The organism is Mesorhizobium sp. WSM2561 (assembly GCF_000513915.1).
GTDB classification, from domain to species: Bacteria; Pseudomonadota; Alphaproteobacteria; order Rhizobiales; family Rhizobiaceae; genus Mesorhizobium; species Mesorhizobium muleiense.
In genome coordinates this window covers 1-55,558 of the sequence record NZ_AZUX01000003.1, presented here as the reverse complement: position 1 = coordinate 55,558, position 55,558 = coordinate 1, and the positions used below count along the sequence as shown (strand labels likewise).

The 55,558-nt window shown below is 61.7% G+C and carries 56 protein-coding genes, 1 tRNA gene and 2 pseudogenes (1 of these 59 cut by a window edge); 29 read left to right on the top strand and 30 right to left on the bottom strand.

Translation table 11 applies throughout. The features are described 5' to 3' along the window. A protein-coding gene (locus M727_RS0105160) for a nicotinate-nucleotide--dimethylbenzimidazole phosphoribosyltransferase (protein WP_027151769.1) crosses the window boundary here: on the top strand, positions 1 to 853 show its 3' portion. The gene continues 143 nt to the left of window position 1, outside the view; the window shows 853 of its 996 coding nt (coding positions 144-996); its start codon lies off the left edge, out of view; the stop codon is at positions 851 to 853. Between the two features lie 133 nt (positions 854 to 986). On the opposite strand, the gene M727_RS0105155 is transcribed toward M727_RS0105160, so the two are convergent. Then, the gene (locus tag M727_RS0105155; RefSeq protein WP_027151768.1) at positions 987 to 2,507 is read right to left on the bottom strand and encodes an ATP-binding protein; all 1,521 of its coding nucleotides are present in this window, start codon (positions 2,505 to 2,507) and stop codon (positions 987 to 989) included. 74 nt (positions 2,508 to 2,581) lie between these two features. Between M727_RS0105155 and M727_RS0105150 the strand changes: the two genes are divergently transcribed. The 4 genes and pseudogenes from M727_RS0105150 to M727_RS0105135 all read left to right on the top strand — a co-directional run bounded on the left by M727_RS0105150 (position 2,582) and on the right by M727_RS0105135 (position 5,202). Further along, positions 2,582 to 3,205 carry a thermonuclease family protein gene (locus M727_RS0105150; RefSeq protein WP_027151767.1) on the top strand — a complete coding sequence of 208 codons (624 nt, stop codon included), beginning with the start codon at positions 2,582 to 2,584 and terminating at the stop codon, positions 3,203 to 3,205. A gap of 140 nt (positions 3,206 to 3,345) precedes the next feature. Further along, the gene (locus M727_RS0105145; protein WP_027151766.1) at positions 3,346 to 3,957 is read left to right on the top strand and encodes a glutathione S-transferase; all 612 of its coding nucleotides are present in this window, start codon (positions 3,346 to 3,348) and stop codon (positions 3,955 to 3,957) included. Between the two features lie 15 nt (positions 3,958 to 3,972). Beyond that, positions 3,973 to 4,590, top strand: a pseudogene (locus M727_RS0105140) (uracil-DNA glycosylase family protein); the annotation flags it as partial. Positions 4,591 to 4,710: 120 nt separating this feature from the next. Then, a complete protein-coding gene (locus M727_RS0105135) occupies positions 4,711 to 5,202 on the top strand; it encodes an Lrp/AsnC family transcriptional regulator (RefSeq protein WP_006333679.1) in 492 nt (163 codons plus the stop codon). Between the two features lie 11 nt (positions 5,203 to 5,213). Here the strand turns inward: M727_RS0105135 and M727_RS0105130 are convergent, their stop codons facing one another. Then, positions 5,214 to 5,780: a DUF3299 domain-containing protein gene (locus M727_RS0105130; RefSeq protein ID WP_027151764.1), complete on the bottom strand. Its 567-nt coding sequence runs from the start codon at positions 5,778 to 5,780 to the stop codon at positions 5,214 to 5,216. A 396-nt stretch (positions 5,781 to 6,176) separates the two neighbouring features. Here M727_RS0105130 and M727_RS43970 point away from each other — a divergent pair, with 396 nt between their 5' ends. Next, positions 6,177 to 6,974 (top strand): hypothetical protein, encoded by a 798-nt coding sequence (locus M727_RS43970; RefSeq protein WP_348627152.1) that lies wholly within the window; start codon positions 6,177 to 6,179, stop codon positions 6,972 to 6,974. After that, positions 6,974 to 7,450 (top strand): hypothetical protein, encoded by a 477-nt coding sequence (locus M727_RS43965; RefSeq protein WP_348627151.1) that lies wholly within the window; start codon positions 6,974 to 6,976, stop codon positions 7,448 to 7,450. Before M727_RS43970 ends, M727_RS43965 begins: the two co-directional genes overlap by 1 nt. A gap of 12 nt (positions 7,451 to 7,462) precedes the next feature. Here the strand turns inward: M727_RS43965 and M727_RS0105120 are convergent, their stop codons facing one another. The 9 genes from M727_RS0105120 to moaA form a co-directional block, all read right to left on the bottom strand. Next, positions 7,463 to 7,966 carry a GNAT family N-acetyltransferase gene (locus M727_RS0105120; RefSeq protein WP_245268448.1) on the bottom strand — a complete coding sequence of 168 codons (504 nt, stop codon included), beginning with the start codon at positions 7,964 to 7,966 and terminating at the stop codon, positions 7,463 to 7,465. Between the two features lie 37 nt (positions 7,967 to 8,003). Further along, positions 8,004 to 8,705 (bottom strand): DNA alkylation repair protein, encoded by a 702-nt coding sequence (locus tag M727_RS0105115; RefSeq protein ID WP_027151762.1) that lies wholly within the window; start codon positions 8,703 to 8,705, stop codon positions 8,004 to 8,006. An 8-nt stretch (positions 8,706 to 8,713) separates the two neighbouring features. Then, positions 8,714 to 9,583 (bottom strand): NAD(P)-dependent oxidoreductase, encoded by an 870-nt coding sequence (locus M727_RS0105110; protein WP_027151761.1) that lies wholly within the window; start codon positions 9,581 to 9,583, stop codon positions 8,714 to 8,716. A gap of 63 nt (positions 9,584 to 9,646) precedes the next feature. Next, positions 9,647 to 10,480 carry an ABC transporter permease gene (locus M727_RS0105105; RefSeq protein WP_027151760.1) on the bottom strand — a complete coding sequence of 278 codons (834 nt, stop codon included), beginning with the start codon at positions 10,478 to 10,480 and terminating at the stop codon, positions 9,647 to 9,649. Beyond that, positions 10,477 to 11,190: an ABC transporter permease gene (locus M727_RS0105100; RefSeq protein WP_027151759.1), complete on the bottom strand. Its 714-nt coding sequence runs from the start codon at positions 11,188 to 11,190 to the stop codon at positions 10,477 to 10,479. The genes M727_RS0105105 and M727_RS0105100 overlap by 4 nt, the downstream gene beginning before the upstream one ends. Before the next feature lie 113 nt (positions 11,191 to 11,303). Further along, entirely contained in the window at positions 11,304 to 12,086 is a 783-nt protein-coding gene (locus tag M727_RS0105095; RefSeq protein ID WP_027151758.1) for an ABC transporter substrate-binding protein, read from the bottom strand. Positions 12,087 to 12,300: 214 nt separating this feature from the next. Then, positions 12,301 to 12,810 (bottom strand): molybdopterin-guanine dinucleotide biosynthesis protein B, encoded by a 510-nt coding sequence (mobB, locus tag M727_RS0105090; protein ID WP_027151757.1) that lies wholly within the window; start codon positions 12,808 to 12,810, stop codon positions 12,301 to 12,303. Between the two features lie 61 nt (positions 12,811 to 12,871). Further along, on the bottom strand, positions 12,872 to 13,792 hold the full coding sequence (locus tag M727_RS0105085; RefSeq protein ID WP_027151756.1) for a DMT family transporter: 921 nt from the start codon (positions 13,790 to 13,792) through the stop codon (positions 12,872 to 12,874). Positions 13,793 to 13,937: 145 nt separating this feature from the next. Further along, on the bottom strand, positions 13,938 to 14,933 hold the full coding sequence (moaA, locus tag M727_RS0105080) for a GTP 3',8-cyclase MoaA (RefSeq protein WP_027151755.1): 996 nt from the start codon (positions 14,931 to 14,933) through the stop codon (positions 13,938 to 13,940). 296 nt (positions 14,934 to 15,229) lie between these two features. Here moaA and M727_RS0105075 point away from each other — a divergent pair, with 296 nt between their 5' ends. After that, positions 15,230 to 15,589 carry a DUF971 domain-containing protein gene (locus M727_RS0105075; RefSeq protein ID WP_027151754.1) on the top strand — a complete coding sequence of 120 codons (360 nt, stop codon included), beginning with the start codon at positions 15,230 to 15,232 and terminating at the stop codon, positions 15,587 to 15,589. 65 nt (positions 15,590 to 15,654) lie between these two features. Then, entirely contained in the window at positions 15,655 to 16,266 is a 612-nt protein-coding gene (locus tag M727_RS0105070; RefSeq protein WP_027151753.1) for a pyridoxamine 5'-phosphate oxidase family protein, read from the top strand. A gap of 5 nt (positions 16,267 to 16,271) precedes the next feature. Here M727_RS0105070 and M727_RS0105065 read toward each other — a convergent pair whose 3' ends face one another. Further along, positions 16,272 to 16,724: a MarR family transcriptional regulator gene (locus M727_RS0105065; RefSeq protein WP_027151752.1), complete on the bottom strand. Its 453-nt coding sequence runs from the start codon at positions 16,722 to 16,724 to the stop codon at positions 16,272 to 16,274. A 47-nt stretch (positions 16,725 to 16,771) separates the two neighbouring features. Between M727_RS0105065 and M727_RS0105060 the strand changes: the two genes are divergently transcribed. Both M727_RS0105060 and M727_RS0105055 read left to right on the top strand, forming a co-directional pair. Beyond that, the gene (locus tag M727_RS0105060; protein WP_027151751.1) at positions 16,772 to 17,683 is read left to right on the top strand and encodes an alpha/beta hydrolase; all 912 of its coding nucleotides are present in this window, start codon (positions 16,772 to 16,774) and stop codon (positions 17,681 to 17,683) included. Between the two features lie 306 nt (positions 17,684 to 17,989). Continuing rightward, entirely contained in the window at positions 17,990 to 19,882 is a 1,893-nt protein-coding gene (locus tag M727_RS0105055; RefSeq protein ID WP_027151750.1) for a murein L,D-transpeptidase, read from the top strand. Between the two features lie 86 nt (positions 19,883 to 19,968). Here M727_RS0105055 and M727_RS0105050 read toward each other — a convergent pair whose 3' ends face one another. The 7 genes from M727_RS0105050 to M727_RS0105020 form a co-directional block, all read right to left on the bottom strand. After that, the gene (locus M727_RS0105050) at positions 19,969 to 20,226 is read right to left on the bottom strand and encodes a PepSY domain-containing protein (RefSeq protein ID WP_027151749.1); all 258 of its coding nucleotides are present in this window, start codon (positions 20,224 to 20,226) and stop codon (positions 19,969 to 19,971) included. A 128-nt stretch (positions 20,227 to 20,354) separates the two neighbouring features. Beyond that, entirely contained in the window at positions 20,355 to 21,440 is a 1,086-nt protein-coding gene (gene ugpC, locus M727_RS0105045) for a sn-glycerol-3-phosphate ABC transporter ATP-binding protein UgpC (RefSeq protein WP_023801855.1), read from the bottom strand. A gap of 125 nt (positions 21,441 to 21,565) precedes the next feature. Continuing rightward, positions 21,566 to 22,441 (bottom strand): carbohydrate ABC transporter permease, encoded by an 876-nt coding sequence (locus M727_RS0105040; RefSeq protein ID WP_027151748.1) that lies wholly within the window; start codon positions 22,439 to 22,441, stop codon positions 21,566 to 21,568. 1 nt (position 22,442) lies between these two features. Continuing rightward, positions 22,443 to 23,510 (bottom strand): sugar ABC transporter permease, encoded by a 1,068-nt coding sequence (locus tag M727_RS0105035; protein ID WP_027151747.1) that lies wholly within the window; start codon positions 23,508 to 23,510, stop codon positions 22,443 to 22,445. Positions 23,511 to 23,579: 69 nt separating this feature from the next. Further along, entirely contained in the window at positions 23,580 to 24,842 is a 1,263-nt protein-coding gene (locus tag M727_RS0105030) for a sugar ABC transporter substrate-binding protein (RefSeq protein ID WP_051505521.1), read from the bottom strand. 446 nt (positions 24,843 to 25,288) lie between these two features. Continuing rightward, positions 25,289 to 25,363 (bottom strand) — tRNA-Val (locus M727_RS0105025). Positions 25,364 to 25,491: 128 nt separating this feature from the next. Continuing rightward, on the bottom strand, positions 25,492 to 26,175 hold the full coding sequence (locus M727_RS0105020; protein WP_027151745.1) for a phosphoglycolate phosphatase: 684 nt from the start codon (positions 26,173 to 26,175) through the stop codon (positions 25,492 to 25,494). 151 nt (positions 26,176 to 26,326) lie between these two features. On the opposite strand from M727_RS0105020, the gene rpiA reads away from it, so the two are divergent. From rpiA to gor, 3 genes are all read left to right on the top strand, one after another. Beyond that, positions 26,327 to 27,055, top strand: a complete 729-nt coding sequence (gene rpiA / locus M727_RS0105015; RefSeq protein WP_027151744.1) for a ribose-5-phosphate isomerase RpiA — start codon at positions 26,327 to 26,329, stop codon at positions 27,053 to 27,055. Further along, positions 27,042 to 27,608, top strand: coding sequence for a DUF2059 domain-containing protein (locus M727_RS0105010; protein WP_027151743.1), 567 nt, complete (start codon positions 27,042 to 27,044; stop codon positions 27,606 to 27,608). Before rpiA ends, M727_RS0105010 begins: the two co-directional genes overlap by 14 nt. 146 nt (positions 27,609 to 27,754) lie before the next feature. After that, on the top strand, positions 27,755 to 29,143 hold the full coding sequence (gor, locus tag M727_RS0105005; protein WP_027151742.1) for a glutathione-disulfide reductase: 1,389 nt from the start codon (positions 27,755 to 27,757) through the stop codon (positions 29,141 to 29,143). 116 nt (positions 29,144 to 29,259) lie between these two features. On the opposite strand, the gene M727_RS0105000 is transcribed toward gor, so the two are convergent. From M727_RS0105000 to M727_RS0104990, 3 genes are all read right to left on the bottom strand, one after another. Next, positions 29,260 to 31,164: an ABC transporter ATP-binding protein/permease gene (locus M727_RS0105000; protein WP_027151741.1), complete on the bottom strand. Its 1,905-nt coding sequence runs from the start codon at positions 31,162 to 31,164 to the stop codon at positions 29,260 to 29,262. A 515-nt stretch (positions 31,165 to 31,679) separates the two neighbouring features. Then, entirely contained in the window at positions 31,680 to 32,360 is a 681-nt protein-coding gene (locus tag M727_RS0104995; RefSeq protein WP_027151740.1) for a DsbA family protein, read from the bottom strand. 23 nt (positions 32,361 to 32,383) lie between these two features. Next, on the bottom strand, positions 32,384 to 34,198 hold the full coding sequence (locus M727_RS0104990) for an extracellular solute-binding protein (protein ID WP_027151739.1): 1,815 nt from the start codon (positions 34,196 to 34,198) through the stop codon (positions 32,384 to 32,386). Positions 34,199 to 34,430: 232 nt separating this feature from the next. On the opposite strand from M727_RS0104990, the gene M727_RS0104985 reads away from it, so the two are divergent. Beyond that, a complete protein-coding gene (locus tag M727_RS0104985; protein ID WP_027151738.1) occupies positions 34,431 to 35,060 on the top strand; it encodes an invasion associated locus B family protein in 630 nt (209 codons plus the stop codon). A 132-nt stretch (positions 35,061 to 35,192) separates the two neighbouring features. Here the strand turns inward: M727_RS0104985 and hspQ are convergent, their stop codons facing one another. Together hspQ and M727_RS0104975 are read right to left on the bottom strand one after the other, a co-directional pair. Further along, positions 35,193 to 35,516 (bottom strand): heat shock protein HspQ, encoded by a 324-nt coding sequence (hspQ, locus tag M727_RS0104980; RefSeq protein ID WP_023801843.1) that lies wholly within the window; start codon positions 35,514 to 35,516, stop codon positions 35,193 to 35,195. A gap of 200 nt (positions 35,517 to 35,716) precedes the next feature. After that, on the bottom strand, positions 35,717 to 36,928 hold the full coding sequence (locus tag M727_RS0104975) for a UbiH/UbiF family hydroxylase (protein WP_027151737.1): 1,212 nt from the start codon (positions 36,926 to 36,928) through the stop codon (positions 35,717 to 35,719). 62 nt (positions 36,929 to 36,990) lie between these two features. Between M727_RS0104975 and M727_RS0104970 the strand changes: the two genes are divergently transcribed. The 8 genes from M727_RS0104970 to M727_RS0104935 all read left to right on the top strand — a co-directional run bounded on the left by M727_RS0104970 (position 36,991) and on the right by M727_RS0104935 (position 45,357). Then, positions 36,991 to 37,929: a DUF2182 domain-containing protein gene (locus tag M727_RS0104970; protein ID WP_027151736.1), complete on the top strand. Its 939-nt coding sequence runs from the start codon at positions 36,991 to 36,993 to the stop codon at positions 37,927 to 37,929. 12 nt (positions 37,930 to 37,941) lie between these two features. Beyond that, on the top strand, positions 37,942 to 38,556 hold the full coding sequence (locus tag M727_RS0104965) for a DUF1326 domain-containing protein (protein ID WP_023801840.1): 615 nt from the start codon (positions 37,942 to 37,944) through the stop codon (positions 38,554 to 38,556). After that, positions 38,553 to 39,389 carry a phosphatidylcholine synthase gene (gene pcsA / locus M727_RS0104960; RefSeq protein ID WP_027151735.1) on the top strand — a complete coding sequence of 279 codons (837 nt, stop codon included), beginning with the start codon at positions 38,553 to 38,555 and terminating at the stop codon, positions 39,387 to 39,389. The genes M727_RS0104965 and pcsA overlap by 4 nt, the downstream gene beginning before the upstream one ends. Before the next feature lie 34 nt (positions 39,390 to 39,423). After that, the gene (locus M727_RS0104955) at positions 39,424 to 40,401 is read left to right on the top strand and encodes a quinone oxidoreductase (RefSeq protein ID WP_027151734.1); all 978 of its coding nucleotides are present in this window, start codon (positions 39,424 to 39,426) and stop codon (positions 40,399 to 40,401) included. 230 nt (positions 40,402 to 40,631) lie between these two features. Next, complete coding sequence (locus M727_RS0104950) at positions 40,632 to 42,209, top strand: ABC transporter ATP-binding protein (protein WP_036261549.1); 1,578 nt, start codon at positions 40,632 to 40,634, stop codon at positions 42,207 to 42,209. Beyond that, on the top strand, positions 42,206 to 43,318 hold the full coding sequence (locus tag M727_RS0104945; RefSeq protein WP_027151732.1) for an ABC transporter permease: 1,113 nt from the start codon (positions 42,206 to 42,208) through the stop codon (positions 43,316 to 43,318). Before M727_RS0104950 ends, M727_RS0104945 begins: the two co-directional genes overlap by 4 nt. Next, a complete protein-coding gene (locus M727_RS0104940) occupies positions 43,318 to 44,238 on the top strand; it encodes an ABC transporter permease (RefSeq protein WP_027151731.1) in 921 nt (306 codons plus the stop codon). Before M727_RS0104945 ends, M727_RS0104940 begins: the two co-directional genes overlap by 1 nt. A gap of 51 nt (positions 44,239 to 44,289) precedes the next feature. Continuing rightward, on the top strand, positions 44,290 to 45,357 hold the full coding sequence (locus M727_RS0104935) for a BMP family ABC transporter substrate-binding protein (RefSeq protein ID WP_023801834.1): 1,068 nt from the start codon (positions 44,290 to 44,292) through the stop codon (positions 45,355 to 45,357). Between the two features lie 199 nt (positions 45,358 to 45,556). Here M727_RS0104935 and rimO read toward each other — a convergent pair whose 3' ends face one another. Further along, positions 45,557 to 46,870, bottom strand: a complete 1,314-nt coding sequence (gene rimO, locus M727_RS0104930) for a 30S ribosomal protein S12 methylthiotransferase RimO (RefSeq protein ID WP_027151730.1) — start codon at positions 46,868 to 46,870, stop codon at positions 45,557 to 45,559. 193 nt (positions 46,871 to 47,063) lie between these two features. Beyond that, positions 47,064 to 47,750 (bottom strand): TerC family protein, encoded by a 687-nt coding sequence (locus tag M727_RS0104925; RefSeq protein ID WP_027151729.1) that lies wholly within the window; start codon positions 47,748 to 47,750, stop codon positions 47,064 to 47,066. Positions 47,751 to 48,064: 314 nt separating this feature from the next. On the opposite strand from M727_RS0104925, the gene M727_RS0104915 reads away from it, so the two are divergent. From M727_RS0104915 to M727_RS0104890, 6 genes and pseudogenes are all read left to right on the top strand, one after another. Further along, positions 48,065 to 48,880, top strand: a complete 816-nt coding sequence (locus M727_RS0104915) for a helix-turn-helix domain-containing protein (protein ID WP_027151728.1) — start codon at positions 48,065 to 48,067, stop codon at positions 48,878 to 48,880. Between the two features lie 68 nt (positions 48,881 to 48,948). After that, positions 48,949 to 49,347, top strand: coding sequence for a hypothetical protein (locus M727_RS0104910; RefSeq protein ID WP_027151727.1), 399 nt, complete (start codon positions 48,949 to 48,951; stop codon positions 49,345 to 49,347). Between the two features lie 29 nt (positions 49,348 to 49,376). Further along, positions 49,377 to 49,731: pseudogene (locus M727_RS35855) on the top strand (VOC family protein). A gap of 241 nt (positions 49,732 to 49,972) precedes the next feature. Next, complete coding sequence (locus M727_RS0104900; RefSeq protein ID WP_027151726.1) at positions 49,973 to 50,554, top strand: hypothetical protein; 582 nt, start codon at positions 49,973 to 49,975, stop codon at positions 50,552 to 50,554. Between the two features lie 127 nt (positions 50,555 to 50,681). Then, positions 50,682 to 51,143 (top strand): hypothetical protein, encoded by a 462-nt coding sequence (locus M727_RS0104895; protein WP_027151725.1) that lies wholly within the window; start codon positions 50,682 to 50,684, stop codon positions 51,141 to 51,143. Beyond that, a complete protein-coding gene (locus tag M727_RS0104890; RefSeq protein WP_128184251.1) occupies positions 51,119 to 51,679 on the top strand; it encodes a hypothetical protein in 561 nt (186 codons plus the stop codon). Before M727_RS0104895 ends, M727_RS0104890 begins: the two co-directional genes overlap by 25 nt. Here the strand turns inward: M727_RS0104890 and M727_RS0104885 are convergent. From M727_RS0104885 to M727_RS0104870, 4 genes are all read right to left on the bottom strand, one after another. Beyond that, positions 51,660 to 52,811 (bottom strand): hypothetical protein, encoded by a 1,152-nt coding sequence (locus M727_RS0104885; protein WP_236391497.1) that lies wholly within the window; start codon positions 52,809 to 52,811, stop codon positions 51,660 to 51,662. The genes M727_RS0104890 and M727_RS0104885 overlap by 20 nt on opposite strands. A 427-nt stretch (positions 52,812 to 53,238) precedes the next feature. After that, complete coding sequence (locus M727_RS0104880; RefSeq protein WP_023801824.1) at positions 53,239 to 53,448, bottom strand: hypothetical protein; 210 nt, start codon at positions 53,446 to 53,448, stop codon at positions 53,239 to 53,241. Between the two features lie 118 nt (positions 53,449 to 53,566). Beyond that, positions 53,567 to 53,800 carry a hypothetical protein gene (locus M727_RS0104875; RefSeq protein WP_027151722.1) on the bottom strand — a complete coding sequence of 78 codons (234 nt, stop codon included), beginning with the start codon at positions 53,798 to 53,800 and terminating at the stop codon, positions 53,567 to 53,569. A 654-nt stretch (positions 53,801 to 54,454) separates the two neighbouring features. Then, positions 54,455 to 54,679 (bottom strand): hypothetical protein, encoded by a 225-nt coding sequence (locus M727_RS0104870; RefSeq protein ID WP_156941482.1) that lies wholly within the window; start codon positions 54,677 to 54,679, stop codon positions 54,455 to 54,457. Positions 54,680 to 55,558 lie beyond the last annotated feature (879 nt).

Genomic DNA, 55,558 nt, shown 5'->3' with positions numbered 1-55,558 from the left:
CGCGGCTTGGCTGGCCGCCTGGAGCGGCCGCGCGCCGCCGGCAGTGAACCGGCCTCTGGTGGCGATCTTCGCCGGCAATCACGGCGTCGCTCGCCACGGCATTTCGCCACGGCCTGTCGCTGCCACGGCTAACGCCGTCGAGTTTTGCGCGGCCGGGGGTGCGGCGATCAACCAGATCTGCATCGCCAATGATCTCGGGCTGAAAGTGTTCGATCTTGCGCTGCACATTCCGACCGCCGACATCACCGAGGACGCAGCACTTGACGAGCGCGGCTGCGCTGCCACCATGGCCTTCGGCATGGAGGCGATCGCCGGCGGCACCGATCTGCTTTGCCTTGGCGACCTCGGCGTCGGCAATTCCACCGTTGCAGCGACTTTGTTTGCCGCACTGTTTGGCGGCAAGGGCGCCGATTGGGTCGGATCCGGATCGGGCGCCGATGCATCGATGCAGGCGCGCAAGGCGGATGTGGTCGATGCCGCGCTAGCCTTCCACGGCACAAGTCTCAGGGATCCGCTGGAAGCGTTGCGCCGGGTTGGCGGCCGTGAATTCGCGGCGATCGCCGGCGCCATCCTCGCCGCCCGGATGCAGAAGATTCCCATCCTGCTCGATGGGCTAGTTGCGACTGCCGCCGCCGCGACGCTGTATGCTGCCAACCCCGCCGCGCTCGACCATTGCCTGCTTGCCAGTCTGTCGCCAGAGCCTGCGCATGCTCTGGCCGCCGAGCGGCTCGGCTTGCGCCCGCTGCTTGATCTCGGCGTCAGCCACGGCGAGGGGGCAGGGGCGGCACTTGCGGCCGGCCTAGTCAAAGCTGCTGCGCTCACCGCCTCGGGCATGGCGGCGGCGCTGCATTAAAGCGCGTCGCGTTCGACCCGCCTCATGCGACGCGCTTCAGGTTGTTGTTTTTACGCATGTCGTTATCGCAAAACCGCTGCACACCCTCGGGTCAGGCCCGAGGGCATGCTTTTGCGCGACATGCATTAAGCGTCTATCGCCGGCGTGCAGCAACGGCCCTGGTCGGCAGCGCCGGCAATTCCTCCATCACCCGGCTCAATGAAAAGATGGCGATCGCCTCAGTGCCTTCGCGCAGCTTGGAATGGAGTTCGAACTCGCCGCCATGCATGGCGAGCAGGCTTTGGACGATCGGCAGGCCAAGCCCGGTGCCTTGCTCGGCGCTCTTGATGGCGATGGAACCCTGACCGAAGGCGGACAGCACAACCGGAATCTCGTCTTCCGGAATGCCGGGCCCATTGTCTTTGACGGAGAAGTATTGGCCGCCGCCCGCCGTCCAGCCGACGCGCACGCGGATCTCGCCGCCAGTACCGGTGAACTTGATGGCGTTCGACAAAAGATTGAGCGCGATCTGTCGCACCGCGCGTTCGTCGGCGAACAGGCGCGGCAAGGCGTTTTCAAAATCCTGGACGATGCGGATGTCCTTGTTGCGCGCCTTCAGCTCCATCATGTGACAGCAATCCTCGACGACGGAAAGCAGCATCATCGGCTCTTCGTTGAGCTGGTAGCGGCCCGCTTCGATGCGTGACAGGTCGAGGATTTCGTTGATCAGGTCGAGCAGGTGCTGGCCGGAGTCATGGACGTCGCGAGCATAGTCGCGATAGGTCGGATTGCTCATCGGTCCGAGCACCTCGTTCGCCATCACCTCGGAGAAACCGAGAATGGCGTTGAGCGGCGTCCGCAACTCATGGCTCATCGAGGCCAGAAACCGCGACTTTGCCAGATTGGCGTCCTCCGCCCGTCGGCGCGCTTCGTCCGACATCGATTTCGCCGTGTCCAATTCGGCAATCAGCGCGTCCTTTTCGGAGCGGAACGAGAGCAGCATCAAGGACGAGCGATTGAGGCGGCGCGCCACATAGGCGAAGAAGGGCAGCGAGACAATCAGCAGCCCGGCCATGATCAACTCGACCGGCATCCACTGCCTGGCGCCGGCATAGGCATAGGCGGCCACCGGAACGGCGAAAGTCGCCAGCAACGCACCGCGCAACGATGACGCTGTGATCGCCGTCGCCGCCATGGCAAGCAGCAGCACCACCGCCTTGATCAACTGGAACTGGTCGACCTGGCAAGCGTCGCAACCGAGCCAGGCAAACCAGGCCCAGCCCAGGCCGCAAAGGAAATGGCCTATCAGGAAATCACGGTGCGTTTGCGGCGGGTTGAGTTCGGCAGCTTCCGTCCGGTCGATGCGCCTCGCCATGAACACGACGATGGCGTAGCAGATGAGGATGAAAAGCGCCCAGACGCCAATTGCCTTACCGACGCCAGCAAACAGACCGGTCGCGGCGGTCGCCAGGACGAGAAGCGGAACGATGATCGCGCCGGCTATCATCGCACGGGCGTGCAGTTTCAACAGCTCGCGGTCGAAATCAGGATTTCCGGCCTGCTGCGAAAGACGGTCGCGCGTCTTGCGCACCGCGCGCGCCACATCGCTGTTGCGATGGGGTTTCCGGCGGTCCACAATAAACTTGTCCGCTGTGGTCGAGCGTTGCGAGGGCATGAGACTTCAATTTATGCGGGCAGCGGTTTCAAATTGTTAAGCTACGTTCGAATGATTAACCAACGGTTTGCCATATGAGCCGTTCGTGGTCGCGGCGGCCGGGACGGCGATACGTCCCGCCGCGGCCGCGAAGCCTTTGGCGCCGGCTGGTGGACTACGCACTGGCCGTGCTTTTCCTCGGTCTGCTGATCCTTCTGGCGGCGCGGCTTGATCGGATCGAGACGCGCAAGGCCGAGGGTGCCGCCGTCGTCAATGACGGCGATACGATCACGCTCGGTACCGAGCGCATCCGCATGCGCGGCATTGACGCGCCCGAATATTCGCAAATCTGCCGCAAGGACGGCGCCGACTATCCCTGCGGCAAGCTGGCGCGGCAGTCGCTGGTACGTCTGATATCAGGCAGACCCGTCTCCTGCGCCGGCTGGCAGCGCGACCGATACCGCCGGCTGCTCGGCGATTGCAACGCCGGCGGCAAGGATCTCAACCGCGCCCAGGTCGAGGCCGGCTGGGCAGTTGCCTATGGCGATTTCGAAACCGAGGAGGCCGCTGCCCGATCAGGCAAGGCTGGCATCTGGGCCGGCACTTTCGACGAGCCGCACGATTGGCGCGAGAGCCACGATCACGAAGTGGTCGAAAGAAAGCACGGCCGTTTGGCTTCGATCGGCGATGGCTTGCGAGAAATTTTTCGCTTCTGGTGATGGTCAACCCTATAGTGTTGCAACAGAGCGAGGTGCGTTCAGTCGGACGACACAAGGCATGCGCTGAGATTTTTTAATCTTCGCATCGTGCTTTCCGGGAATTGATTCCGGTTGTCTGGCCGGTGCGAAAGGAGGATGGGATGAAACTCTTCGACGGCGGCCGGGCGCCCAATCCACGGCGGGTTCGCGTCTTCCTCGTTGAAAAGGGGCTTGAGGTTCCGCTGGTGCCCGTCGACATGGGCGCGCTGGAGCACAGAGAGCAGCCGGTCAGTTCGCGCAACCCGCTGCAGCGCCTGCCGGTGCTCGAACTCGACGACGGCACCGTCATCACCGAATCCGTCGCCATCTGCCGCTATTTCGAGGAACTGCACCCGGAACCGGCGTTGTTCGGCCGCGGCGCGCTCGGCAAAGCGCTGGTCGAGATGTGGCAAAGACGGATGGAGCTCAACTTGCTCAATAGCGTCAGCGCTGCGTTCCGACACGTCCATCCGGCGATGAAGGAATGGGAAGTTCCACAGATCCCCGAATGGGGCGAGGCCAACAAGCCGAAAGCCGTTGAATTCCTGAGACTCCTCGACGACGAGCTGGCGAACCGGGAATTCGTCGCCGGCGACGCCTATTCGATCGCCGACATCACCGGGCTGATTGCCATCGACTTCATGAAGCCGGCGCGCATCAAGGTGCCGGAAGACTGTGTCAACGTGCTGCGCTGGCATCAGGCGATCTCCAGCCGGCCGAGCGCCGCCGCCTGAGGATGAGCCCCAGGCATGAGCGAAGAGCTGGAAAACTTCGCGGCGAGGGTGCGCGCCTGCCGAATCTGCGTCGAAAACCCGGTCGGCCAGCCGCTGCCGCATGAGCCGCGCCCTGTGCTCAGGCCGTCGTCGAGCGCCCGTATACTGATTGCCAGCCAGGCACCGGGCACCAAGGTGCATATGTCAGGCATGCCGTTCACTGACGCCTCCGGCGATCGGTTGCGAGACTGGCTGGGCGTCAGCAGCGACGAATTTTACGACACGACAAAATTCGCCATCGTGCCGATGGGCTTTTGCTTTCCCGGCCAGGATGCCAAGGGCGGCGACCTGCCGCCGCGCCGCGAATGTGCAGCGGCCTGGCGTGCGGAGCTGATGGCGCTGATGCCGCGCATCGACCTGGTGCTGACGATCGGCCTCTATGCGCAATCCTGGCACATGGGCGCTGCGCGCCGGCCCTCGCTGACCGAGACGGTGATGGATTGGCGCATCATCTGGGATGCGCCCAGCACCCCGAAAGTGCTGCCGCTACCGCATCCGTCGTGGCGCAACACCGGCTGGCTGAAGCGCAATCCGTGGTTTGAAATGGATTTGCTGCCGTTTCTGAGATCGGAAATCCGCTATCGCCTCGGCTGACGCGTAAGCAAGAAATCACTCGCTTTTGCGCCATCTGACAGAATTTCTTTCTTGTGAATGGCCCAAATAAGAAGGACTATAGCCAATCTATTCCTGATCTATCCCCGTGGGAGCACCAAAATGGACCGCCTTGACAGAAAGATCCTCCGCCTCTTGCAGGAGGACGCGACGCTCGCGGTCGCCGATGTCGCCAAGAAAGTCGGACTGTCGACCACGCCCTGCTGGCGGCGCATCCAGAAGCTCGAGGAGGAAGGCGTCATCAAGCGGCGCGTCGCCATCCTCGATCATGAAAAGGTCAATGTGCGCGTCACCGTGTTCGTGTCGATCCGCACCAATTCGCACAGCCATGAGTGGCTGCGCCGCTTTTCGGAGGTCATCCAGGAATTTCCGGAAGTGGTCGAGTTCTACCGGATGAGCGGCGACGTCGACTATCTCTTGCGCGTGGTGGTGCCCGACATCGCTGCTTACGACGCCTTCTACAAGCGGCTGATCGCAAAGATCGAGATCCGCGATGTCTCGTCGTCGTTTGCCATGGAGCAGATCAAGTACACGACCGAAATGCCGCTCGACTACATGGTCCTGGACAAGGAATCGGGCGCCAACGCTGCCTGAGGATTTTTTGCTTAGTTGTTCTTTTTGTTGAGGAAACTCCAAGGCGAGTTTGCCGGTAGCGTGATCGTGTCCGGCACGAGATCGACATCCGCCACCTCCGCCTTGCGCACTGTGTAGCCCGACTGGATCACGCTGACACCGTCGAGGATGAAGAGTTGACTTTTCTCCATGCCCGGCTCCAGGGCGCCGGTCACGGCAACCGGCTGATAGGCTTGCGACATCCTGTAGGGGCGGGCGGGCGTGACGAGGACGATCTGATTGGGCGGCGGCGTCGGCATGTGGCTGCACGCCCCTGTCCACGGTACCAGCAGGAACTGATAGACGAGATCGCCGTCCCGATCGAGCGGCAGCGCGTACCCCGCCAGTTGAATGGCCTTGTCTCGCAAATTGACAGACAGCGTCTCGCCACGGTCCGGCATTCTTGCCGCGACCATCGGCAATCCGACACTTTCGGCAGCGGGCTGGGTCGCCGGGCGCAGGTCTTTCCAGAATATGCGCGCGGTTTCGGCGGAAGCGGTGGCAATGGAGAGGCCGAGTGCGACAGCCAAGGCCGCGCCTGATTTGAGACGATTGTTCATTGGCTTCATGCTTCGCCAGTCCGTGGCTGGATCGGGTAAACCCGTCGTCAAGTATCGGCAACGGGGTGACGCACTTGTTATCGCAGAATGCAACATAGAGTGCCATGCCCGTGGGCTAACCGGGGCAAACCGTCGGTGAGGCTGCCGCCCACACCGAAGGGCAGAGCGGCGCCGGCGCGGGGAGTTCGATCCGAAGAAAGGCGAGGAAATCGCCAAAAAAAGTCTTGCCCAGTCGGCTCAGCGGCGCAGAATAACCCGACCCAGCGATGCCAGACGACAAAAACCCTATCTTCGAATATCGCCTGAACCTGGAGAAATTCAATGCCGACCAGCCATGATCTCAACGGGCTGATGAAATTCCTCAGCCGTGACAAATGGCGCGAATGTTTCGAGGAAGTGTTCGACGATCATTTCGGCCCGATCCTTGGCGAAGGGGACATGGAATTCGAAGAACTCGCCGAGGTCCTCGGTGACGAAAGAGTCATGACTCTTTGGGGCTGCGCCTTCGAGGATTTCCTGACCCAGGATTTCGACGGCGAACCCAGCAACATCGTCGATGAGTATCTCAAGCGCAGAGGCTGGAAGGAAAATGCGCAAACGAGAGCCTATATGGGCGCGCTGCGTACCTCCGTCATGAGCTTGTATGAGGTGAGCGACGTCGTTCCGGGACAATCGTTTATGGCACGCGATCTTCTCCGCGGTGGCGAGCCGATCGCCGTCAAAGAGGCCACCGCCACCAAGACGTTGAAGCAGTGGGACAAGATCGCGGCGAGAATCGTGCCCGTCCTCGGAAAGAATATCCTTACCGACGGTGTCCTTCCGTTCACCCGAGAGGCCACCCAATCCTTGTTCGATGGCCTGTTGGACGTGTTCGGCAAAAAGGCCGCAAGAAAGCTGCCGGCCATGAGGGATGAAGACCTGCGGGCGGTGGCGTTCATGTTCACGCTCGTATGGGTGTTCGACGCCCTGGACAAGGTGATGGACATGCAGATGCTCCAAACTGCAGAGGGCGACGAATTCATGTTTCATGATGTCCGCTTTCCCTTGGCCTCCGGCGTGACGCAGAAGGACATCGCCGCCCGGCTGAACGGCATAGCGGGCATGTCGCAGAAAAATGCACAGTTCTGGAACTGGCTGGAATACACGCCGCAAGGCGAGGACAGGAGGCGGGCCAGCTTTCCCTGGATACCGTGATGGACAACGGTTGGCGCGTGTTGGGCAATGTCGAGTTGAAAGGCGGTTTCCTGTGTCTATCCGCCAATTCCTCCGCGCGGGCGGAAAAAGGGACGGCCCTTGTCCAGCGAGCCTTTGGCGATCTGGTCCGAACACCTCTTACGGAAATCCGCACCATACAGCAGATGATGGCCGAACGGCCAGCCAAGGGGGGCAGGACGCCCTCATCGGAGATACCGCCGGAACTCGCTGAACAGGCCATTCACGAATACCTGGATCAACACTATCGGGAAACCCTCGATCGGCCGGTCGGGATGCTTGGGGGCAAGACACCGCGTCAGGCCGTAAAGACCAAAACTGGCCGGAAAAAGGTCGCCGAGTGGCTCAAATACCTGGAAAACCAGACCGCGAGGCAGCCTGACCGCGCCCATCCTATGGCCGCTTACAGTTTTGAGTGGATGTGGAGGGAACTTGATGTTCGCGACCCGCGCCGGTAGCGGCTGGCGTCCTCAACGCTCCAAGCGCATCACATGCCGGCGCGAGCCGGCCATGCCGATCTCGTGGAATCCGCGGGCCACGAACATCTCTCGAAAGCCCATGAAACGGTAACTCGGCGATGCCTGATCGACCGGATAGGCCTCGATGGTCCTGGCGCCTTTGGCGAAGGCGTGATCGATGGCCGCGTCGAGCAGGGCGCTTGCCAGTCCCAGGCCGCGCGACGCCCTCGGCACATAGAAGCAGACGATCGACCATACACCCACCTCGCTGTCGTCCTGCTCCTGCGACAGCTTGCGATAGGTCTCGCGTGGCGCCACGGAGCACCAGCCGACGATGTTGCCTTCGGCATGGGCGACGATACCGACCGGCGTGCCGACTTCGATGAGCGCCATCATGGCCCGTCTCCTCGCGTCGTTTGACGCGTGCTCGCGGTTTTCGAGCTGTCGCCAGGCCATGCACCAGCAATATTTCGGGCCGCCAGGCTGCTCGAACACGTTCTCGAAATCGGCGCGCATGGATCGCGTCACCTCAGTAAAGCGGATTTGGCTCCGGTCAGCCTTTCCTGGCGAGCCGCTCGAGCGTCTTGGCATCGGAAAGCTCCCGTGCAGCGTCCTTGCCGATCCAGCGCGCCGTCTTGTCCGTCGAACCGGCCAGCTTCTGCGCCAGGGCGAGGGCAGCGCCGTGCAAATTCATCGATCGCTTGCCGATAGAGCGAAGCGCCCAGTTCACTGCCTTCTTCACAAAATTACGGGCATCGCTGGCGTGCGCTTCGATGATCGGCAGGAAGTCGAGGAAGGTCGCCTCTGGCTCCTTCTTCCGGTGGACGACCGACCAGGCCATCATGGCAAAAGCCGTGCGTCGAACGAACTCGCGTTCGTCGGCCGCGAACTCTTCTATCAGCTCCTTCCAGCAATCCGTATCGACAAAGAGATCGGAGACGCCGTCGACGATATCCCACGAGTCGAAAGTCGCCGCCCATCGTCTTGCATCCGCAGCAGAAAACCGCTTCGGATCGGCTGTGACGGAAGCGATGAACTGCGCTTCCATGATGCCCGACTCCCATAGTTCGAAGGCACGCTCATGGTTGCGCTTGATTTTCTTGGCAATCTGCCTCTGCACGCCATGCGAGATTCCGAGCGCACGTTCGATCTTGATGCCGTAGCGCAGCATGCCAAGGCGGTTCTCCTGCGAGCCGATCGAGCGCAGATGGGCGACAATCTCCTCGGCGCTGGATTGAGGCGAAAGCTCGGCCACGACAAAACCTACTTCTCCAATCGCGCCAGCAGCGAAGACGTGTCCCAGCGTTTGCCGCCCATGCCCTGCACATCCTTGTAGAACTGGTCGACAAGTGCCGTCACCGGCAGCTTGGCGCCGTTGCGGTCGGCCTCCGCCAGGCAGATGCCGAGATCCTTGCGCATCCAGTCGACGGCGAAGCCGAAATCATATTTGCCGGCATTCATCGTCTTGTGGCGGTTCTCCATCTGCCATGAGCCGGCCGCGCCCTTGGAGATCACCTCGATGACCTTTTCGATGTCGAGCCCAGCCTTCTTGCCGAAATGAATGCCTTCGGCCAGCCCTTGGACAAGGCCGGCGATGCAGATCTGGTTGATCATCTTGGTGAGTTGGCCCGAGCCGGCCGGGCCCATCAGCCCGACCATGCGGGCATAGGCATCGATGACAGGCTTCGCCTGCTCGAAGGCTTTCTGTTCGCCGCCGACCATGACGGTCAGGATGCCGTTTTCGGCGCCGGCCTGACCGCCGGAGACCGGTGCGTCGAGGAACGAAAAACCGCGAACTTGCGCCTTCTCCGCCAGTTCGCGCGCGACTTCAGCCGAGGCCGTGGTGTTGTCGATGAAGATGGCTCCGTTCTTCATCAACTGGAACGCACCCTCGGCTCCAATCGTCACCGCGCGCAAATCATCGTCATTGCCAACGCAGCAAAAGACAAAGTCCTTGCCGTCGGCGGCCTCAGCCGGCGTGTTGGCAACACTGCCGCCATACTGGGCCACCCATTGCTCGGCCTTTGCTTTGGTGCGGTTGTAGACGGTAACGTCGTGGCCGCCCTTGTTCCTGAGATGTCCGGCCATTGGATAGCCCATGACGCCAAGACCGAGAAATGCCACCGATGCCATGTTTTCGAATCCCTTCAATCCTGTTTTCCGGCCTTCTTAGCGGATCAGGCAAAGCGATGGGAGTCAGCGTTGCAGATGGATCGTGATGCGCCCTTCGATCCATTCGACTGCGTGGCGCAGCGTTTCGACAATGATCAGATAGATGATCGCCGCCCAGACATAGGACTGGAAGTCGAAAGTCCGCGAATAGGTGAGCTTCGTGATGCCCATCAGATCATAGACGGTGATGAGGGCTACGATGGCCGAGCCCTTGATCATCAGGATGATCTCGTTGCCGTAGGGGCGCAGCGCCACGATCAATGCCTGTGGCAGGATGATCTTGCGCAGTGTTTGCAATTTGTGCAGGCCAAGCGAGGCAGCGCCTTCCCACTGGCCCCTGGGCACGCTCTCGATTGCGCCGCGCAGGATCTCAGCCTGATAGGCTGCTGTATTGAGTGTGAACGAGAAAATGGCGCAGTACCAAGCTTCGCGAAAAAAGCCCCACAGGCCGACAGCTTCAAGTGCCGGTCGAAACGAACCCACTCCATAGTAGATAAGAAAGACTTGGGTCAAAAGCGGAGTGCCGCGGAAGAAGTAGACGTAAGCGTAGGCAAAGCTGGACAGGGTCCGGTTCCTGGACATCCGCGCGTACGCGACAGGAACTGAAAGAACGGCTCCCAATACGATCGACACAACGACAAGCGTGAGGGTCACTCCCAGGCCAGAGATGTAGCCCGGGGCGTATTTTTGGAAGAGTTCGGAATTCCAAGCCTCGACCAAGTATACAGTCATGCCGATGCCGAGCACGATCCAGAGACCGACCAACGCATATCCCAATACACGTTGCCGGGACCAGCCGCGCGGGATTGCCGGCGGTTTTTCGACCTTGGTCGCCACCTCGGCCGCTGCCGCACTCATCGTTGCACCTGTTGTCGGCCAACCCTGCGTTCAATGGCATTGATGCCGAAAGACGATATGATGGCGAGGAGCAGATAGATAAGGGCCGCAAATCCATAGAAAAGGAAGGCGTGCTTGGTCACGCGGGCAGCAACACCGGTCTGCCGCAGAATATCGGCAAGACCAATCGCCGAAACTAACGCAGTGTCCTTGAGCAAGATGAGCCACAGATTGGCAAGACCCGGCAGCGCGATACGGATAAGCTGCGGCAGCACCACCAGGCGCATCGTGTGCCAGCCAGACAGGCCAACCGAATAGCCGCCCTCATACTGTCCCTTCGGGATGGCGCGGAATGCGGAGAGGAAGACCTCGCTGGCATAGGACGAGAAGACGACGCCGAGCGCGATCATGCCGGAAACAAAAGCATTCACTTCGACGGCGGCGGTCGGGTCATACAGGCGCATCAACTGCTGGATGCCGATCTGCGCGCCGTAAAAGATCATGAACAGGGTCAGCAGTTCAGGCAATCCACGGAAGATCGTGGTGTAGATATTGCCGGCCAGCCGCAGCGACGGCTCGTTGGATTCCTTGGCCAGCGCAACCAGAAAGCCGATCACCAGACCGAGAGGCAGGGTCGCGGCTGCAAGCGAAACGGTGATGAAAACACCATAGGCGATGTCGTCGAGCCAGCCTTCGGGTCCCCAACTGAGCAGCGTCCAAACGCTTTGCATCCGCCTGCCTGTTCTCCTCTATGCTTTTTTTGAGAGCGCGGCGTCAGCCCGGGCGCGCCGCGCCTTGCGCAAACGGCGGGGATGTCCCGCCGTTCGCCGTCAACCCGGAAGGATCAGGACTCGCCGCCGTAGACGTCGTACTTGAAGTACTTGTCGTTGATTTCCTTGTACTTTCCGTTGGCGCGGATGGCGTCGATCGCCTTATTGAACTGATTGACCAACGCGGTATCGCCCTTGCGTACCGCGATGCCGGCGCCCGGACCATGGATCTCGATGTCGGGTGTGATCGCGCCGATCAGCTTGCAGCAGGCGCCGTCCGGCGTGGCAAGCCAGCCTTCGATGACGGTGATGTCGTCGTTGACCGCATCAACGCGGCCATTGGCGAGATCGAGCTGGTATTCCTGCGCGGTCGGGTACGGCTTGATTGTGCTGTCGGCATAAGTCTTGGTTGAATAATTGAAGTGGGTGGTGGACGCCTGCACGCCGATCGTCTTGCCGGCCAGGTCCTCTTTGGTCACGCCTTTGATATCGCTGTCCTTGGGCGCGGCGATCGCCGGCGGCGTGTTGTAGTATTTGTTGGTGAAGTCGACCTTCTCGGCACGCTCCGGCGTAATCGACATCGAGGCAACGATGGCGTCGAACTTGCCGGCCTGAAGCGCCGGGATGATGCCGTCCCAATCCTGCGCGACGAAAGTGCACGTCACCTTCATCTCGTCGCAAAGCGCCTTGGCGATATCGATGTCGAAGCCCACGAGCTGGCCATCAGCAGTCAGGTTGTTGAACGGCGGATAGGCTCCCTCCGAGCCGATCCTCAAGGTTTTCTCCTGAGCCTGGGCAACGCCCAATGTCAGCAGCGCCGCCGATGCGGCGAGCGCTATACGCAGTGCAGTACGCATGATAGTCCTCTCTGTATGTTCCCGGCCGTCGTTCCAAACGGCTCTGTGGGCGGTTCTGTTGACCGCCCGCTGGCGCGATACTCCCATTCTTTCCCAAGAAAAAGCAACTGTAAAACCGTTGCTTGCGGGTTTCGCATTCCCTGACAATGCTGACGTTGCGGCAGGTATAGCAACGGGGAAACAGGGGGCGGCCGATGCTTCTTCGGCAGTACCCTCAGCGCGTCAAACCTGTCGCGCGCTCGATGAAGTCGGCTATCGATCTGGTGTCGTCGAGATCGAAGACAGGCAGGCTTTCGTCGGCTATGGCGAAGTCGGCGGCGATGGCGACGATGTGCGGATCATTTGCCGAAAGCGGTGCCCGGTCCTTGGCCTCCAGCCGCCGCGTCTCGATCTTGCTGTGCGCCTCGCGCTTGTAGCCTTCGACCAGCACGATGTCGGTGGTGCCGAGCCGCGACAGGATCGCATCCAGCGTCGGCTCGTCCTCGCTGCGTAATTCGTGCATCAGCGCCCAACGCCTGTCCGACACGATGGCGACTTCAGTGGCCCCGGCCTGCCTATGGCGAAAACTGTCCGCCCCCGGTTTGTCGATGTCGAAGGCATGATGGGCGTGTTTTACCGTCGAGACTTTCCAGCCACGCCGGACGAGTTCGGCGACCAGCTTTTCGGTCAGTGTCGTCTTGCCGGAATTCTTCCAGCCGGTGATACCGAAGACGCGTCTCATCATAGCTTCATGCTCTGCAACAGACCCTCGACACGGACAAGGTCACTCGTGGCGAACGGCAAGCCTATATGCCGTCCGGCGCCATATCAGGTCCAGCGCTTTCGGCGGCTGTCTTGCGCCGACCGACGATCCGTTCGCGGTAAAGTGCGTAGAGGCCGGAGCAGACGATGATGCTGGCGCCGAGGATCATCGGCAGGTCGGGAACGTCGCCGAAGATGAACAGGCCAAGCAGGATCGACCAGAGCAGGGCCGTGTAGCGGAACGGCGCGATGAACGAGATGTCGCCCACCCGCATCGCCATGATGATGAACTGGTAGCCGATGACCACGAGCACTGCCGCCAATGCCAGGAACGCCGTGCTTTCCCCCGTCATCGGTGTCCACCCGCCCATCGGCAAAAGCAGCGCCGCGCCGAGCATTGTCATGGCGAGTGCCGTGGTGGTCGACACCAGCAATGTCGGAATGGCTTGCGGTATCCGCTTGGTGGCGAGGTCACGCACCGCACAACAGGCGACACAGGCCAGCGCCAGCAGCGAATAGATGCTGAACCCCTCGAAGCCCGGCCGCACGATGATCAGCACGCCGGCAAAGCCGATGGCGATGGCCAGCCAGCGCCGCCAGCCGACGCCTTCCTTGAACACAAGTGCTGCGCCCATCGTCACCGCCAGCGGCAGCGCCTGCAGCACGGCCGAGACATTGGCAATCGGCAGATGGGCAAGGGCGATGAGAAACGACGCGGTAGCGCCGGCTTCGCCGATCACGCGTATCGCCACCATCGGCTGCAGCATCGAGCCGGGCAGGGCAAGCGCACCGCGTTGCCAGGCAAGCAGGCCTACGAAAAGCGAGGCGAAGGCGCCGCGGATCAGCATGACCTGCGCCATGTTCATGGATTCCGACGCGACTTTGGTGATCGCGTCGTTGAGGGTGAAACCACTCATGGCCACCACCATGAACAGTGCACCGCGAAGATTTGGGGAAAAAAGCAAAGGCGTTACCACTGTGGTCTGCATCAAGCCTCTACCAGCGGCGGCAAAACAGCAACGGCAAAGGGCTGGTCCACGGCCTTCGGCGGCTCGCTGCAAGCTCCTCGCAACAGCGGCAGGATTTATTTCGGCGGTGCGACCAGGAAGATCAGCCGCCGGTGACGCTCATGTGCCGCGATACCGATGGACGGTTGGTGCGGCGGTCAATGATGAAATCATGGCCCTTGGGCTTGCGGCCAATGGCCTCGTCGATGGCGTCGGCGACCAGTTCGTTGCCTTCGGATGCACGCAACGGTGCGCGCAGGTCGGCGGCATCTTCCTGGCCGAGGCACATATAGAGCGTGCCGGTGCAGGTCAGCCGGACACGGTTGCAGCTTTCGCAGAAATTATGCGTCATCGGCGTGATGAAGCCGAGCCTGCCACCAGTCTCGGCGACGTGGACGTAGCGGGCCGGGCCACCGGTCTTGTAGGGGATGTCGGTCAGCGTGAACTGCCGCTCGAGTGCTGCGCGCAGCAGCGACAGCGGCAGATACTGGTCGGTGCGGTCGGCGTCGATCTCGCCCATGGGCATGGTTTCGATGACCGTCAACTCCATGCCGCGGCCGTGCGCCCAACGCAGCATCTCAGGCAGCTCGGCGTCGTTGAAATCCTTCAGCGCCACCGCATTGAGCTTTACCTTCAGCCCCGCTGCCTGCGCGGCGTCGATGCCATCCATGACCTTGTCGAGATTGCCCCAGCGGGTAATCTGACGGAATTTTTCCGGGTCCAGCGTGTCCAGCGAGACGTTGATGCGCTTGACCCCGCAATCGGCGAGCTCAGCGGCAAAGCGCGAAAGCTGCGAGCCGTTGGTGGTCAGCGTCAGTTCTTCCAGAGCGCCGCTTTCGAGATGACGCGAAATCTGACGCACCAGATGCATAATGTTCTTGCGCACCAGCGGCTCGCCGCCGGTAAGACGCAGTTTCCTGACGCCCTTTTCGATGAAAACCGTGCATAGCCGGTCGAGCTCTTCCAGCGACAGCAAATCCTTCTTGGGAAGGAACGCCATGTCCTCGGCCATGCAATAGGTGCAGCGGAAGTCGCAGCGGTCGGTGACCGAAACGCGCAGATAGCTGATCGTGCGACCAAAAGGATCGATCATGTCCATGCTGGTGCGTTTCCCGTGGCTGCGAACGGCTTCGTTATATATGGCTATGTGATACGATCCAACCTGCCATTCAAGTCAAGAAGTTTCGATCCCTAAAGCGCGTCGCGTTCGACCGGTCTCATGCGACGCGCTTTAGGTTGTTGTTTTATGCATGTCGTTATCGCAAAACCGCTGCACACTTTTGCGCGACATGCATTAGGCAACATCGCGCCACCGACGGATCGTGTCGGAAGTTTCGAAGCAGCCTTTTCCCGCTGCGCGAAGCGGCGTAGGGAAGGACAGATGATGCGGAACCTATCACCATGACGGCGCCGAAGGAATTCAGGGTCTCGAAGGACCGCAGGCTGCTAACCGTGACCTTCCCTGGCCATCAGCCGTTCGAGCTGCCGGCGGAGCTGCTGCGGGTGGCCTCGCCATCGGCCGAAGTGCAGGGCCATTCGCCCGAACAGCGCGTGACCGTTCCCGGCAAGCGCAAGGTTGCGATCCTGAAGATCGAACCGGTCGGCAACTATGCCGTCCGCATCACCTTCGACGATTTCCACGATACCGGCATCTTCACCTGGAACTACCTGCATACGCTGGGTCATGAGAAGGACGCACGCTGGGCCGCCTATCTCGCCGAGCTGGAAGAGAAGGGGCTAAGCCGCGATCGGTAGCTCCAGCCCGTCGTCAAAGCGTCACCGATTTGGAGTAGCGGCTGCGGATGCTCGGAGGCGAAAACATGTCCGTCATCACCACGGTCGAACAGCTCGAAGCGCTCTATGGGCTGCCCGGCGAGACGTCGCTGGTCAAGGAACTCGACCATGTCATTCCCGAATACGCCGCCTTCATCGAGGCCTCGCCTTTTGCCGCGCTCGCGACCTGCGGGCCGGAAGGGCTGGATTGCTCGCCGCGCGGCGATCTCGCCGGCTTCGTCCGCATCCATGATCCGAAAACCCTGATGATGCCGGACCGGCGCGGCAACAACCGTGCCGATTCGCTAAAAAACATCATTCGCGATCCGCGCGTCGGCCTGTTGTTCCTGGTCCCAGGCTGCGGCACCACGCTGCGCGTCAACGGCCGCGGCCACATCACCACGGATGCCGCGCTGTGTGCCTCGTTCAGCGTCGACGGCCGACCGGCGCGTTCGGTCACGGTCATCGATGTCGATTCGGTCTATTTCCAGTGCGCTCGCGCCGTCCATCGGTCGGAACTGTGGAACCCGGCGAGGCATGTCGACCCGAAGTCGCTGCCGACACCCGGAAAGATCCTGGAAATCACCAGCCGGAAAGGCATCAACGGCGAGGCTTACGACAGGGAATGGCCGGAGCGCGCGAAAAAGTCGATGTGGTGAGCGGGTCACGCTTCCTTGAGCACGTCGGTAATTTTGCGCATCTGCTCGCCGATCATGTCGCATTGCTCCGGCGTCGACTGGCTCATCGCTTTCTCGATCAGCGCCATATGAACCTTCAGCGCCTGCATCAGCAGTTCCGTGCCGGCTTCGGTCAGGGTCAGGCGCAGCACGCGCTTGTCCTTCTGATCGCCTTCGCGGCGCAGCAGGCCGCGTGTCTCGAGTTGCGGCAGCAGCATGGTGATGTTGGAACGGCCGACCAGCAGCCGGCGGGCGAGATCGTGCTGCGACATGCCGGGATGGCGATAAAGGTTCATCAGCACGTCGAGCTGCGCCGGCTTCAGGTCCAGCGGCGCGAGCTTCACTGCCAGCGTGCGCTCCAGGACATGGCAGGCGCGCGCCACCGCGACCCAGTTGCGAAAACGTGGGTTGTCCCAGGGCAGCTCTTGTTTAATGTTCATGTTTGAACTATTATGTTCATGCTTGAACGAATGGATGGATCGCCACTATGGCATCATTTGGATTGAAGGTCATCCGGGGCGTGTTTGCCGCCGCCGAACATGTGGCTCCCCGCCTTACCGGGCGCGCGGCATTCGAACTGTTCTGCCGCACGCCGAACGCCAAAATTCTCAGCGACGGCGAACGACGCGCCGTCGACCGCGCCGCCGGCTTCATGGCCGAGGCGCGCCATCATCGGCTGAAGACCAAAAACGGCTGCGTCATGGTGCATGAATTCAGGCCAGAGCCGGGCAGGCGGGCCGTCGGCACGGTGCTCGTCATCCATGGCTGGCGTTCGCGCACCGAATACATGCGCACGCTGATCGAAGCCTATCGTGACGCCGGTTACAAAGTTGTCTCGCTCGACCTGCCGGGCCACGGCCAATCGCAGGGCCGCCGGCTCACATTGGTCAGCGCTGTCGAAGCCGCACGGCTGACCGGCGAATGGTTCGGCCCGTTCGTCGCGGTCGTCGGCCATTCCTTCGGCGGTGCCGTCGCCGCCAATGCCGTCGCCGGTTCGGTCAATGACGTTCCGCCGCTGGCGGCCGAGCGGCTGGTGCTGATCGCGGCACCGAGTTCGCTGCCGGCGATCTTCAACGATTTCAGCCGCATGCTCAGTGTCGGCCCACGCTCGCAGGCCGCCATGGCCGACCGGGTCGAACGCATCGCCGGCCGGCCGCTGCACGAATTCACCGGCGACCGCCAGCTTGCCAGCACGCCGGTGCCAACGCTGGTCATCCATGCTCCGGACGACCGCGAAGTGTCCGCCGACCATGCAAAGCTCTATGCCGGGGCCGGCGACCATGTGCGGCTTTACTGGGCCGACGGGCTCGGCCACCGCCGCATCCTCGCCGACAGGGGCGTGGTCGAACGTGCGGTCGGCTTCGTTGCCGAACACCGGGCGCAAGTATCGCTGCATTAAACACCGACGGCTTCGACCTGCGTGTAGAGATTTCCTTGCAGCCGAATGCGTAGAGGCCGGGCGCGCTGATTCGCATCGCCGCGGCGCCATCGCCCGACCTGAGCGCTATTTGCTGGAACCGGAGCGGACCCAATTCGCTTCGGTTGCCAGCGTTGTGAAACTGTTCTGCAACAGACCTCCTGAAATTTATGAAAGCTTAACGAAATCAGTATGAATCGGTGTAGTCGCGCCCTACATCCATGATGCGGTGGCGAGACCGTCAGCGATGCGGAACGGGAGCCGGTTGCAGCCGGATCGGGTGATTCCATGAAATTCCTCGGAAACAAAGCAACCGTGATGCCGCTTGCGGCGGTCGCGGCAATGCTGGCCTTCGGCGTGCCGCAGGCAGACGCGCAAGGGTTTTTCGAGAGGCTCTTCGGCGGTGGTGTCAGGCATTCGCCGCGAGGTGATTTCCCCCTGCCGCCATCAAGGCAGAGGCCGAAATACAAGCCATATGCAGCAGCGCCCGCTGCCTCTCGGATCCGCAGCCCGTCCTATTACACCTACAAGAGCGATCCGCTCGTGCGCGTCGACTTCTCGACGCTGACGGCAGCGCCGGAGCCGGCAATGCCACAGGACGCCGCATTCCAGCCATCTTCCTCCACCGGCGCTGCCTTCCGCGAAGCGATTGCCGGACTGGACGATTACGAGCTCTACGCGGAGAAGGACATCGCCAAGGCGCTCGTCGCCTATTACGCGGCCAATCCGGATTTCATCTGGGTGACGGGAGCCAATGCCAACAGCCGCGCGCAAGATGCGGTGCGGGTGCTTGGCGAGGCGACGAGCTATGGCCTCACGCCGGCCGACTATACGGTTGAAGTGCCTGCCGCCGGCGCATCGACCGGCAGCGCCGATGCGCGGCTGAAGGAACTTGTCCGCTTCGAGATGGCGCTGTCAGCGCGCGTCTTGCGCTATGTCCACGACGCGCAAAGCGGCCGCGTCGATCCCAATCGCATCACCGGCTACTATGATTTCCCGGTCAAGCCGCTCGACATGGAAGGCGTGCTGAAAACGCTGACGCGGACCCAGCAAGTGCGCACCTATCTCGAATCACGGCATCCGCAGAACGCCGAATATCAGGCGCTGCGCGTCGAACTGGAATCACTTCAGGCCAGCGCCGACGACGAGATCGTCGTCGATCCCAAGCTGTTGCTGAAGCCGGGGGAGACCAGCCCCGAACTGCCGAAGCTTCTGACGAAGATAGCGCGCAATCTCGACGACGAGATGGGCAGCGCCTATGGCGAGATATTGGCCCGGCTCGCCACCAGCGAGGTCTATGCCCCGGAACTGGTGCCGGTCATCAAGGCGGTGCAGAAAAAGGCTGGCATGAAGGGCGACGGCGTCATCGGTCCGCGCACCGTCGCGGCGCTGGTCGGGACGTCCAAGGCCGACAAGATTCAAAAGGTGCATGTCGCGCTGGAAGAGTTGCGCTGGCTGCCATCCGATCTCGGCAGCCCGCGTGTCTTCATCAACCAGCCGGCCTTTACCGCGAGCTACATCGAGAATGGCGAGGAGAAGCTGAAGACCCGCGTCGTCATCGGCAAGACCACCAACCAGACTTCCTTCTTCTACGATCAGCTCGAGCAGGTCGACTTCCACCCCTATTGGGGCGTGCCGCAGTCGATCCTCGTCAACGAGATGCTGCCCCGGCTGCGCAGGGATCCCGGCTATCTCGACCGCGCCGGCTACGAAGTGGTCAACGCGCGCGGCAAACGCATTCCCTCCTCCTCGGTCAATTGGGGCGCCTATGGCGCGAAGATACCTTATGGCGTGCGCCAGCTGCCGAGCGAGGCCAATGCGCTGGGCGAACTGAAGATCCTGTTCCCCAACAAGCACGCCATCTACATGCACGACACGCCGCAAAAGACGTTTTTCGAGCGTGACATGCGCGCGCTCAGCCATGGCTGCGTTCGCCTGCAGGATCCGCGCGGCATGGCGGCGGCCGTGCTCGGCACCTCGGTCGATGACATCGCGGAGAAGCTGAAGCACGGACATGCGACGGAGAAGGTAGCGCGCAGGATCCCGGTCTATGTCGCCTATTTCACCGCCTGGCCTGATATGTCCGGCAAAGTCGAATATTTCAGCGACGTCTACGACCGCGACACGCGGCTGCAGCAGGCGCTCGACAGCACGCAAGCAGTGCGCTCGCCGGCGATCTGAGGACGCTAACGCGGGGGAGAGCGGGCGCCGGAACCCGGCCGCCATGAGTGTCGCCGAGCTGGGCACCTATTGCCTGGAGTGGCGATCTATTTGGGCTCGGCTGTTACCGGATCGTAGGTGATTTCGACCTTCGCCTTGTCGGTCGTGTAATAAGTAACGGTGTAGGCACCGCTGTCCCAGGCGACCTCGTCGACATAGCGAAAGTCGTCGCGCTGCTCGACCTTGGCGATTATTTCCGACAGTTTCCTGGCATTCTGCGGCGGCAACGGACTTCCGTCTGCGGCGAGGGCCGGTTCACCGAAAAAGAGAACTACGACGCCTGTCGCCAAAACAAGTCTGAACATGGCTTTCCCTCGCTTCTCGCAAAAGTAGAAACTCGCGGCCATGCAGGTTTGTTCCGGGCAGGTTTGTTTCGGGTTCCGGAACGGACACCCGCGAAATTGGCAGACGCATATTGTTGTCGTTGCTCATGCTAATGCGTCTGCAACTCACCTTCGTCGGGGAAGAGGTGGGCCAAGGCCGTGTCGAACGTGAGCTCCAGAGCGTCACCCGGTTCAAAGACCTTGTCTTCATTGAAGGCCGCAATGAGTTCGCTGTTATCGCGAAGGGTCAGGTCGACGACCGTCTCGCTGCCCAATCGCTCGGCATGTGCCACGATGCCATGCAGCAAGCCTTTTCCAGATTGCACCGGCCGCAGGTACTGCGGACGGACACCCAGGATGGCCTTGCCGTCTTTCCGGAAGGCGCGCCTTCTGGTCGCTACCCTGATCGGCTCCAGGGATTGGTTGCCAACCATTGCCGCCTCGCCATCGAGGGCGAGGACGTCGACGTTCAGGAAATTCATCGACGGGGCTCCCAGAAAGCCGGCTACGAACCTGTTGGCCGGTTCGTGATAGAGCTCCATCGGCGCTCCGATCTGCATGACTTGACCGTCCTTCAGCACGACGATCCTGTCAGCCAGCGTCATCGCCTCGACCTGGTCATGGGTGACGTAGATCATCGTTGTGCCCAGTTGCCTGCGCAGCCGGCCGATTTCCATGCGCATGTCCATGCGCAGCGCGGCGTCGAGGTTGGAGAGCGGCTCGTCAAACAGGAATACAGCCGGTTTCCGCGTGATTGCGCGCCCGATGGCGACGCGCTGGCGCTGGCCGCCCGAAAGCTGACTTGGCCGGCGGTCGAGCAAATGTTCCATTTGCAGGATGCGTGCGGCCTCGGCCACCTTCTGCTGCTTTTCCTGCCTGGAAGCGCCCGCGATCGTAAGGCCGAACGCGATATTCTCGCGCACGGTCATGTGCGGAAAGATGGCATAGCTCTGGAACACCATCGCAACACCGCGTTGCTTGGGCTGGAGCTGGTTGACCACCCGGCCTCCGATCTCGAGGGTACCTTCGGTTATGTCCTCGAGTCCGGCGATCATGCGCAGCAACGTGGACTTCCCGCAGCCCGACGGTCCAACAAAGACGACGAACTCGCCATCGTTGATGTGGATATCGACGCCTTTGATGATTTCGACGCGACCGAAGGATTTCTTGACGCCCTTGAGTGAGACCTCAGCCATGAGCGATGGCTCCCGTTTCCTGATTCATGTGCGGCAATTCGGGGTCACCGATCGATTGGCCGGCCTTGAGGAATGGGCAGACCGGCCGTCCCAGATCCACGGGTGTTCGAGCGCGAACCATGTAGTCAGCCCTTCACGCCGGTCGAGGCGATCGACGCGATGAAGGCGCGCTGCAGCAAGAGGTAGAAGATCAGCACCGGGACGGTGATAAGGGTGAGATAAGCCATGACTTCGCCCCAGGCGACGTTGAGTTGAAAGAAGTAGCCGAGGCCGACCATGACCGGGCGATAGCTTTCCTGCTGCACCACGATGAGCGGCCAGAGATATTGGTTGTACATGACGAGGAATTTCAGGATGGCGGCAGTCGCCAGTACCGGCCCTGAAAGCGGCATGACGACGCGATAGTAGACCTGCCACCAATTCGCGCCCTCCACCCGGCTTGCCTCGATCAGTTCGCCCGGCAGCCCTTTGAAATACTGCACGAACAGGAAGATCGTCAGTCCGTCGGCGATCCACGGGATGATCTGCACCCGGTAGCTATTGAGCCAGCCCCAATGCAGCCCATCAAGCCCGATCCAGGGCAGTTTCGAGACCAGGAGCAGGAGCGGGATAGCGATGGTCTCGAAAGGGATGATCAGCGTCGCGATGACGATCGAGAGCAGGACATCGCGCCCCTTCCACCGCAGGAAAGCAAAGGAGAATGCGGCCAGCGAACAGATCAGCAGCGAGAGAAGGACGGTCACCCCGGTGACCAGAACCGAGTTCAGGACGAACAGGCCGACAGGCGCCCGCCGGAACGCACCGAAATAGTTGTTGAGGCTGATGTCCCCGACGGGCAGGAATGCACGCAGGCTGGAAGTGTCCGCGAGAAGCTGACTGTCCGGCTTGAAGCTCGAGTTGATCATGAACACGAGCGGAAAGACGAAGATCAGCGCGATCAGGCACAGCACCAGATAGCGGACGAACAGCCTGAGGCCGTGATTGTCGGGATTGAAGGCCATCCTAACGCTCCCGTGTCAGCCAGCGCTGGATGAGTGAGATCGCCAGCACGATCGCGAACAGGATGACCGAGATGGTCGAGCCGCCGGAGATGTCCTGCTTGCCGTAGCCGCGCTCGACCGCCTGGAAGACGAGGGTCTGGGTGCTGTCGAGCGGACCGCCATTGGTCATCACGTCGATCTGGGCGAAAAGCGCGAAGCCCTGCATGGTGATCACGACAAGCACAAGCACGGCGGTGTTGCGCAGGCCCGGCCAGGTGACATAGCGGAAGGTCTGCCATTTCGAAGCCCCCTCGATGGCGGCGGCCTCGTAGAGCGTGGGGCTGATCGTCTGCAACCCCGCCAGCCAGATGACCATGTGGAAGCCGACGGCCTGCCAGATCGACATGGCCATGACTGCGGGCAGCGCCGTCGAGGGGTTGCCCAGCCAGTCGACGGGCTGGAAGAGGCCGAAGGTGAGGGCCTGGAGGATGCTGTTCAACAGCCCGTTCTGGCCGTCATAGATGAACCGCCAGAGGAGCGAGACCACGACGATGGAGACCACCACCGGCATGAAGTAGATGGTCCGGAACAGGTTGATGCCCCTGACCTTGTGGTTGATCAGCAAAGCAAGCATCAGCGCGAGGCTGCCCTGTACCGGCGCCACGACCAGGACGAACAGGAAGGTGTTTACCAGCGCCTTCATGAACACAACGTCGCTGGCGATGACGATCATGACGTTTTCGCCGGACTGCCAGCGAAACCACTCGCGCATGCCGCGATACTGAGGATAGTCGTCGCTACGGGTGATCTCGCGCAGGCGGGGATACTGGATTTCGCCGGCCTCATTTCGGACCACTTTGCCAGCATCGTCGCGCTCTGGCTCGAGGGTCACCACCGCAAGGCCCAGGAGCTGCCGATAGTTTTCCAACCCGACGAACTGGGTGGGGTTTGGTGACAGCAGCCGCTGATTTGTCGATGACAGACCGATCGCGAAGAAAAACGGAAGCACGATGAATGTGAAAATGAGTGCGAAGCCCGGCAGGACGAATGTCCAGCCCGCCCGGTTCGACAGGGTTAGCTTCGACGCCATTTGCGGTATCCGCCCAGCAAGCCAGAGAGGGTGGAGTCCGCGGCTGGCGAGGACCCCGGCGCGACAGAACTAGCGGTGACCGTAGCCACCATTGCTTTCGATGTCGGCGTCGATCTCATCGACCGCTGCGTCAAGCGTGTCGGCCACGTCGGCGCCATTGGCGATATCGGCCAGTGCCTTGGTGAAGACCTTGGCCTGGACCACGTAGCCCGGGGTGACCGGGCGCACCAGGGCTTGTGCTTTGGAGAGGTCGAAGAACACCGCGAGCGGGCCGCCATCCTTGTAGTTCTTCGTCATCTGCGCCGCCGAGGGCGTCGGCGGGATCAGGCCGATGCCGTCGGAGAAGGCGGCCAGGTACTTGTCCTGCGCGGCGAACTTGATGAACTCAGCAGCGCCTTCCGGATGTTTTGACTTGGCCGACACGCCGAATTGCCAGGATCCCGCGCCGATCTTGTTGCCGGCGCCGAAATCGGGAGCTGGAAGGAAGACAACGTCATCCACCGCTTCCATCGTTGCCACCGCACGCCAGTTGCCGTTCCACTGGAAGGCGAACTTGCCGCCGATGAAACCGGTCTGCTGATCGGCCGGGTCCTCGCTGGTGCCAGGCGCATAGCCGCCGCTGAACAATGATTGCCACCACTTGCCAAACGCCTGCGCGGCCTCGCCGTTCAGCGCGCCTTCCGCGGTCTTGTAAGTCGAACGGTCGACAATGTCGCCGCCGAAGCTCTGCAGGAACGGCGAGAAGGCGTAGGAATACCACTCGGCCTGGTCGTTCATGCCGAGATCAAGGGCGAATTCAAACTTGCCGGAGGCCTTGGCGGCGTCGAGCGCGGCCATGAATTCCTCGCGCGACCAGGGCTTGTCGAGGGTAGGGGTGCGCAGGCCCAGCTCGTCCAGCGTCGATTGGCGTGCAAAAAGCGCCACCGCCGCGTCCCACAGACCGACCGAATAGAGCTTGCCGTCCCACACGCCCTTGGTGCCGGGCAGGAAGTCGGCGAACTCGCTCTCGTCGATCGGCAGCGGCTGCAGATAGCCGGCCCAGGCCCAATTGGGCATGACCGGCCCGTCGACATCCAGGATGTCGGGCAGGTTGCCCGCCAGGGCCGCCGCCGCGACGGAATCGTTGTAGCTCTTCTCGGGGAAGCTCTCGATGGTCACCGTCCAGTCGGACTGGCTGGTGTTGAAGTCGGAAATGATCTGGTTGAGGATTCGCGACTCCACCTCATTGCCGGCGCCGTGATACCACATGGTCAACCTGGTCTGCGCCAGCGCGGGCGCACACAGACAGGTCGACGCGATCACCAGACCGGCGAGGTGTTTTGTCAGTTTCATCGGTTGTTCCTCCCTTTCGACTTAAGGACGCTGGCTGGATCCAAGGCGAGGCCGCCAGGACAGCGAGTCGGGAAGCCAGCGCTCAGTTTCGGGTCGGCCGCTACGGGCCCTTGATGGGGTCCAGCAATGTTCGCGGAAGCCGGACGCATTTGCAATTGCGCAGTTTTACTAATCGGAGCAGGAGGTCGACGGCGATTTCCCCTCATCAGTTCGCGGGCCACTGAGATAGCAGTTCACCTAGGACGATTTTATCCTGCGTCAACTTTCTCCCGGCCGCGTTCAATGTGCAGCTTGAGCGATTCCAAGGGCAGACAGCGCTTTGTGGTGTGTACCCGGCTGCCTGGCGAATCGCATGAACCGGGTCATGGCAAACCTTGCGATGAGGCGGAAGTTCGAAGCGTAGGCGGCTCCGAAGCGGATGGTAACTTTGTACGGGAAGCGGGTATTGGTGGGCGATGCAGGGATTGAACCTGCGACCCCACCCGTGTGAAGGGTGTGCTCTCCCGCTGAGCTAATCGCCCGCTCGTTGCCCGAAGGCCAAGCGCGCCGCGATATAAGGGAGGCCGGCCGGGGAAGTCAAGGCGATGTGCTGGCGTTCCGACGAAGACCGAATGCAGCCCCGCCGGGAGCGGCCCGGTCGCCGTCGCGCTCAGTGCCCGGCAGCGGCAATCAGGCGTTCGGCCAGACCAAGCGTCAGCGCATCGAAATGCGAGATCACCGCCGACGGTTCGAATTCGCGCACATGGCGGTCGGTGTAGCCGAAATCGACCGCCACCACGGGAATGCCGGCCGCCTTCGCCGTATCGATGTCGGTCTGCGAATCACCGACCATCAGCGCGCGGTGCGGATCGCCGCCGGCCAGCACGATGGTTTCGGTCAGATGGCGCGGGTCGGGCTTGCGGAACGCAAACGTGTCCTGACCGCAAATCGCCGCGAAATGCTTCGCCAGGCCGAGCGCCTCGATCAGCGCCACCGAGTTGGCCTCGTATTTGTTCGTGCAGACGGCCAGGAGATAGCCGGCTGCCTCGAATCGCGCGATCGCCTCGACGACGCCGGGGTAGGGGCGCGATTTGCCCGGGATGTTGTCGGTGTAATGATCGAGGAACAGTTTTAGCAATCGGTCGTGTTCCTCCACCACCAGCGATCTCTGCTGCGCGGCGTGCGCGCGCTCGATCATCACCCGGCCGCCATGGCCGACGAAGCGCTTGAAGCCGGCCTCGTCTACGGCTGCGAGTTCGCTGGCGGCAAGGCTGTGGTTGAGGCTGTCGAGCAGGTCCGGCGCTGTGTCGACCAGCGTCCCGTCGAGGTCGAACACGATGATCGGTCGGGTCATGGCCTGTCCTGTGACGATTGCGCTGCCGGCAGGCGATAGCCGCTGCAGCCCATCCAGGCAAGCCATGCCTGGTCAATCCACAGGGCAAAGTCTTTGACCGGACGGGCAAAGATGCTAGGAGCGCCGAAACAAGCGAAATCCGGGGCAAAGCATGGATGCGAGGCAACTGAAGGTCGAGGCCGCGCGGGCGGCACTTGCCCATGTCAGCGATGGCATGCGGCTTGGCATCGGCACCGGCTCGACGGCCGACGAGTTCGTGCGGCTGCTTGCCGAAAAGGTCGCCACCGGCCTCACCATTATCGGCGTGCCGACCTCTGAGCGCACCGCCATCCTCTGCGGCGAGCTTGGCGTGCCGCTGTCGACGCTGGAAGAAACGCCCGACCTCGACCTTACCATCGACGGCGCCGACGAGATCGATCCGGAGCTGACATTGATCAAGGGCGGCGGCGGTGCGCTGCTGCGCGAAAAGATCGTGGCGGCGGCTTCCGCCCGCATGATCGTCATTGCCGACCGTTCAAAGATGGTCGAGACGCTCGGCCGTTTTCCACTGCCGATCGAGGTCAACCCGTTCGGCCTGCGCGCCACGGAAATCGCGGTCGCCGCGGCAGCCGGAAGGCTCGGCCTTTCCGGCCCCGTCACATTGAGGATGACGGGAAGCCAGCCTTTTGTTACAGACGGCGGCCATTTTATCCTCGATGCATCTTTTGGCCGCATTCCGGATACAAGAGCGCTTTCGAATGCTCTCCATGCCATTCCGGGCGTGGTCGAGCATGGTCTTTTCATCGGGCTGGCATCAGCGGCCATCATAGCCGGCGACGGCGTCCAAACCGTCCATGCCGCCCGAAAACCAGGGAGTTCTACCGATCATGATGTTGCATAACCGGGTTCGCCGTTTTTCTGCAATTCTGGCAGCTTCAGCCGTCTTTGCGTTTTCATCGCCGGCGTTCTCGCAGGACGTCAGCGAAGGGCATCTGAAGGCAGCCCGCGCCGCAGTCGCGGCGATCCACGCGACGGACACGTTCGACAGCATCCTGCCGCAGGCCGCCGGCGCGCTTCAGCAGCAGCTCATCCAAAAGAACCCGGACATGCAGGAACTGATCGGCAGAACGGTTAGCGAAAAGGCTCTGGCGCTTGCCTCGCGCCGCGCCGATCTCGAGAAGGAAGCGGCCTTGGCCTATGCCAAGGTATTTTCTGAAAAAGAGCTCACCGAAATCGCCGCTTTCTACAATTCCGATTCCGGCAAGAAGCTGCTCGACAGCGGTCCGGCGGTGACGCGCGACCTGCTCAAGGCCGCCGACATCTGGCAGAACGGCGTGGCTCGCGATCTCGCCCAGCAGGTCGGCGAAACGCTGGCCGCGGCAGCAAAGGCCACAGCACCGGCAAATGCCGCGGCTCCGGCTGATGGCACGCAGCCCGAAGCACCGAAGAACTGAGCATATTTTCCGGCGGCGTCATCGCTGCTGGACCGGAAAGCCCGCCTCCGTTGCGCGTCCGACAGGATGCGCTGCGTCCGGGCTTTTCTTTTGGTGGTTTGCAGCCTACCTGTCTCGGACATTTTTGAAGGGCAAGGAGCTGCGCCATGGCCGTCTATGACTACGATCTTTTCGTCATCGGCGGCGGCTCCGGCGGGGTGAGGGCGGCGCGCGTGGCGGCGGCACTCGGCAAGCGCGTCGGCATCGCCGAGGAATACCGCTATGGCGGCACCTGCGTCATCCGCGGCTGCGTGCCGAAAAAGCTCTATGTCTATGCCTCGCAATTTCCCGAACACTTTGCCGATGCCGCCGGTTACGGCTGGACCGTGCCGCAGGCGAGCTTCGACTGGCAGACACTGGTTGCCAACAAGGATCGCGAGATCAGCCGGCTGGAAGCCATCTACAGGAAAAATGTCCAAGGCGCCGGCGGCGAGACGTTTCAGTCACGCGCCATGCTGGTCGATCCGCATGCGGTAAATCTTCTCGGCGAGGACCGCACCGTCACCGCCGACCAGATTCTCATCGCCACCGGCGGCCGCCCGGCACCGCACCCGGCTCTGCCCGGCCATGAGCATTGTATTTTTTCCAACGAGGCCTTCGATCTCAAGGAATTGCCGAAGGCGATCATGATCGAGGGCGGCGGCTATATTGCCGTCGAGTTCGCCAACATCTTTCACGGCCTCGGCGTCGACACAACGCTGGTCTATCGCGGCAAGGAGATCCTCTCCCGCTTCGACATGGATCTCAGGCGCATGCTGCACGAGACGATGGAAAAGAAGGGGATAAAAATCTTCTGCCATGCCGTATCCGAATGGGTCAGGAAGCGTCCGGACGGGCGCCTCGACGCTGTCGTCACCGGTGGCAAGGTGCTGACGGTCGATCAGGTCATGCTCGCCATCGGGCGTCTGCCCAACACCGAAAACATGGGGCTTGAGGGCGTCGGCATCGAGATGACCAGGACCGGCGCTATCCATGTGGACCAATATTCGCGCACCAGCATCGACAACATCTGGGCGATCGGCGACGTCACCAACCGCGTGCAGTTGACGCCGGTGGCGATCCATGAGGCGATGTGTTTCGTCGAGACCGCCTTCAAGGGCAACCCGACCGCGCCCGACCATGAAACGATCGCCACCGCGGTGTTCTCGCAGCCCGAGATCGGCACCGTCGGCCTGTCGGAAGACGAGGCCATAAAGCGTTTTTCCGACGTCGAGGTCTACCGCGCCACCTTCCGGCCGATGCGCAACACGCTGTCGGGCCGCGACGAAAAGATGCTGATGAAGCTGGTGGTCGACGGCGCCTCGAAAAAGGTGCTCGGCGCCCATATCCTCGGGCCTGATGCCGGCGAGATGGCGCAGCTTCTCGGCATTCCGCTGAAGGCCGGGCTGACCAAGGATGACTTCGATCGCACGATGGCCGTGCACCCGACCGCGGCGGAAGAACTCGTCACCATGTACAAGCCGACCTACCGGGTGAGGGACGGCGAGCGCGCCTGACGTTTTGCCCGTATCGTCACCAATGGTGCATCTATGCACCAAGGCAATGGTGCAGCGCCACTCGACCGCAGATCACCAATCCGATGCGACACTGTGCAACGATATTCTGTTCGCCGCTATTTCTGCCTGATGCGGCGAGGGAAGCGCAGCCATCTTTCCTCGACCGGCCTTGTTTCCTCGACTGGCCTGGGGTGCGCGAGGATGGTGGTGAGCTCGACCGGCAGGCTCGGCGCCAGCGGTTTTTTGGTCGCGATGCCATCCGCGATGGCAACGATGCTGTGGTAGAATTCGGCGCCTGAAAGCGACCTTGGCGGCACCGCCTCGTGCATGATCGAGATCACCGTGACATCTGGACAATTGTCCTTGATCGCTTGATGGAAAGCGATCTTCCCTTCCGGATCGAGCGCTCCGGTCGCTTCATCGAGGAACAGCAGCCCCGGCTGCTGCAGCACGATACGAGCGACAACCAGCTTCTGTTTCTGGCCGCCCGAAAGCACCTGGTCCCAGCTCATTCCGTCGCGGCTCTCATCGCCCATGTGTTCGATGAAATCGCCAAGGCCGGCTTTATGCAGGGCCGATGCAACCTGCGTGTCGGTGTGATCGCGCTCTGAACCGGGCAGGCAGACCAGTTGCTTCAGCGAGACCTGCTGCAGCTTGACCTCCTGGGCGGCATAGAAACTTTCGACCCCTTCCGGAAAGACGATGGAGCCGCGGCCATAGGGCCACAGGCCGTTGATCGCCTTGATCAGCGATGTCTTGCCGCAGCCGGATTCGCCCTTCAGGAACGTCCACTCGCCACGCCGGAAGCGCAAATTCGCGGCACTCAGGAAGGGCGGGGCGTCCTCGCCCTGATGGGTCAGCTCGAGTTTCTGGATGGTCAGGCCGAAAACCGGGTTCTGACGGTCGTAGCGGAAATCGGAACAGCCGGTGAGACTATAGAATTCCTGCGGGTGTTGGACGTTTTCGATCGCGTTGGCGAGTTCGGTCACGCGTTGGCTGTTGGCGCGCAGCGCCGCAATGGAAGGCATGACATGGATGAACCACGAACATTGATTGATGAGCGAGTTGACCATCTCGGAGCCGGTTATGTAGCCCTTGAGGTCGAAACGGTTGTGGATATAGGGCACCAGGCCCGGCGCATAGGCGACAATGCGGGCGCCGATGAAAGTGTAGACCAGCTCGAAAGAACGATAGCTGGTGTTGACGATGTTCAGCCTTGCCCAGGTGCGGTCGATGTCGACATAAAGCCGTTCGTGCATCGTCTTTTGCACATTCTCGCCCTGGGAGGCGGCGACATGGAAACTGCGGCGCAGGAACGTGGTCAGCTCGCCGCGATAACTGCCTTCGGATTGCTGCATCCGGATGTTGATCCGTTCCAGCAACCTGCCGAGCTTCACCGCGATCCAGGTGTTCAGCGGCACGTAAATGGCGACCGCCAGGAAAGCCAAGACCGCGCTGCCATAGCTGCCGAGGAACTCCAGCCCTTTCACCTCTGCCGAGGTTTCAAGCAGTTTCCGGCCGACGAAATAAAGCGATGTGGCGACAGCCATCACCCCGATGGCGAGGCCGATGGCTCCGCCGGTCATGTCCTTGATCGATTCCTGGACACGCTGGTCGATGTTGTCGGGGGCAGCAGCGCCGGAGGAACCGTGCTGAGCATGGAAATGCGTGTGATTGGTGTCGAGAAGCGCTGCGTTGAAACGGCTGTCCAGCCAAGCGCGCCATTTGCGATGCAGCGTCGCGGAAACAAAAGTGCGGATGCCGGTAAAGCCCGCGTCCTTGAGCACGACCAGAAGGATGAGCACGCCGGCGTTGGTGAGCAGCGATGCGAGCGGCGTGGTGTTCGCGGCGTCGTGGTAGAAGGCGATCGAGTTGACCAGTTCCCCGGATGCTTCGGCGAACCAGACGCCAGCCTTGCTGGAGAGCGCGGTAAACAGGGCGATGACCAGCGTCAGCGTCCAGGCCTCCACCCAGCGGTCCGAGAACCAGTAGGCCCGCATCAGTCCCCAGAAGCTGCGCATCGAGGAAACCGGTGTCAGGAGCGGCGACCTTGCGGCGCCGCGGAGCCATTTTTCCGATATTGAATGTCGCTCTGGTCTACCGACCCGAATCACAATCCCGCCCAAACCTCTTTTAGTATTGTTACAGACAGTAACACCAATTGATCATTTTCAATTATCTTTTCTCGGGCTGTGGAGGATTGAACCCCTGGCCGTTGCCATTAAGCAACAGCGGCAACGCGATGCGATGCCGCTCTCGACTGAAATTATCACTATAATTTCAATGAGTTGCTGGTTCACGTAGGCAAGCGTCAGCATCTTCCCCAAGGGAAAGCTTTTGCACAGTTTTGTGAGGCAAGAGCGTGGTCGATCAGCCGATTTTTAAGCTGCGGAAGACGAATCGACGCAAAGATACGCCGTCATCTTTGTTGCCTTATCGACCTGGCGGCAGCCGGAAAGTGACCGGAGGGGCGTTGGCCCGGAGGGCGTTGGCTGCTTTGGCAATGTCGCCAAAGGCGCCTATGGAAGGACGTCCATCAGTTCGCTTTCTCCAACTCGCCCCGCGCCTTCGCCGCCGCAACCTGGCGAATGGCGTCGGTGAGCGTGTCAACGTCTTGCGCGCCCATCACCGCATACTTGCCCTCAAGCAGAAAGCACGGCACTCCCGTGATACCCATGCGCGAAGCAGTGGCGATTTCGGTGCGCACCGCCTCGACATCGGCGTCGGTCGGCAAAAGCGTCTCGACGACGGACGCATCCATGCCGGCCTCGCGGGCGGCGTTGATCAGCACGACATGATCGCCGAGATTGGCGCCTTCCTCGAAATTCAACTGGAACAGACGTCGCACCAGCCGGTTCTGCATGACCTCGCCGGCGGCACCAGCCCAGCGGATGACGCGGTGCGCGTCCAGCGTGTTGGGCGCGACCTTGATGGCGGCGAAGGCGAAGTTGATTCCCTCGGCTTCGCCCAATGGCTCGATGCGGGCGTGGATCTCGCGGATGCGTTCGTCGTTGCCGAACTTGGCCATCATGTATTCCCGGCGATCCTTGCCTTCGGGCGGGATGGTTGGGTCGAGCTGGAACGGCCGCCAGCGAATATGCACCTCGACCTCGTTTGCCGCGGCGATCGCCTTGTCGAGCCGCTTCTGGCCGATGAAGCACCACGGGCAGACGACGTCGGAGACCACATCGACGGTAATCGACTTCTCGTCGCTCATCTTGATCTCCTGTTCCGAAGAGGTCACTTCGGCTTGCGCCACCATGTCGGCAGTCGATAACCGGATATGGGGGTCTTTCGCGGATGTTCCAGATAGCTCCAGTAGGCGAGCCATTGCTGCGTGTTGTGCTGCATCGGAACCATGTAGTGGCCGGAGATCAACAACCTGTCGAGGACCCGGACGGCGGCAACATAATCTTCGCGGCTGCGGGCGTCGACCATCGCGTCGAGTGCTGCATCTATCGCCGGATCGGCGACGCCGGCAAGGTTGAACGACCCTTCGGCATTGGCGGCAGCTGATCCCCAGCGCCCGAACTGCTCGATGCCCGGCGACAGCGAGTTCTCGAAGCCGCTGGCGCCGATCAGCACCTCGAAATTGAAACGTTGCTTGCGTGACTGGATCTGGTCGCCGTCAAGGCTGCGGATGGTGACATCGATGCCGATCTTCGCAAGCGTGCGCTGGTAGATGGCGGCAAGGCGCTCCTCGTTCTGGGAGGCGGTCAGGATCTCGAAGCCGAAGGGTTTCCCCTCGGGATCGAGCATCACTCCATCCTGCAGGGCATAGCCCGCGCCCTTGAATATGTCGAAGGCAGCTTTCAGCACCCTGCGGTCCTGGCCCGAGCCGTCGGTGACAGGTGGCCGCCAGGTGCCGTCCATGACATCGGCTGGCACACGACCCGGGTAGGGTGCCAGGAGCGCCTTTTCACTGTCGTCGGCCGGATGGCCGAGTGCCGACAGCTCGGAATTCTGCCAATAGCTCATGGTGCGCATGTACTTGCCGCCAAACAAGTTCTTGTTGGCCCATTCGAAGTCGTAGAGCATGCCGAGCGCGCGTCGAACCACCGGATTGGAGAACTTCTGCAGCCGCGTGTTGAACAGGAACCCCGTCACCACTGGCGGGATGCCGGTGTCGAAATTTTCGGCGATCACGTCACCCTTGTGGAAGGCCGGGAAGTCGAGATCGCGCTCGCGCTTGACCGGATCGCTGTCGTCAGCGATAGCGCAGATGCCTTTCTTGAAAGCTTCCAGCTTGGCGTTGGCGTTGAGGAAATATTCGATGGTGATCTGGTCGTAATTGTCGAAACCGCGCTTGGCGGGGATGTCCTTGCCCCAATAATTCGGGTTGCGCTTGAACACGATGCGCTGGCCAGGCGCCACGTGCGCCACGGTGTAGGGGCCGCTGCCGATCACCGGTTTCAGCGTGGTCCTGTCGAAGGTCGCCTTGTCGAAAGCGTGCTTCGGCACGATCGGCGTCATCGCGATAACCAACGGAGTCTCGCGATTAGCCTTGTCGTTGAATGTAAAGCGCACGCTGCGGTCGCCGGTCTTTTCCAGTTTGGCGACCATGCTCATGCGGGCGCTGTAGGGTGGCCGGCCTTTCTCGGTAAAGACGTCGTAGGTGAACAGCACGTCTTCCGCAGTCACCGGTTGGCCATCAGACCATTTGGCCCTCGGATCGAGGTGGAATTCGATGCTCTTGCGCTCCGGATCCATGTCGGCAGTGTCGGCTAGCAGGCCGTAAAGACTGAAGGACTCATCGTCATTGCGCTGCATCAACGGCTCGAAGACGAGATTGCCGAAGATCCTGTCGATCATGCCGCGTGCCGTCGTGCGCAGGCTTTTCAGGATGAAAGGGTTGAGATTGTCGAAGCTGCCAACGACGCAATAGGTGATGCTGCCGCCCTTCGGCGCATCGGGATTGACGTAGTTGAAATGCGCATAGTCGGCCGGCAGCGCCGGCTCGCCCTGCATGGCGATCGCGTGTTTTGGCTCCGACAAGGCCGGCTGGGGCGAAAGGGTGATAATCGCGGCGATCAGCCAAACAAGAACGCGGCCCATGACCGTCTCCTTACCGGGTCGGCTTGATGATTCGGAGCGCACCCTAACATGAGCCGACCGCCTCCCGGCTAATCGCGAGCTCAAGAATTGCCGGTATCGGGCTGGATTCGGCACCGCTTGCAGTGTAACACGCCGTTCGAAGTCATTCTGTTGCCTCATTTCGGCAACAGTTAGCTGGACCACACGGCGCGAAGAAGCCGGTCCCGGGATCATTTGAGAGGAAGTGCACGATATGACGAGCCTGAACAGCAACGCGTACCGCCTGTCGGTCATGGCCGCTGGCGTGGTCGGCTTTTTGGGCGCACAGCTTCCCGCTGCTCTTGCGCAGCAGCAACAGCAGATTCCGCAGGGCTGGTTCAAAGCCTGCACCAAGCAGGAAGACGTCGACATCTGCAATGTCCAGAACATCACCACTGCCGGCAACGGCCAGCTCGTCACCGGCGTCAGCCTGATCGAATTGAAGGGCAAGGTAAACCGCAAGGTGTTCCAGGTGACGGTTCCGAGCGGTCGCCTGATTCCTCCCGGCATTGGCCTCCAGATCGACACCGGGAAGGCGCAGAAGCTCGACTATGTGATCTGCTTCCCCGACCGCTGCGTGGCGGAAGTGCCGCTGACCGACCAGCTCATCAATTCCTTCAAGAAGGGTTCGAACCTGACGCTGACCTCAGTCAATTTCCAGAACCAGCCGAACCCGATCAAGGTCGCTCTGACCGGCTTCAGCGGCGCCTTCGACGGGCCGCCGCTACAGCAGTCGGACATCGAGGATCGGCAGAAGAAGCTTCAGGATTTCGTTGCCAAGAACAACCAGGACTTCGCCAAGAAGCTCAAGGACGAGCAGGACAAGGCGAAGACCGCCAACTGATTCCTGAGGCAAACAAGACAGTTTCTCAAGCCAACAAAAAGCGGGGTCATGCCCCGCTTTTTTGTTCCGTCCGGCCATTTCTTGATCACATCAGGCCCGCAATCCCGTCAGGTCCCCGCGATTTTCGTCAGGTCAATGTCTTGACTGGCGTCTCGGCTCGTAGCGTCCGTCCGGCCTCTTGTCGAACATCTCGCCGATCTCCGGATGCCGCACCGGTTCGCCAGACCGGTCCTCGAGCAGGTTCTGCTCAGACACATAGGCGATGTATTCCGTTTCCGAATTCTCGGCGAGCAAGTGGTAGAAGGGCTGGTCCTTGCGCGGCCGCACATCAGCCGGGATCGCCTCGTACCATTCGTCGGTGTTGGCGAATTGCGGGTCGACATCGAAAATGATGCCGCGGAACGGAAACAGCCGGTGGCGGACCACCTGTCCGATCGAAAATTTGGCTGTTTTCATCATGGTACTCACCACTAAGTCCTAGAGTGCCGCGTCCCTGGAATGCGCAAAGACTCTCTAAGACCTTGAATTTACGCGTTACGCTTCAAAAGATCGAGCCCGACTTATGGCTGATACCTGACCTATTTGGCGCAGACGGCGCATGAATTCAATGCCGAACGCTTGACGCCCTGCCAAGCTACGGGCCAGCCCGCCCTGTCCTAGCGCCGGATCTGTTTCCTTAAGCCGCCGGCGAGCGCCGCAAAACCACTGCCGGGCCGCAGCCCCTCGCGCATGAAAAAGGCGCGGAGCGGCGCGAATCCGCCGAGCACGCCAAGGCCAGCACTGCGCGCCATCTGTGCCGGCAGCATCTGCGAGAGCAGCGACTTGTTGAGCAGGTTGACCGCATTGCTGCGCGCCAGGATGTCGGGCCGGCGCTTGAAATCATAGGCTGCGAGCGCCTTGACGGTACCCGGGTCATCGCTGTTTTTGCAAGCAATTCCAACGAGATCATCGATATCCCTGATACCAAGGTTGAGGCCTTGCGCGCCGATCGGCGGAAACACATGGGCGGCTTCGCCGACAAGTGCCACCCGGTTGCGCGCGAAGCACCGCGGCGTCACGCCTGAAAGCGCGTAGATCTGCCGGCCGGGTTCGACGGAAACCCGGCCCAGCATCGATTGCATCCGCTGTTCGATCCGCATCGAAAGCGCCGCGTCGTCCAGTGCGGCGAGTTCCTTCGCCGTTTCCGGCTCTACCACCCAGACAAGGCTCGACCCGTTGCCGGGCAGGGGAACCTGGGTGAACGGGCCGGTCTCGGTGTGGAACTCGGTCGAGGTGAAAGCGTGGTCGCTGCGGTGGCCGAAATTGAGAACCAATGCCGCCTGCGGATAGGACCGCGTCGATGTCGAGATGCCGGCAGCCTCGCGGGCCGGCGACAGACGGCCATCGGCAGCGACGGCCAGCGATGCCGTGATCTCGCTGCCGTCAGACAGGATCGCATGCGCATGGTCGCCCTCGAGGCGCCAGGTCTCCACCATCGCTTTTCGCCATTCGATGCCGGAATGCGCGGCAACAACACGGGCAAGTGCGAGGTTGAGCGCGCTGTTGGGCAAATTCAGCCCGAACTGCTCCTCGCCGATTTCGCTGGCGCGGAAAATGACCACCGGACTGCGGATCAGCCGGCTGGTTGCATCGACGATGCGCATCAGCTTCAGCGGTGCGGCCTGGGACCTCACCGCATCGAGGACGCCCAACCGCTCCAGGATCTTCAGGGCCGGGTTCATCAAGGCCGTCGTGCGGCCGTCCTGGCCATTTGCCTCGGGACCGACGAGCGTCACGGGAAAGCCGGCGTCGGCGAAGCCAAGCGCTGCAATCAGCCCTGCCGGGCCACTGCCGGCCACCAGTATCCGTGCTGTTTCCCGACGGTCCAATGCGGCTTCCCGGTTGCGATGCGAGGCGGTCGGTCCGACCTGATGAGGATATAGATCAGATCATGCGGCTTGATCAACGCGGCGATTCGGCCCATTCGACTGCCATGACCGCCGAAGACCATGATTTCAGTCATCTCGACCGTTTTGGCCGCGCCGCGGCGAGCGTCTCGCGCAATCCTCGACTGGCGGTGAACATCGTTTTGGGCGCAGCTGTCGTCCTGGCATGGCTGCTGCTTGGCGCCATGGCCATACGTGGCGCCGAAAGCCGGGTTCCGGGCATCGATGCACCCGGCGACACGATGCTCAGGTACCTGCCGGGGCTGCCGCTGCCGGATCTTCTCGAGCGCTTCTTCAGCCTTTGTCTTGCACCTGCGCCGCTCGACGGGGGCGTCGGCGCGCAGGCCGGAGCGCTCATCATCATGTGGTTCCTGATGGCGGTCGCCACCATGCTGCCTTCGGCGGCGCCGATGATCCGCACCTATTGCGAGATTGCCGATACCGCGCGGATCAAGGGCGAAGCGGTCGTCCATCCGCTGATTCTGGTCGCCGGTTACCTCAGCGTGTGGTTGGCTGCGTCGGCAGTGTTTGCGGCGCTGACGCTCATCGTTCACGCCCTCGCCTCATCTGTGCAGATGCTCGATCCGGTGGTCGGAGCGACAGGAGCGGCTGCGCTTCTGGTTGCTGGCCTCTATCAGTTCAGCGGCCTGAAGGAAGCCTGCCTGACAAAATGCAAAAGCCCGTTCTCGATCCTGTTTTCGAACTGGAGCGCGAGGCCCGGCCGCATTTTCCGGCTCGGCATCGAGCAGGGTGTCTGGTGCCTCGGCTGCTGCTGGGCGCTGATGCTGGTGATGTTCGCCGTCGGTGTCATGAACGTGTTCTGGCTGGCGTTGATCGGCCTGTTCACCTTGATCGAAAAACAGACGGCGGGCAGGCTGCCAACCCGGCTCGCCGGTGCGATACTGCTTGTCTGGGCAACCGCCCTGCTAGTAGTCTCGGCATAGGGAGAGAATTCTATGGCGGATCAAGGCTGGGCAATGAAAGGAGAGTTGGTGCTCTCCTGCAATTGCACGGTTTTTTGTCCTTGCGTGCTCTCTCTCGGCAGTCATCCGCCGACCGAGGGCTATTGTCAGACCTGGGCGGGGTTCCGTATCGATGCCGGCCATTTCGGCGAGGTCGAGCTGTCCGGCCTCAACCTTGGGCTGGTCATGGAAATCCCCGGCTATATGAGCCGCGGCAACTGGACCGCCGGACTGTTCATCGACAAGCGCGCCTCAGTCTACGCGGTAAAGGCGCTGACCAGGATTTTCACCGGCAAGGCTGGCGGGACCACCTCGCTGCTCTCCATCCTGGTCGGAAAGTTCCTCGGCGTCGAGCAGGCGCCGATCACCTATGAGACGCGCGACAGGACCCGAATCTTCCAGATCCCGAAGATCATCGATGGAGCCGTAACGCCGATTTCCGGCAAGGACCGCGACAAGGATACGGTGATCAGCAATTCGGAGTACTGGATCGCACCGGAAATCATCGTCGCCAGGTCCGACAAGAGCAAGATGCGGGCCTTCGGCCGCAACTGGAATTTTGCCGGCCGCTCGGCCGAAATCTGCAAGCTGGACTGGCGGGGCCCGTGAGCAAAAAAACAACGGCCAGAAAAATCACGGCCGGAAAAATCACGGCCAGGAAAATCGCCGACAAGATTCCGAGGCCGAAGAAGAAAGTCACCTGGCCGCAGGCGCGCGCGTTTTCGGTGCATCTGCTGACCGCATCAGGCTCGTTCCTGGCGTTCCTGTCGCTGGTGGCGGCGAGCGAGCAGCGCTGGACGGCGATGTTCTGGTGGCTGGGGCTGGCGCTGTTCGTCGACGGCATCGACGGGCCGATCGCAAGGAAGCTCGAGGTCAAGGAAATCCTGCCGACGTGGTCGGGCGAACTCCTCGACAACATCATCGATTACGTCACCTATGTGCTGATACCGGCCTTCGCGCTTTACCAGCGCGGCTTCATGGGCGAGGGCCTGTCGTTCCTGTCGGCGGCGATCATCGTCGTGTCGAGCGCGATCTACTATGCCGACACCGGGATGAAGACCAAGGAGAATTTCTTCAAGGGGTTTCCCGTGGTCTGGAACATGGTGGTGTTCACGCTGTTCGTCATCGAGCCGGGACAATGGGTTTCCTTCGCCGTGGTCGTGGTGGCCGCCATCCTGACCTTTGTGCCGATCAATTTCATCCACCCGGTGCGGGTGGCGCGGCTGCGGCCGATCAACCTTGGCATGACGCTGCTATGGTGCGCTTTCGGAGCGCTGGCGCTGGCGCAGGCAGCTCTTGCCGCCTTCTACGACCAGATCGGCGTCCTGGGCGAGCAGGTGAGTGTCTTCACCAAGATCGGCATCACGGTCACCGGACTTTACCTCGCATGCATCGGCGGTATCATGCAGCTCTTTCCAACGCTCGGCGCCAAGAAAACCTGATCCCATAGAGTCTGGTCCCAAGAGAGCCTCATCAATGTCCAAAGCAATACGCATCCACGCCCATGGCGGTCCGGAGGTCCTGACCTATGAGGACGCCGATCCGGGCCAACCCGGCTCGGGGCAAATCCTGGTCAGGCACACGGCGATCGGCCTCAATTTCATCGACGTCTATCATCGCTCCGGCCTTTACCCGCCGCCAGGCGGTTTCCCGCTGATACCCGGCAGCGAGGCGGCCGGGGTGGTCGTGGAAGTGGGCGCGGATATCGACTGGCTGAAGCCGGGCAATCGCATCGCCTACGCCGTGACGACTGGCGCCTATGCAGAGCAGCGCGTGATCGCGGCCGATCGCGTCGTCAAGGTGCCGGACGGTATCAGCGACGAACAGGCGGCCGCCATGATGCTGAAAGGGATGACGTCGGAATACCTGCTGCGCCGTACCTTCAAGGTGAAGGCGGGCGACACGATCCTGTTTCACGCGGCGGCCGGCGGCGTCGGGCTGATCCTCGGCCAATGGGCCAAGCATCTTGGCGCAACCGTCATCGGCACCGCCAGCTCCGCCGACAAGATCGAGCTCGCCAAGGCGCATGGCTTCGACCACGTCATCAACTACCGCGAGCAGGACTTCGTCGCCGGCGTCCTCGCCATCACCGGTGGCAAGAAGTGCGACGTCGTCTATGATTCGGTCGGCAACGACACCTTTCCGGCCTCGCTCGACTGCCTGAAGCCGCTCGGCATGTTCGCCAGCTTCGGTCAATCGTCGGGACCGGTCCCGCCGTTCAGCATGTCATTGCTGGCGCAGAAAGGTTCGCTGTTCGCAACCCGTCCGACGCTGTTCGTCTACAACGCCAGGCGCGAAGACCTGGAGGCGTCCGCCGCCGCGCTGTTCGAAATCGTGCTCAGCGGCGCGGTCAAGGTCAAGATCAATCAGCGTTACGCGCTCGAGGACGCCGGCAGGGCGCATTCCGACCTTGAAGGCCGCAGGACGACCGGGACAACCATTCTTGTCCCCTGAGCCTTGCTATCGCTTGGAGCGACGTTGCGTCCACTTGGACGCACAAAAGCACGCTCTGACATTTCGAATCCACGCATCGTGCTTTCCGAAAATCGATTTCGATTTTCGGGCCGATGCGTTAGGTTTCCACTGAAATTCTTGAAGCTCTTTCAAGACGGGTGCCGCTTTGCGACGACAGCAGGCCGCGCATACCATGCCTGCGGGAACACAGAACATATCTGGCAAACCAGATGGGAGGCACTGTGAGTGCAAATCAGGACGACGCCAACCTGCTTGAGGTTCGTGGCCTTACCAAGACGTTCGGCACACTGACAGCGTGCGACCATATCGATCTCACCGTCGCAAAAGGCGAAATCCATGCGTTGCTCGGCGAGAACGGCGCCGGCAAGTCGACGCTCGTCAAAATGCTGTTCGGAACGCTGGAGCCCAATTCGGGCGAGATTTTCTGGAACGGCCAGGCGGTCACGATCACCAATCCCGGCTTTGCGAAGAAGCTTGGCATCGGCATGGTGTTCCAGCATTTTTCGCTGTTCGAGGCACTGACGGCAGCCGAGAACATCGCGCTGTCGCTGGACGACGGTTCGCCGATCAGCACGATTGCCGCGAAGGCGAGGGCGCTTTCCTACAGCTACGGCCTGCCGCTCGATCCGCAATCGCTGGTCGGCGACCTCTCGGTCGGTGAGCGCCAGCGTATCGAGATCATCCGCTGTCTGCTGCAGACGCCGCAACTCATCATCCTCGACGAGCCGACCTCGGTGCTGACGCCGCAGGAAGCCGACAAGCTGTTCGAGACGCTCGAACGGCTGCGCTCGGAAGGAAAGTCCATCCTCTACATTTCGCACCGGCTGGAAGAGGTCAAGCGTATCTGCGACCGCGCCACCGTGCTGCGCCACGGCAAGGTGGTTGGCCATTGCAATCCGCGCAAGGAAACCGCGGCATCGCTGGCCCGCATGATGGTCGGCAACGACGTGCAGGCCGTGGTGCGCGCGCCGGCCCAGGGTATCGAGACCGCGCAGCCGCTGCTTGAAATCCGCGCGCTCAGCCGCAAGCCTGCAACGCCGTTCTCGATCCCGCTCAGAAACATCAACCTGACCGTACGCGCCGGCGAAGTGATCGGCATTGCAGGCGTCGCCGGCAACGGCCAGGGCGAGTTCTTCGAATCCGTTTCCGGCGAGGTGCCGCAGCAGGATGCCGCCTCGGTACGCATCCGCGGCAAGGACGCCGGCGGCCTCAGCATCACCGGCAGACGGCTGATGGGCGCTGCCTTCGTGCCGGAAGAGCGGCTCGGCCACGGTGCAGCACCGCGCATGAAGCTTTCGGAAAACCTGCTGCTGTCGCGCCATGCCACCGACGGCAAGGTGTTTGTCGGCGCCGGCGGAATGGTCAAAAGCGATGCGATCTATGCCGCTGCCCAACGCATCATCAAGGCGATGGATGTGCGCAAGAGCGCTGCGGACCCGGAGGCGGCAGCGCTTTCAGGCGGCAATCTGCAGAAATTCATCGTCGGCCGCGAACTCGACCGCAGGCCAAGCGTCATGGTCGTCAATCAGCCGACCTGGGGAGTCGACGCCGGTGCCGCCGCCCACATTCGGCAGACGCTGATCGAATTGGCGCGCAGCGGCTCGGCAGTGCTGGTCATCAGCCAGGATCTCGACGAATTGTTCGAGATATCCGACGCGATCGCGGTGATGCACAATGGCGAATTGTCGAAACCATTGCCGATCGCCGAGGCGACGTTCGAGAAGATCGGACTGCTGATGGGCGGGGCCGAGCCGGGCCACGCCGAACACGCTCTGGAGACGTCATGATGCGCCTCGAACTCGTCAAACGGCCGCAGCGCTCGATGCTGTTCTCGGCGCTGTCGCCCTTCATTGCATTCGTGCTGACGATCATTGCCGGCGCCATCCTGTTCGCGCTGCTTGGCGTCAATCCCTTGAAGGCGTTCCAAATTTACTTCCTCGAGCCTGTCAGTCAGGTCTGGCAGCTGCATGAGCTGGCGATCAAGGCGGCACCGCTCATCCTGATCGGGGTCGGCCTGTCAGTTTGCTACAGAGCCAACATCTGGAACATCGGCGCGGAAGGCCAGTTCATCCTGGGCGGCATCGTCGGCTCGAGCATTCCGGTGCTGTTTCCGCAGTTTGAAGGGCCTCTGGTGCTGCCGCTGATGCTGCTGTTCGGCATGGTCGGCGGTGCCGCCTACGCCGCCATTCCCGCCCTGCTCAAGGCGCGCTTCAACACCAACGAGATCCTGACCAGCCTGATGCTGGTCTATGTCGCGCAGCTGTTCCTCGACTGGCTGGTGCGCGGGCCGTGGCGCGATCCGAAGGGTTTCAATTTCCCGCAGACGATACAGTTCAACGACTCGGCGATATTGCCGGAACTGATGCCGGCCTCCGGCCGTGCCAATTGGGGTTTCGTGTTCGCGCTGGTCGCGGCGGTGCTGGTCTGGATCCTGATGAGCCGCTTGCTGAAAGGCTTTGAGGTCCGCGTGCTCGGCTCAAGCCCCAGGGCAGGGCGCTTCGCCGGCTTCGGCATCCACCGGATGGTGTTCTTCGCCTTCATGCTGTCGGGGGCACTGGCCGGACTTGCCGGCATCTCGGAAGTCTCCGGCGCCATCGGCCAGCTGCAGCCGGTGATTTCGCCCGGCTACGGCTTTGCCGCCATCATCGTGGCGTTCCTCGGCCGGCTCAATCCACTAGGCATCGTCGCGGCGGGCCTGGTGCTGGCGCTGACCTATCTCGGCGGCGAGGCAGTGCAAAGCGCGCTCGGCATCTCCGACAAGGTGGCGCGCGTGTTCCAGGGCATGCTCCTGTTCTTCGTGCTCGGCTGCGACACTCTGATTCACTACCGCATTCGTCTGATCGGCCTGGCTGCGCCAACGCTTGAAGCCGCGCCGAAGCTGGAGGAGGCCCGCTGATGGACATCACCGTCAACATTCTTTTGACCATCGCAACCGCGGCGACGCCTTTGCTGATCGCGGCGATCGGCGAGCTGGTGGTCGAACGTTCCGGCGTGCTCAATCTCGGCGTCGAAGGCATGATGATCATGGGGGCGGTCGGCGGTTTCGGCGCCGGCTATCTCACCGGATCGCCATGGATCGGGTTGTTGGCGGCGATCGCCCTGGGTGCGGTGTTTTCACTGCTGTTCGCCGTCATGACGTTGTCGCTGGCCACCAACCAGGTGGCGACCGGCCTGTCGCTGACATTGCTCGGCCTCGGCCTTTCCGGCATGATGGGTACCAGCTTTGTCGGCCAGCCCGGCGCGAGGCTGCCAAACCTCGACATTCCCGGCCTGACAGCGATGCCCGTCATCGGCAGGTTGCTGTTCGGCCAGGACCCGATCTTCTACATCTCGATTGCATTGACCGCCGCCGTCATGTGGTTCCTGTTCAAGACCCGCACCGGGCTGACGCTGCGCTCGATCGGCGACAGCCACACATCGGCCCATGCACTTGGCATCGAGGTCATCCGCTACCGCTACCTGGCGGTGATCTTCGGCGGCGCCTGTGCGGGCCTTGCCGGGGGGCACCTGTCGCTGGTCTATACGCCGCAATGGGTGGAGAACATGACCGCCGGACGCGGCTGGATCGCGCTGGCGCTGGTCGTGTTCGCATCATGGCGGCCGTGGCGGGTGCTGGCGGGCGCCTATATCTTCGGCGCGGTCTGGATCGGCCAGCTTCATGCACAGGCTTTTGGCATTCCGGTTCCCTCGCAACTGCTTTCTTCGTTGCCCTATCTGGCAACCATCGTGGTTCTCGTTCTAATCTCTCGCAACAAGCGTTTGACGATGATGAACACACCGGCTTCCTTGGGGCAGCCATTCGTTCCGGATCGTTGACAATAAAAGACAAACGGGAAGCTCCAAGGCTTAACTCAGAGAGGTAACACGATGAAAAAACTGCTTATTGCGCTGATGACCGCGGCGGCGGCATTGTCGCTGGCGGCGACCGCCGAAGCGCAGGAAAAGCTGAAAGCCTGTTGGGTCTATACCGGCCCGATCGGCGATTTCGGCTATTCGTACCAGCATGACCAGGGCCGCCTGGACGTGGAGAAGGCACTCGGCGACAAGGTCGAGACCGCTTATCTGGAGAACGTCTCCGAGGGTCCCGATGCCGATCGTGCCTTCGAGCGCCTGGCGCGCGAAGGATGCAAGATCATTTTCGGTACGTCCTTCGGCTTCATGGACCCCGAAGTGAAGGTCGCCAAGAAATTCCCCGACGTGATGTTCGAACACGCGACCGGCTACAAGACATCAGAAAATCTCGGCATCTACAACGCACGTTTCTACGAAGGCCGCTACATCCTCGGCCAGATCGCCGCCAAGCAATCGAAGTCTGGCGTCGCCGGCTACATCGTTTCGTTCCCGATTCCCGAAGTGGTGATGGGTATCAATTCCTTCATGCTCGGCGCCCAGTCGATCAAGCCGGATTTCAAGGCGAAGATCGTCTGGATCAATTCATGGTTCGATCCGGGCAAGGAAGCCGATGCCGCCAAGGCTCTGTTCGACCAGGGTGCCGACATCATCGTCCAGCACACCGACTCGACCGCTGCCCTGCAAGTCGCCGAAGAGCGCGGACTGCAGGGCTTCGGCCAGTCTTCGGACATGATCAAGTTCGCCCCCAAGGCGCAGTTGACCTCGATCGTCGACGATTGGGGGCCGTACTATATCGGCCGGGTGAAGGCCGCCCTCGACGGCACCTGGAAGCCCGGCAATGTCTGGCTGGGCATCAAGGACGGTGCCGTTAAGATGGCCCCTTACACCAACATGCCCGACGACGTGAAGGCGATGGCGGAAGCCACCGAGAAGAAGATCGTCGAAGGATGGAACCCGTTCACCGGGCCGATTGCCAAGCAGGACGGCACGCCGTGGCTGAAGGAAGGCGAAGTCGCCGACGATCCGACGCTGCTCGGCATGAACTTCTACGTCAAGGGCGTCGACGACAAGCTGCCGCAGTAAGCGCAAGATGGGCCAAAATCTCGACAGGCCGAAATCTTGACAGGCCAAAATCTTGACAGGAAGGGCGCCGCGCGGCGCCCTTTCGTTTAGCAAGAGCCCGAAATCGGGATCGATTTCGGGAAGGGTCATGCGCAAAATCAGGTGTTATGCGGCGTCCTTTGCCGCCCGAAAGGACGCAGCGCCATAAAGCGAGATGCGGTCAGACCGCCGAGCCGTAGAGATCGTAGGCGTCGGCGCGGTCGACCTTGACGGTGACGATGTCGCCGGCGCGCAACGGACGCCGCGACTGGATATGCACCGAGCCGTCGATTTCTGGTGCGTCGTATCTGGAGCGGCCCTTCGCCGAGGTGCCATGCGCCTCGTCGATCAGCACTGGCAGACGCTTGCCGACCTTCCTGGCGAGTTGCGTTGCCGAGATCTTCTGCTGGCGCTGCATGAAACGGTGCCAGCGCGCCTCCTTGATTTCCTGCGGTACCTGTTCGAGGCCGAGGTCGTTGGAGCGGGCGCCCCTGACCGGCTCGTATTTGAAGCAGCCGGCGCGGTCGATCCTGGCTTCGTCCAGCCAGTCGAGCAGCATCTCGAAATCGTCGTCCGTCTCGCCGGGGAAGCCGACGATGAAGGTGGAGCGGATCGCCAGATCCGGACAGATTTCGCGCCAACCGCGAATGCGGTCGAGCGTCTTTTCGCCATGGGCGGGCCGGCGCATGTTCTTGAGCACTCGCGGCGACGCGTGCTGGAACGGGATGTCGAGATAGGGAAGGATCCTTCCTTCGGCCATCAGCGGGATGACATCGGCGACATGCGGGTAGGGGTAGACATAGTGCATGCGCACCCAGACGCCGAGCTTGCCGAGTTCCTCCGACAGATCGAGGAATTTGGCCCGCACTTCGCGATCGCCGAACATGCTGGTCTGGTATTTGATGTCGATGCCGTAGGCGCTGGTGTCCTGCGAGATCACCAGGATTTCCTTGACGCCGGCCTTGGCCAGTTTCTCGGCCTCGCGCAGCACGTCGGCCGCCGGCCGCGAGACGAGATCGCCGCGCAGCGCCGGGATGATGCAGAACGTGCAGCGGTTGTTGCAGCCCTCCGAAATCTTGAGATAGGCATAGTGGCGCGGCGTGAGCTTGACGCCTTGCGGCGGCAACAGATCGACATAGGGATCGTGGCTCGGGGGCGCGGCCTCATGCACCGCGGCCATCACGCTCTCGTAGGCCTGCGGACCGGTGATGGCGAGAACGTTGGGATGTTTTTCGCGGATGACGTCCGGTTCGGCGCCGAGACAGCCGGTGACGATGACCCTGCCGTTCTCCGAAAGGGCGGAGCCGATGGCATTGAGCGATTCATCGCGAGCCGAATCGAGAAAGCCGCAGGTGTTGACGACGACCAGATCGGCGCCGTCATGCTTGCGCGCGATCTCATAGCCCTCGGCGCGCAGGCGCGTGATGATGCGCTCCGAGTCCACGAGGGCTTTGGGGCATCCAAGGCTGACGAAACTGACGCGAGGGGCAGACATTTGCGGTTTCCAATGGACGCGGGCCGGAAACCCTTAGGCCCGGCCCGGAAGTCTCGATGCATGTTGATCTTTTGAACTTTCGCAGAAGCTCAATTCGCACGGCGCAATAGCATAGTTCCGCAATCAGGCAAACCGAGGAATGGCTTGGCGCCTCGGGCGGGCCTGCACTGCTAAGACCGGCACTGCTCAGGTTTCAATGACCGCCCGGCCCGAACCAGGGCGCCAGGAACGCAAACTGTTCGGGCCACTGCTGCACAGCACCATCCAGAAGCATCTTCACGGCGACATAGAAAATGATCACCAGGCCGATATAGGCGATCCAGCGGTACTTATGCAGGAGGCGAGCGACAAACGAAGCGGCGAAGCCCATCAGCGCAATCGACAGCGCCAAGCCGATGATCAGGACCGTCGGATGGTCCATCGCCGCGCCGGCGACTGCAAGGACGTTGTCGAGAGACATCGAAACGTCGGCAATGACGATCTGCCAGGCTGCCTGAGCGAAGGTCTTGCGCGGTCCCTTGCCGCCAATCGTCCCGCTTTTGTCGTAATCGACATTCGACAACGCTTCCGTCGCGTCATGTTCCTGCTCGTAGCTGACACGCAACTCGCGCCACATCTTCCAGCACACCCAAAGCAGCAGCAGGCCGCCGGCAATGAGGAGAATGGGGCCGATGGTGAGGAGCCACTGGGTGATCAGAGCGAAGAAAATGCGAAGCACGGTGGCCGCCGCAATGCCGACGAGAATCGCCTTCTTGCGCTGATCCGTCGGCAGGCCTGCCGCAGCAAGGCCGATGACGATGGCATTGTCGCCGGCAAGCACCAGATCGATGGCAATGACCTGGAGCAGGGCCGCGAGGCCGGCGGCGGTAAAAATTTCCATCAGCTGGAATTTCCTTGCTTGGTCGCCAATCGTTCGTGCCCGGACGCCCTAACGTGTATGGTTCCCACGCGTCAAGGCTCCATGGCGATAAAGACGGCAAACTGCCCGTCGCGGTCGAAATCGCCAGCAGCCGGTGAAAGCTGCCAATCGAACGCCGCCCCGGTCAGGACGCATGGCACCGCAAACGCCCGCTCACAGTGCAGGCCCCAAACGCGGGTTGCAGCGCAGAGGGCAGGGTTGAAGCCCGCCGCCAGCGCAATAGATTTCGGGGCCGAACAGTACGATGCCTAAAGTGTTCCTCACAGGAGAGGCTCGTGACGTCTGACGACAACACACCCGTCCTTTCCGGGCCACCAATCCTTTCCGGGGCAATCGGGGAATACCGCGAGTTCGATCCTGCGGCCGCACTCGAAGGGCATTTCCAGTGTGCCTGGTCCAATACATTGCGAGCGGACGCGGCATTGCGACCGGACGCGGCGAGCCTGTCGGCCGTGGTCCCCGACGGCTGCGTCGACATCACCTGGATCGACGGCGATCTGGTCGTGGCAGGCCCCGACGTGGCGGTTGCCCTCTCTGCGCTGACACCTGGCTCTACGGTGATCGGCGCCCGCTTCCGACCGGGTGCGGCAAGCCGGTGGCTCGGCCTGCCGATGTCGGAAATCGTCGGCGGCCGGGTGGCGCTCAGCCACTTCTGGGGAGCGCTGGCGCGCGAAATCGCCGAAAAAATTGGCGAGGCGTCCTCGACGATAGAGCGGATGCGGGCGATGCAAGCGGCACTCTGCAGGCTTGCGCCGGATGTCGAGCCGCCGCCTGCGGACATGGGATTTGCCTTCAACGCGCTGAAAACCGAATCCGCCGGTCCGGGCATGGCGGTGATCCTCGACCGGCTCGACGTCAGCCCGCGAACGCTTCGACGCCGCTGCCTGGAAGCTTTCGGCTATGGTCCGAAGACGCTCGACCGCATTCTCCGCTTCCAGCGGTTCCTGAACCTGGCGCAGCAGTCTGCCGAGCCGCGCCTGGCCAATCTTGCGTTCGAGGCGGGTTATTCCGACCAGGCGCATCTGACGCGCGAGGTGCGGCGCCTGTCGGGCTTCTCGCCGGCGACGGTTCTGCGGCAGCTCAGCGCCTGAGCTGGCCGTTTCGTTCAATACGCCACCGCCAACTCCGCCTAGTCTGCCTTCGTTGAAAGGAGGCAGATATGACGATCTACAAATCCCGCATCATCACCGTGTCCATCGACCGGGACTGGCGCGAAGTCTATGACTTCGCCTCCATCCCTGCGAATTTCCAGCGCTGGGCGGCAGGCCTCGGCAGGCGCTTCGAAAGATCGGGCGAGGAATGGACTGCGGAGGACCCCGACGGCCGGCCCATCCGCATCCGCTTCTCCCGGCCGAACGAATACGGCGTCCTCGATCACATCGTCTTTGCCGATGACAAGGAAACCCGCAATGCGGTGCGCGTGGTTCCTAACGGGACCGGCGCGGAGGTCATGTTCGTGCTGTTGAGGACGCCGGACATGACGGAGGAGATATTCACTGCCGACGCCGAGGCCGTGCAGCGCGACCTCAACAGCCTGAAGGCAATGCTCGAACGGTGAGCACCCAAAAACCGCGAAAGGAGAAGATCATGGCCAAATCCAGCAACGACAAGCGCATCGATTATGTCGAGTTTTCCGTCGGCGACATCGCGCTCGCGCGACTTCTATGGAAAGGCCTTCGGCTGGTCCTTCAAGGACTACGGGCCGAGCTATTGCGAGTTCAACGACGGCCGCCTGACCGGCGGCTTCGCTCTGGGTGGCCAGGGCAAGGCGGCAGGCGGACCGCTGGTGATCCTTTATGCCGACAAGCTCGACGAGACCCAGCGCCATGTCGAGGAGGCCGGCGGAAAGATCGTCAAGCCCGCCTATTCCTTCCCGGGCGGCCGCCGCTTCCACTTCTCCGATCCGGACGGCTACGAGCTGGCCGTGTGGTCGGACAAGTGAAGAAGGTGAGGGGGCGCCGAGCCGAGCCCGGCGCCTCTTTCGCATGGTTTGCGCGGGGCTGTCGGGACTTAATGCCGCTCTCGGCGCCAGGAGCCGAGATAACACTGACCGGGCGAGCCACCGATTGCGCGGCTGGTGTCCCTGCGCTGAACCCCTTGGAGAGGCCTGCCGCTGCTGTTGTAACAAATTGATCTCGCATCGTATAAGGCTGGCCTGAGGACCATCGCATACCGCACGGCGCATGACGGAACCGACACGAACGACAATACGGCAAAGGCTGTATGCTTTTCTGATCGCAGGCCTGGGCGGGCTGGCCGCATCGGCAATCTCGTTTTCGATGACGCTCTACGAAGCTGCCCATCCGCCAAAGGTGCCGGTTGTGCAGGCAGGCCAGCAAATCGATGCCGGTCGCTGGTTTGTGACCTTGCGAACGGCACGTGTCGGAACCGTGCCGCCGACAGGCGTTCCCCCATCGCGGCCCGTGCAGCTTGTGATGGTGGATATGGAGGTGGTGAACCGTTCCGCCACCCCCAACAACGTGCTCCATCGCGTCGTCACGCTCAGCGCGCCGGCGCAAAAGCTGCCGATGCCAACGGGTTATCTCGATCGTGACAAGTATCTGGCGGGATATTTCAATCCCAACATGCCGGAACGCCTGACCATGGCCTGGGAGTGGCCGGCCGGTGTGCCCGTGCCCGACAAGGTGACGATCACCGTCACCGGCCAGATCTACAAGTTGCGCGACAATGTCTACGGCGCAAGCGGGTGGTTCGAACGTGATCCCGTTGCGACGGTCGACCTGCCGGTGGAGAAGGCGCCATGATGCGCATGGTGCGTTCGGCGCTGGCGCTGCTGTTGGCTGCCGCCGTGCTCTACGGCATGCAGCACACGCGCCCGCTGTACAGCGACATTACATCGCCGATAGTCGCTTCGGGCGGCATGAAAAGCGTGTGGAGGCCCGCGCCTTCGCGCTTTCGCTGGACAGCGCCAGGGTGGCGCGTGTGCTCAACGTCGAGACCTTCGGCAAGTCAAAGACCTACACGAGTTCCGGCGTATGGGTTGTCGTCGAAGGCGAGGCCGAGGCGAAATTCAAAACCCTGGGTCTCACATCGGGCGAGTGGCTGAGCCGCAGCGGCATCCGTTATGTCCTGACCGACCGCTTGTGGGCGACGATCGAAATGATGCCGGGCGATGTCTACCAGCCCGGGCTGCCACGCCGGGTCCTTCTGGTCTTCGAAGTGCCGGAGGATGCCGTCGCCGGCGGCACCGTCGTGGTCGCACCCACAAAATTGCTGCCGCTCAACGACGAGATCCGCATCGCCACGACTATTTCCGGCAAGGACATCGAGCCGGCAATCACCATACGCCGCAACGAAGAAAGGCCGCCATGGATAGTTCTCCCGCAAAGGTGACGTCAACGCGCCGAGGCTACTGGCTGAGCATGATGGCGCTGGTGGTCGCACTGCCTGCCGCGCTGGCCGTGCAGACGTGGGGAAGCATCAAGGACTGGCGCTCCCAACATCTGCGCCAGCCGCTATCTGCGAGCCTGGGGCAGCCGGTCGATTATGCCGGCGCCAGCTGGACCGTGACACGCTTCACCAGACTGGCAGGCAGCGCCGGCAGCGCCGTCGTGCTTGCCGAATTCGAAGCTCTCGCTGCCGACCCGAAAGCGCTCGGCTCGGTACCTTGCGAGGTGCGGCTTTCCGATGGCAGCAGTCGCGAATGGCGGCCAACCATGTTTGCCGATCCGGTGGTCAGGAAGCAGTATCCGGAGGCCGAGCAACGGTCCCTGTGCGGCGGCATGGCATTCGCGACGACGGAGCCCGGCAAACCGGCACGGATGGCTGCCAGCTTTTCGATCCCACCTGCGGCGAGCAGCCTCACGCTATCGATTGCCCTCTACTCGGCGTTGCCGAATTATCTCAGCGTCAGCGAGCCGCGGTCCTGACTCCATTCGCTGCGCCAGCCATGGCGACCGCGGTCTCGAGCACGGCTGCAAGCAGCGCGACCCGGACCGCGTCGAGCAGGATTCCGCCGTCGAGTTCGCTTGGGCTGCCGATGAACAGGCTGATGGCATCGGCGAAGATCTGCCAGGTCCCGAGATCGTGCGCTCCGATCAGCCTCGTCAGGCCATACCATGTCCAGGCGCCGGCCCATGAGATGGCCTGATAGGCGATGACGAAGGTGACAAGCGTGGCCAAGCCGGCACTGAGCGTCAGCTTGACGCAAGTCCAGACCGGCGAATAACGGCTGCGGTAACCGCCAACGAAGTGAGACGCGAAATCCTTCAGCCACTTCTGCCAGGAGGTCGCACGAGATGGCGCAGGACCGGAAGCGGCCGGCGCCGCAAGCTCATAGCCGTTGATGATCGCCGCCATCACCAGCCAAACAATCGGCAGCAACGCGAAAAAGAAAAGGTTCTGAAGCTGCTCGCCGAAGGGAAGCGGCCGGAATTCCACGGGAACGAACTGGCCGGCCGCGGCCGCCTGACTTACCGGCGCAAGCAAATCGAGGCTGAGCTGTTGCAGAGCGGCGCCTGCGCCAAGCCAGCGGATGAACTGGTCCTTCCATACGCCGAGCGCGTAGAGGCCGATGAAGACCCAGGTTGCGTCCGTCGCCACGATCAGCAGCCGCCAGTAGGGGTGAGACGCGCGCGCATTCAGTCGCTTGGCGGCAAAACGCACCAGCCAGCATATGACGATCGACAGTGCCACGCCGCTCGACTGAAGAATGGCGAAGATGTCGACGCTCTTGCCGAAATCGGCCTGGGCGAGCGCCATGCGCGAATATTCGCGAACCGTATCGCCAAGAAAACCCCAGGCGGCATAATAGGCGAAGAACGGCAGGATCGCAGCGGCGGTAATCGCCAAGACCGGCTCGCGCTTTGTTTCGTCCACTCCCCTTTTTGCTTTTTGCCTCAGTGCCGCCACCGCCGGCATATGCGGCCGGAGCACCACGAACATCATGACCAGCACCGTCAGCTTGGCGAGGACCACCAGCGACAGCATGACCATTCCGCCCAGCGGGAATTGGAGGCCGATCGTCACGGCGCCCTGAAGCAGCAGACCACGAGCGATCATACCCAGGCAGCCGACAAGCAATAGCTGCGGCCAGCACTGGACAAGCAACCTCGCGGTTAAGGCAAGCGGCCGATATATGTCCTCAATTGCCGTGGTCATCGCGTCGGCTTCGTAGTCCGATCCTGGACTTCAAGAGTTTGTTTCACCAAACGGTCCGCCTTCAGACCGTTGCGATCAAATTCAAACCACCTAGGGTTGAATTCGATCGGAGGTATCGCAAGTTCACCTCATCCGTCTTGCAGGCGATGGGAGCTGCGGTTCAATCATGGCATTCGGTGTCCGTCAAATCCGTTCATGGCGCGGCCATGCTCGGCCAAGTTGTTTCCGGGCGATCGGGGTTCCCCGCCATCTTCCAAATCAATTCATCAATTCGCCAAAACCCTTTGGAATCACAGGGAAGTCGAACCTGGCTCTTAACTGCGCTGAGTTATTGCCATGCCCCATGCGCAGTCAATAGCTTGTGCTTTTCGAAGATCGCCAGTTTCTGCGGATAGGTGATCCGCACCTTGGCGTTGCACCCGTCGCATCTGAAGTGGGCGATCGTTTTCAGCGCAGAGCCCTTCCTTACCGCCGGATGCGAGCAATCCGGACAAGCGAATGTGAGGGCAACATCAGACAGGTCTTCGGCCAAACCCATTTCCATCTCCTTCGCAAGCGCTGTGGCTACACTCTGGCGAGACTCAAAGGGCAATTAAGATGCCAATCCGGCTGTGCCAAAGCGGGACTGGAACGATTCGTCAGGGAAAGCCGCCAAGCTAGCGCGCCTGTTCTGCGCCCTTTGGACGACGAAGCGACCTGACCTCCTCCAGCAGTTCGCGCTCACTGGTCGTAATGTTTCGGAAGATTGCGACAATCATCACCGCCAAGGCTTCGGCATCCCGGCTCAAAGGGTCGATGTGTTCATCTGCGCAAACCTGATCGTACACGCGTTCACAAATAGCCAGATCGTGAGGGCTGAGGCGGGTGCGATTGAAACGCCGGTGCGGCATTGCGAACCTTCGAGGCTCGCTGCCCGTGCAAAAGAAGCGGGCCTTCGCAACAAACGCGAGGCGTCGAGTGGTTGTTCCCGATTACAAGCTTTTGTTGCGCCGACCAACGACAGGATCCGCGTCTCGGCTCCATGCGATTACGCCAACGTGCGTCGTGGGATGGCGTATAAATCCGTCTGTGGTCGTCATTTGACGACTGTTCAAAGCGGTATCCGTTGAGCATTCTCAGCGCCAAGCGCGGGGGCGGAGATGTTTTTCAAACGGAATCCACAGAATCCAATGGATCATCTAACAGACGATCCCATTATCCGCTGCGATATCGCAGATCGGGTATTAAAGGCCGCCGAGAGCGATGGGAATCTCCCGATTGCGTGGCGCGTCTACAGATCGCCGCAAGTTGCAGAAAAAACCTGTCAAACCCGCGCGTCTCTTGGCCCAATGCATGTTGCGCCAAAGCATGCCCTCGGGCCTGACCCTGCGCCTGACCCGAAGGTGCGCAGCCGAGCGGCCGGCGCCGCTTGGGGGGCGTTGGGGTAAGTACGCTTGACGGCGCCGGCCAGGCGGATTGAGGGGTCCGCCGCCGTTGGATAGTAACGATTTTGGCAAATCAGGTAATTCCGTTATCGCGGAATGTCACGAGCCGGTCGACTACGCTCAGTCCTTTGCATCGTCATCGTCTTGCACAGAGTCATCGTTTTCATCTGCCGGGCTTTCAAATGCGGCCAGCTGCCGGTCGGCCACTTCTTTGGCGAGGCCTACCAAGGCGTCGACCTCTTGCATCTGGTCCACGTGACCGCCATTGGCGACGTGTTTTCGGATCCTCTTCAGTTGGTCAGAGGTTCGTCGCAACGTTTCGGCGATTGACAGCTTCTTGGCCACGCCTTGCATCTCCTGTATCCCAACCAACCATCCAGAAGAGCAAGCGTTCCGGCCGGAAACCTATTGCGGCAAAAAAGTCGATACGCCATCGACCCGCTCGATACAGCCCCTCTCAACGGTGAACAGGCTGTCCCGGCATCAACCGGCATCAAAGGTGCGCCGCAATGGGTCAACACGTCTGGCACCGCAATTGCAAGGCAGCAATGGGGGCGAGTGGGGGGCCCCGCCGCTTCGCAAATGGAGCGGCGGGGCTTTTTTGCGTTTTCAGCCATCACCCTTCATTGGCAAGTGCTCAATGATGCACCTCGCCAAAGATGATGCCTCTGGTGTGCTTGTTGGTTCTATTCCCGGAAGTCCGCGCCTTCCATTGAGCGAGTGCGAGTGGCCCGGCAGCTCTATTGGGGGACTGTCAGCAGGCCGCCGGGCCAAGGCCGCCAGCGTGCTTAAGAGGAGGCGCTGTGCTGGCTGAGCAAAACCTGCGCTCAAGACAACGCAATGGCATCATTCGAACGAACACTTCCGTCCATCCAGATCTCGTTGTTTTTGATGCCGGCTTCGCCGCAGGGCAGGTGAGGGGCGGGCGCCGCTGACTTCCGAGGTAAAGCCGCCGGACTGCTTGAGCTTCTTCGAGACGGCCCGGGAGTCGTTGGGCAGCTCTGCGCGTAACAATTAGCCGGATCCTGTCTGCAGAATTATGGTCAGTCTGCGACGCCAAGTCGGTCGCGTCCCCAGACGTGGTGTAGCTCGGCGGTAGCGAAGCCGCTCGCGAGCGCGCCCTCAACAGCGCCGTAGCGAGCGAGCGGCTTTGCGGGTGGTCATCGACAGTTCGCCGGTAAGGTCGGGTTGCTGACACCAACCTGATTCGAAGGAACCATCGAT

Bases quoted from the DNA above. Each gene is read 5' to 3' on its own strand.
- M727_RS0105130 (WP_027151764.1), bottom strand. From the start codon at position 5,780: ATGAACAATCGTCTCAAATCAGGCGCGGCCTTGGCTGTCGCACTCGGC.
- M727_RS0104900 (WP_027151726.1), top strand. From the start codon at position 49,973: ATGACGGAACCGACACGAACGACAATACGGCAAAGGCTGTATGCTTTT.
- rimO (WP_027151730.1), bottom strand. From the start codon at position 46,870: ATGTCTGCCCCTCGCGTCAGTTTCGTCAGCCTTGGATGCCCCAAAGCC.
- M727_RS0105040 (WP_027151748.1), bottom strand. From the start codon at position 22,441: ATGGCCTTCAATCCCGACAATCACGGCCTCAGGCTGTTCGTCCGCTAT.
- M727_RS0104955 (WP_027151734.1), top strand. From the start codon at position 39,424: ATGTCCAAAGCAATACGCATCCACGCCCATGGCGGTCCGGAGGTCCTG.
- M727_RS0105010 (WP_027151743.1), top strand. From the start codon at position 27,042: ATGATGTTGCATAACCGGGTTCGCCGTTTTTCTGCAATTCTGGCAGCT.
- M727_RS0104990 (WP_027151739.1), bottom strand. From the start codon at position 34,198: ATGGGCCGCGTTCTTGTTTGGCTGATCGCCGCGATTATCACCCTTTCG.
- M727_RS0104940 (WP_027151731.1), top strand. From the start codon at position 43,318: ATGGACATCACCGTCAACATTCTTTTGACCATCGCAACCGCGGCGACG.
- M727_RS0105155 (WP_027151768.1), bottom strand. From the start codon at position 2,507: ATGCCCTCGCAACGCTCGACCACAGCGGACAAGTTTATTGTGGACCGC.
- M727_RS0104910 (WP_027151727.1), top strand. From the start codon at position 48,949: ATGACGATCTACAAATCCCGCATCATCACCGTGTCCATCGACCGGGAC.
- M727_RS0104985 (WP_027151738.1), top strand. From the start codon at position 34,431: ATGACGAGCCTGAACAGCAACGCGTACCGCCTGTCGGTCATGGCCGCT.
- M727_RS0105120 (WP_245268448.1), bottom strand. From the start codon at position 7,966: ATGCGCGCCGATTTCGAGAACGTGTTCGAGCAGCCTGGCGGCCCGAAA.
- M727_RS0104935 (WP_023801834.1), top strand. From the start codon at position 44,290: ATGAAAAAACTGCTTATTGCGCTGATGACCGCGGCGGCGGCATTGTCG.
- M727_RS0104965 (WP_023801840.1), top strand. From the start codon at position 37,942: ATGGCGGATCAAGGCTGGGCAATGAAAGGAGAGTTGGTGCTCTCCTGC.
- M727_RS0104890 (WP_128184251.1), top strand. From the start codon at position 51,119: ATGGATAGTTCTCCCGCAAAGGTGACGTCAACGCGCCGAGGCTACTGG.
- M727_RS0104995 (WP_027151740.1), bottom strand. From the start codon at position 32,360: ATGAGCGACGAGAAGTCGATTACCGTCGATGTGGTCTCCGACGTCGTC.
- mobB (WP_027151757.1), bottom strand. From the start codon at position 12,810: ATGATGAGACGCGTCTTCGGTATCACCGGCTGGAAGAATTCCGGCAAG.
- moaA (WP_027151755.1), bottom strand. From the start codon at position 14,933: ATGGACATGATCGATCCTTTTGGTCGCACGATCAGCTATCTGCGCGTT.
- M727_RS0105030 (WP_051505521.1), bottom strand. From the start codon at position 24,842: ATGAAACTGACAAAACACCTCGCCGGTCTGGTGATCGCGTCGACCTGT.
- M727_RS0104875 (WP_027151722.1), bottom strand. From the start codon at position 53,800: ATGCCGCACCGGCGTTTCAATCGCACCCGCCTCAGCCCTCACGATCTG.
- M727_RS0105100 (WP_027151759.1), bottom strand. From the start codon at position 11,190: ATGCAAAGCGTTTGGACGCTGCTCAGTTGGGGACCCGAAGGCTGGCTC.
- M727_RS0104970 (WP_027151736.1), top strand. From the start codon at position 36,991: ATGCGGCTTGATCAACGCGGCGATTCGGCCCATTCGACTGCCATGACC.
- M727_RS0104945 (WP_027151732.1), top strand. From the start codon at position 42,206: ATGATGCGCCTCGAACTCGTCAAACGGCCGCAGCGCTCGATGCTGTTC.
- M727_RS0105070 (WP_027151753.1), top strand. From the start codon at position 15,655: ATGTCCGTCATCACCACGGTCGAACAGCTCGAAGCGCTCTATGGGCTG.
- M727_RS0104925 (WP_027151729.1), bottom strand. From the start codon at position 47,750: ATGGAAATTTTTACCGCCGCCGGCCTCGCGGCCCTGCTCCAGGTCATT.
- M727_RS0105055 (WP_027151750.1), top strand. From the start codon at position 17,990: ATGAAATTCCTCGGAAACAAAGCAACCGTGATGCCGCTTGCGGCGGTC.
- M727_RS0105105 (WP_027151760.1), bottom strand. From the start codon at position 10,480: ATGAGTGCGGCAGCGGCCGAGGTGGCGACCAAGGTCGAAAAACCGCCG.
- M727_RS0105065 (WP_027151752.1), bottom strand. From the start codon at position 16,724: ATGAACATTAAACAAGAGCTGCCCTGGGACAACCCACGTTTTCGCAAC.
- hspQ (WP_023801843.1), bottom strand. From the start codon at position 35,516: ATGAAAACAGCCAAATTTTCGATCGGACAGGTGGTCCGCCACCGGCTG.
- M727_RS0105145 (WP_027151766.1), top strand. From the start codon at position 3,346: ATGAAACTCTTCGACGGCGGCCGGGCGCCCAATCCACGGCGGGTTCGC.
- M727_RS0105110 (WP_027151761.1), bottom strand. From the start codon at position 9,583: ATGGCATCGGTGGCATTTCTCGGTCTTGGCGTCATGGGCTATCCAATG.
- M727_RS0105020 (WP_027151745.1), bottom strand. From the start codon at position 26,175: ATGACCCGACCGATCATCGTGTTCGACCTCGACGGGACGCTGGTCGAC.
- ugpC (WP_023801855.1), bottom strand. From the start codon at position 21,440: ATGGCTGAGGTCTCACTCAAGGGCGTCAAGAAATCCTTCGGTCGCGTC.
- M727_RS0105035 (WP_027151747.1), bottom strand. From the start codon at position 23,510: ATGGCGTCGAAGCTAACCCTGTCGAACCGGGCGGGCTGGACATTCGTC.
- M727_RS0104885 (WP_236391497.1), bottom strand. From the start codon at position 52,811: ATGATCGCTCGTGGTCTGCTGCTTCAGGGCGCCGTGACGATCGGCCTC.
- M727_RS0105060 (WP_027151751.1), top strand. From the start codon at position 16,772: ATGGCATCATTTGGATTGAAGGTCATCCGGGGCGTGTTTGCCGCCGCC.
- M727_RS0105095 (WP_027151758.1), bottom strand. From the start codon at position 12,086: ATGCGTACTGCACTGCGTATAGCGCTCGCCGCATCGGCGGCGCTGCTG.
- gor (WP_027151742.1), top strand. From the start codon at position 27,755: ATGGCCGTCTATGACTACGATCTTTTCGTCATCGGCGGCGGCTCCGGC.
- M727_RS0104880 (WP_023801824.1), bottom strand. From the start codon at position 53,448: ATGGGTTTGGCCGAAGACCTGTCTGATGTTGCCCTCACATTCGCTTGT.
- M727_RS0105000 (WP_027151741.1), bottom strand. From the start codon at position 31,164: ATGCGCAGCTTCTGGGGACTGATGCGGGCCTACTGGTTCTCGGACCGC.
- M727_RS0105135 (WP_006333679.1), top strand. From the start codon at position 4,711: ATGGACCGCCTTGACAGAAAGATCCTCCGCCTCTTGCAGGAGGACGCG.
- M727_RS0104950 (WP_036261549.1), top strand. From the start codon at position 40,632: ATGGGAGGCACTGTGAGTGCAAATCAGGACGACGCCAACCTGCTTGAG.
- M727_RS0105050 (WP_027151749.1), bottom strand. From the start codon at position 20,226: ATGTTCAGACTTGTTTTGGCGACAGGCGTCGTAGTTCTCTTTTTCGGT.
- M727_RS0105150 (WP_027151767.1), top strand. From the start codon at position 2,582: ATGAGCCGTTCGTGGTCGCGGCGGCCGGGACGGCGATACGTCCCGCCG.
- M727_RS43965 (WP_348627151.1), top strand. From the start codon at position 6,974: ATGGACAACGGTTGGCGCGTGTTGGGCAATGTCGAGTTGAAAGGCGGT.
- rpiA (WP_027151744.1), top strand. From the start codon at position 26,327: ATGGATGCGAGGCAACTGAAGGTCGAGGCCGCGCGGGCGGCACTTGCC.